Source organism: Ruminococcus sp. 210702-SL.1.03 (genome assembly GCF_020559915.1).
In the GTDB taxonomy this organism is placed as follows: Bacteria; Bacillota; Clostridia; order Oscillospirales; family Ruminococcaceae; genus YE71.
This window is the reverse complement of sequence record NZ_JAJCLZ010000009.1, coordinates 57,672-109,138: the sequence shown is the minus strand read 5'-3', so window position 1 is coordinate 109,138 and position 51,467 is coordinate 57,672. Positions and strand designations below refer to the sequence as shown.

The window sequence follows — 51,467 nt, the reverse complement described above, 5'->3', positions numbered from 1 at the left end:
TACGGAGGTACAAAGCATGACAAAAGAAGAACTTGTAACACTCGGCGTATCAGAGAAGATCGCTGAAAAGGTGCTTGTTCAGCACACAGCGGAGCTGACCGCCCAACAGCAGAAGACTACTGACATTACCGCAGAGCTTACAGCTGCAAAATAAGCTCTTTATATAAAGGTATATTTGAGCCGTTTTGTGGAAAGTAAGTGAAAGTATGCTGAAAAGTACGGCGGACTTAAAAAACCTAAAGTAAATTTAATGTCAGCGTTTTATAATTGAATCGTAAAAGAAAAAAGGGAGCTGATCCACATGGCACAAGAGATATTTAAAAGAACTGAAAAAAAATACCTGCTCAGCGCGCAGCAGTACCGCGCTTTCTTAGCGGCGCTGGAGCCTTTTGTAAAGCACGATCGCTATTTTGAGAGCGACATCATGAGCCTTTATTACGATACGCCCGATTACCGGCTGATACGCGCCTCGATAGAAAAGCCCGTTTTTAAAGAGAAGATACGCCTGCGTTCATACGGTGTGCCGCGCTCCGCGGACGATGTTTTTCTCGAGATAAAGCGAAAGTACAAGGGCGTTGTTTACAAGCGGCGCAGCGTAATGCCCCTTTCGCGGGCGGCGGGCTTTCCCGAAACGGCGCAGGACACGCAGATAGAAAAAGAGCTTGCGCGGTGCTTTGATTTTTACGAGGGGCTCGCGCCGCGAATGCTCATCACCTACAAGCGCCACGCCTACACCGCGCTTTCAGACCCCGAGCTGCGGATAACTTTCGATAGCGAGCTGCTTTTCCGCGACTACGATCTGCGGCTGGAGAAGGGCATTTACGGACGAAAGCTGCTGCCGCACGGCGGGCGGATAATGGAGATAAAAATAGCGGGGGCTATGCCGCTCTGGCTGGCGGGGCTGCTCGACGAGCTGAAAATTTATCCCGCTTCGTACTCAAAATACGGCACAGCGTACCTCACGCTGCTTTCGGAAAAGGCGCTCGGGCTGAACAAGATAACGGCTTGACAGCTTGCACGATACACGCATAATTTAGATCTTTATACATGAAAGGAAAAAGAACATGACATATTTTACGGCTGATACCACGACTATAAAAGACCTCTTCACACTCTCGGCGGCAGACATTTCGCTTTCCTCGCTTCTGATATGCACCGCCTGCTCGCTGGTTATCGGCGCAGTGGTGGCGGCGGTTTTCTGCCGCAGACAGCGCACCTCTCGCGGATATGCGCTTACCCTCGCGCTGCTTCCCGCAATAGTGCAGATGGTGATAATGCTGGTAAACGGCAACATCGGCACGGGCGTTGCGGTAATGGGCGCATTCAGTCTGGTGCGTTTCCGCTCCGCGCCCGGCAGCGCGCGTGAGATCTGCGCGATATTCCTCACGATGGCGGCGGGTCTTGCCTGCGGCACACAGCATCTCGCGGCGGCGCTGATATTCACGGCAGTCATCTGCGCGGCGGCGCTCATCTACGACAAGCTCGGACTTGCGGGCGGAAACGACGAAAAACATCTGAAAATAACAATACCCGAGTCGCTCGATTACAGCGGGGCGTTTACGGATATTTTCGAAAAATATACAAATACGTACGAGCTTTGCAGCGTAAAGACCACCAACATGGGCAGCCTTTTCAAGCTGGATTACGCGATAGTGCTTAAAGCCCCCTCGCTGGAAAAAACTATGATAGACGAGCTTCGCACCCGCAACGCAAACCTAGAGATAGTCTGCGGCAGAGAGGAAGCGAAGTCGTGCGACCAGCTTTAAGCGATGAACGGAGGTAAACGCATGAAAATTCTCACAGCCGTGGCGCTTATAGTGCTGATACCGCCATTCGCGGCGGCGGCTTACGCTTTTATAGTAGCGGTAAATTTGGTTAAAATAGAACGAAAGCACAAAGAATGGGCAGAAAGGAGCTGAACGATATGAGCAATTTGAAAAATAATTACAGAAAATACATTGCAGCAGCGGCGGCGATTTGCCTTGCGATGAGCGCGGCAGGCTGCTCAAAATCGGACAGCAGCAGCGAAACTGACACAAAAACGGCCTCGGCGCAGATCTCTTCGGAAGCTTTTGAGATCTCGGCGGAGGATAAAGACATCGGATACGACGAAACCGAAGCGGTGAAGATAGCGCTCAGCGGCGAAAGCGCCGAGATAAAGAGCAGCGGCGCGGCTTGCGAAAACGGCGTGCTCTCGATAACCGAGGGCGGAACGTACATTTTATCGGGCAATCTAAGCGGTGAGATATACGTCAAGGCGAAGGGCAGCGAGGTCAAGCTGGTGCTGAACGGCGTTTCGGTCACGAATTCCGACTACGCGGCGCTGATGATCGACAAGGCGAGCAAGGTGACGCTGACGCTGGAGGACGGCACGGAAAACAGCTTTGCCGACGGCGCTGAATACACCCTCACGGACAGCAACGACAACACCGACGGCTGCATTTTCTCGCGCGCCGACCTCACCATCAACGGCAGCGGTTCGCTCAGCGTGACGGGCAGTTACAAGCACGGTATAGTCAGCAAGGACAACATCGTCATCGCGGGCGGAAACATCACGGTAAACGCCGCTTCGGGCGGGATTTACGGCAAGGACAGCGTGAAAATCAGCGGCGGCACTATCGACGTTACCGCCGGCTCGAACGGTATCCGCGCGACAAATGACGAGGACGCGGAAAAGGGCTTTGTTTCCGTGACGGGCGGCGACATAACCGTAAACGTAGCGGGCGACGCGCTGGAGGCTGAAACAGTAATGCAGATAGAGGACGGCACGCTGACTCTTACCAGCGGCGGCGGTGCCGCGAACGCCAGCATGAAATCAGACGGTCAGCCGAACGGCGACTGGGGAAGCTGGAGCAAGGACGATATAGGCACGCCCCCCGACATGAACGGCCAGCAGACGGGTACGCCGCCCGAAATGCCGTCGGGCAGCGGCGACAGCACTTTGACGGCTACGGCTTACACCGCAGTTTCGGCGGACGCCTCAAATACCTCCTCGACCGACGCATCGTCTGTCGAGAGCGAGTCCACATCGGCGAAGGGCATAAAGGCGGGCAGCGAGCTGAACATTCTGGGCGGCGTTATCAGCATCGACTCCTCCGACGATTCGCTGCACTCGAACGGCACAGTGAACATCTCGGCGGGCGACATTACGGCAAGTTCGGGCGACGACGGCACGCACGCAGACGGCGACCTCACAATCTCGGGCGGCAAGATCACAGTTTCAAAAAGCTACGAGGGTCTTGAGGGGCTGAACATCTATATTTCGGGCGGTGAGATAGACGTTACCGCGAGCGACGACGGGCTGAACGCCGCGGGCGGCAGCGATACCGGCTCGGACGAGCGCGCGGGAAGGGATATGTTTGCTGACAGCGTCGAGAACCATATGCTGGAAATCTCGGGTGGCACGCTAAAAGTCAACGCTTCGGGCGACGGGCTCGACTCTAACGGCAATTTTGTGATGAGCGGCGGAACAGTGATCGTAAGCGGCCCGACCAACGGAAGCAATGGCGCACTGGACATCGGCGATAGAAATTCCACCGCGCAGATAACGGGCGGCACGATAGTAGCGGCGGGCGCGGTCGGCATGGCGGTCGGCTTCTCTGACAACTCCACGCAGTACAACGTGCTGCACAGCTTCGCTTCAACTGCAGCGGCGGGCTCGGAATTTACTGTTACCGACGCGGACGGCGAGGTGCTCTTCACCTGCACGCTGGATAAGGAATGCCAGTCGTTAGTTTTCAGCTCAGCGGATCTTGCGTCGGGCACATACACCCTCACCCTCGGCGACCAGACTGAGGAAGTCGAGCTTTCCGACATCTGCACCTCAAACAGCACTTCGACCGGCATGGGCGGCAGATTCGGCGGCGGTAAAAGAGGTCAGGAGTCGCCGAACGAACAGGGCGGAATGAACGACCAAAACGGTCAGCCCCCTGCCAAGCCCGAAGATCAAAATAACCAGAACACTCCCAACAGCTAACACTTAGCAAGCTTATGCCATAATTATTCTCATAAAAAGGGGCGCTGCACAAGCCAAAACTTGCAGCGCCCCTTACTTTTGCGCAAAAAAACGGCAGCCCGAAAGCTGCCGTGATTTTTTTGAAGTATGCAGATCACATACCGGTAAGACCGGAACGCTCAACACCCTCGATAAAGTATCTCTGTAAGAAGATGTACATTATCAGCAGAGGTGCGATGGAGAGCAGACAGCCCGATTCGAGCCATACTATGATCTGTCTTACGCTTACCGTCTGACCCTGGAACAGCTGCTGCTGCAGGTTAGCGTCGAGGTTTTTCAGCATAAGAGCTACTGTGTTGTTCTCGGTGAAGAACGAGGACGATACGTAGTAATCGTTCCAGTACCAAACGATCGAGAACAGGAATACCGTCAGGAACGAAGTCTTAGCGTTGGGGACCATGATCTTGATGTAGGTCTCGAAAGGTCCGCAGCCGTCGAGGTACGCAGCGTCTTCCAGCTCCTTAGGCAGGCCGCGGAAGAACTGACGGAAGATGTAGATGAAAAGTCCGGCCTTTATACCGTTTGCAAACAGCGCAGGCAGGTACATCGTAAGTCCGCTGTTGATAAGCGAAAGCTGTTCGCCGCCGCTGTAAAGCGGGATGATGCCGAAGAGCTTGAAGTACGCAAACTGCAGATACAGCGGAATGGTGGTGATCTGCGGAGGTACTATGATCATCAGAAGAACGATAGCGAAGAGCACGTTTCTTCCCTTGAACTTAAATCTTGCGAAACCATAACCGGTGATCGAGCAGGTCAGTACCTGAAGTACCGAAGAGATCACGTTGAGGTAAATGGTGTTGATGATCGTGTTGTCCTTAGCCGCGAAGCCGCTGAAAATGTCAAATTTCATTACGGTAGCGGTCTGCTTGATGTTATCGAGCGTGAAGGACTTAGGGATCCAAACTATTGAAGGATCGTTCATTTCTGCATTGGGTCTGAAAGCTGTTGAAACCATGAACAGCAGAGGATACATGATAACAAATCCAAGACCGAACAGGATAAGGAATCTGAAAATGGGCCATACAGCGCCTATGATGCGCTTGTTTCTATTGTAGCGTATCTGCTCAGGAGTAAAGTATTTTTCAAGGCCTTCCTCCTTCATACGCTTCATGCGCTCTTTAAGGTACTTTTTGCGCTCTTTCTCAAACTCTTTTTCTTCTTTTTTAGTTGCCAATGTGATCCCCCCTTTTTAATCTACTTCGTAGTAAACGAACTTGTTGATTATTGCCAGTACGATAGCCAGTATCACACCGATTATCGCGAAGTAAGCCCAAGCCATAGCAGCCGAGTAGCCGTGTTCCCACTGCTTCGACTGGTTAAGAACCAGAGTCATAACTTCGTTGGAAGGATCAACGAACGAATCTACTATCGTGTACACCAGGCTGGCGATAAGCATCGGGCTGATGTAAGGAACTGTGATCTTCCAGAAATATTCCCAAGCGGTAGCGCCCTCCATAGAAGCCGCTTCTTTAGCCGAGAAAGGAATTCCCTGAAGTGCCGAGAGGAACAGCAGGATCTGTATACCGCACTTCCATACCAGATTGAATATATCAGAGGTAAGGGCGCTGATAACTTCTGTAAGCTGGTCGCTTATGTTGTAAACACCGAGGAAGTTGAGCAGCTGGTCTACGAGGTCTGTTTCAAACATCGAGCTGAACTGCTCAGAACCGCCTGCGTAACCGCCTGTGGACATATTACCGTTGATTATGTCGATAACAGGACCGGTAGCGATGATTACAGGGAGGAAGAAGATAGCACGAGCGGCTGTTCTTCCTTTAAATTTCTGGTTCAGTATTACTGCGATGAACACCGAGAACACGAGGATAAGGGGCGTATTGAGCAGCGTATCCTTGAGCATTTTGGTGAGCGCGGGCAGGTAATACTGGTCTTTTCTGAATGCGTTGTAGTAGTTATCAAAACCGGGATTTGACATCTCCATACCGCCGGTGACTATCTTTGTCTGATGGAAAGAGTAGATCAGCGACTGGATAAGCGGAGCAATGAAGAAGTAGATGCTTCCCACGAACCAAAGGGCGATGAAGCCGTAGCCGTAAAGAGCTTTTCTTCTTTCATACGGGATCTTTAATCCCTTCTGTTTTGCAGGTATAGCTGCGGCGGAAGCGTAAGACTTTTCCTCTGCTTCGGTAGAAGCCTCTTCATCAGCTGCTACCTCCGTAGAAGCGTCCTCGGTAACAGCGGGGGCGTCGTCTTCCGATTCGTCAAGCACGAGCTTAACTTCGGGAACATCCTTTAGCTGCTCCAATTCTTCGTTTTCAGCGTTGGTCTTTTCTATATCGCTCATCAGCTTACTGCACCTCCTTCTCTACTGCACCCTCGGCAAGAAGGTCGGTGGTTTCGCCGTTTGCCTTTACTGTGCAGTTCTTGGTATCTACCTCGATGACTACGTCTGCCTGACCTTCCTTGCTGTAAGTGGTCTTGATGATGTCGCCCTCTACGGTGTAATCCGAGATGGTGTAGTCGCTTACTGCGGCGAGCACCTTCTTAGTTACCTTGTACTGGTTGGCAGCCATCTGTACCCAGCCCGAATAGTGCGAGTAGTACAGGTCGTCATCTCTGGTATCTATCAGCTCGTCGGCGTCCTGATAGATCATATCGTAATTTACGTTAGATCCGGCAGCCAGAGCGCGCATATAAGTGCGGTCGGTATCAGAGCTTGCGTTGATAGCCTTAGTCGAGTAAGGAACGTAGCCGTGGATGACCATCTGATAGAACGGTATGTCCATATCGGTGAGGTTGAATCCGCTGGAGTAAACGGGAACGTCGGTAACTGCGCTTACATAAGGCAGTACATACGAGTTCGCGCCTTCGGCTATTATCGACTGACCTGCGTTCACAGCGTCAGAGTAGCCTGTAACTATGGTGTTCATTGTGTTGTTTCTGCAAGAAGTGTTCTTCTTAGAGAAGTCGCTTACCAGCTTAGTAGACCAATCGCCGAAGCCCATAGAGTTTACGCTGTTTCCAGTGAAGCTGTCGATAGTTTCCTTAAAGATCTTGGTGTAAGTGTTAGGAGCTATAAGCGCGGGAGATACTCCCGAAACTGCCACGCCGAAAGCGGGGCTGTAGCTCGACTGTCTGGAGTAGGCGCTCGAAACTCTTATAGCTGTATTTGAAAGCTCAAAGTAGCCCCAGCTTCCCTTTTCCATAGTAAAGTTGTTTACCGAACCGTAAACGGTAAGGTTATCGCTGTTGAGGTTCTTGAAATCATCAGTGCTGCCCAGCTTGCCGAGCGCCTTAGCCTTGGTAGATACCATGTTCTTTACCGAAGCTTTTGTCCAGTCGTTATAGTTCATAACTATGGAGTCTGCGCCTGCGTCGTTGAGCTGACTTGCGATGTCTGAAGCCTGAGAGAAGGTAGTCAGCTTGGTCTTCATCGTGATAGGCAGACCGAGTATCGACTCTTCCTTGAGCACGCTGCCGTATGTATCTACATACAGGTCGGTGTCGTTAGCCTCAGTTTTCTGGGTAAGTCCCTTGCTGTTGATGAGGTAGTTTCTGTAGACCTCAGCTACGTCGGCGTAGTTGACGCCTTCGTCATTATCGAGCGGGTAATACTCAAGTCCGAAAGTGTCGGTCTTGATGCCGTATTTTTCAAATACGGTGATCTTGTTGGTATCAGTACCGCTCATGAAGAATTCATCGCTGCTTCTTGTTTCAAACTCGAAGTATGCGTTGTTGTAAGCCTGCTTGTTCTGACCGCTTATCTGAGCGTTAGCGTAAACGTTGGCGTCGCCCTCGGAAGCTATCGTTACCAGACCATTGTTGCCCTGTACGGTAGCCACCATAGGCAGATAAGCCTGCTCGGTAACACGCGGTGCGTTAAGCGGTACAGCGGTATAGTCGGTACCGTAAACGCGCTGCGAGTAGCTGGCGTAATTTGTTTTGCCGTTGTTATAGTTGATAACTGCGCCGCTTCCGTCAGGAACTATCATGTAGCCCTCTGTCGGCGAGCCGTCGGTATTGAGTCCCGAAACAGCGCCCATGTAAGGTGCGAGGATTATCTTGGTAAGAACCTTGCCCTCGTCGCTGGTGCTGTCTTTTTCAACTATCTCGTCGGTCTTTACATATGAGTGGAGGCAGTCGTCTTTCAGCTCGTAGTGTACCGTCAGCTTTACGCCGTAAGCAGTGTAATTGTAGGTAACTGCACAGCCATTAGCCTCAGCTTTAAATGAAACGCTTGCCTTGTAGGAGTAAGCGGGAGCGGGAAGCTCAGTTCTCTTCTCCTGACGAAGGTCGCCGATATTGATAGCCGCGCTGGACTTAGCCTGACCTATCTGACCGCTCTTCATCGTATCTCCGTCTTCAGAGATAGGCGTGGGGTCGGAATCAGCGTTTATAGGAGAAGTCCACCAGCACTTGCCGGTCTTTTTGACCTTTAAGCAAATTCTTTCGTTATCGGGGTCCATATAAAGCAGGAAGTTATCGTTCTCGGCGATCTGCTCTACGCTTTCAAGCGCGAGAGCTTCGTCGTCGGTAAGCAGCGGGGCTGCCTCTTCCTCGTCCTTTTTATCTGCATCATCACCATCATCAGCATCTTCCTCAGCGTCGTCAGCCGCAGCGTCGTCAGCGGTCGAATCATCTTCCGCAGCGCTGTCGGTATCAGCAGCCGAGTCGTCAGCAGCGGAGTCATCTGCCGCAGAGTCCTCAGCCGAAGAGGTGTCTGCTACTGAGCTTTCAGCTTCGGAAGTATCAGCCGCAGAGTCAGCAGCCGCCGAGCCGATAGGCATCATCATGGAAAGAACAAGAGCAAACGTCAATACTTTTTTGTAATTCTTATTTTGCATTTTAACACCACCCTTTCTTATCCACGAATTCTGTACGCGATCTCAGTGTAGATCGTATAAACGAATACATAAACCTGCTGGAAAAGCGAGAGGAGGAGTATTGCCAAGAAGAGTATCAGCAGCATAGCTACCAGCGTGAGCACGATGGAAACGAGAGTCTTAGGAATGGAGTACTGGTGTACAGCCTTCATTGCCGAGATCATCAGGATTATCGACCAGCCCATGCCGAGGTAGGTGAATGCGTGGAACCAAATAGCTTCCTCAGTGATGATGAAGTTAGAGATAAATACAGCGATGTAGCTGCAGATTATGTAAGGTACCAGCGCGTATGCCGAGTAGACGCAGATCTTCTTTAAAGTACCCTCGCCGTCGAGCAGGGTGCAAATGCACCAGTTGCCGATGACCCAAGTCGCGAAGTAAACTACCGACTGTACGATCAGCGGAACTACGTTGAATACTTTAACCGTGTTAGTGTTGAAAGCGAAGCCTACCATACGGTTGTTAGCTACCATTGCAATGAAGAGCATTACAACGAGTATCAGAGCAACTTTCAGCGAGCCCTGCTTTTTCCACCTGAGGTCTTCAAAACCTTCAAAGGGGTGGAAAACAACGTGTCTTACCCAGCCGAGTGTAGAAAATTCATACATTGTTATTCCGCCTCCTTCTTATTCTTGCGCTTGATGAGCTTTATGCCCTTTTTCTTGAGTATCTTCTTTACGATAAGCAGTACTACAAGAACTATTACTACAACAGCTACTGCTGTGAAGTTGTTTCTCAGCCACTCTTCTCTGTAGTACTCAAAAGCCTTATCGTAGTCGTCCTTATCGTTAGCGATCTCAAATCTGTCGAGTGCCGACTTGTATTCGCCGTTTTTCAGATCAGCCTTACCCAGACCAACGTGAGCGTAGGTGTAGCCGCCGTCGCGCTTGATAACTTCTTCCCAGTAGGGAGCAGCCTCAACGTACTGGCCTGCATCGAAGAACTCGAAAGCCTTGTGCAGATTCTTGCCGAAAACGGTCTTTTCAAATACTGTAATGTCGTTTCTTGTCTTAGAACCCTCGAGCACGATAACGTTTGTGCCGATGGTGTCTACTGCGTTCGGGTTAAGGAACGCGCCTCTCTGGTCTGCGGAGGAATTCTTAGTACCGAAGATGCAGATGAGGTTGCAGAGGCGGTCGTACTGGAATACGCGTCCGGTTTCAAAGTCGAGAACGTTTATTATTCCGTCGCCGTCGATAGCGATGTCGGTAAGCTTGGTGGAGTAGGTCTTGTTGGAAGCCATATCCCATACAGCGTCGGTGTGGTCACCGAAAGTGTACTCATCGCCTACCACGTTGTCCCATACGTTGTATCCCGCAGGGTTGATCTTCTTTACCGCGTCGGTATCGGTAGATACCTCGGTAACGGTGTAGATAAAGCCTTCGCCGTCCATATCGAAGTTTGCGTACTCAACAGGAACGTTACGGCTCATACCCTCGATCTGCTCGTTTGAAGCTATCTTTCTCCAAAGCTTCTGAGCGATGACCTTAGCGGTTACCTCTACTCGGTTCGCACCGTAGAAGCCTGTGAAAGAGCCGTCAGCCTTGAACTGTACCGAACCGGTGTTTACGGATTTAACTACCGCGTACACATTTTCGGCGTAGTCAACGAGGACCTTGGTGGGATTGAAAGTTTTGGAAGTATACAGCGCCTCTTCCGGCTTAGTATATTCCTGCTCGCATTTCAGCTCGGTAGCGCTTTCTACTGTAGCTCTTACTACGCGCGAGTTATCGTAGTCGGCTATATATATGGTATATTTGCCGGTAGTCGGGCTGGTAGTAACGTAAAGACCCTGCGGAGCTTTGAAAGTAGAGATAGCGCCGTCCTGAGTTTCTTCACATCTGTCAGCTTCCAGACCGGTAACTCCGTAATATCTGCCGATGATGTTGTAATTTTCGTCAAGTCTTAAAATACGGTTGTTGCCCGAATCGGCTATCCAGATCTCTTTATCGTCGTAAACGTAGAAATCCTTAGCCTCGCTGAGCGAAGCGGAAGCTTCCTCGCTGTAAAACAGCGGATCGGCGGGGTCTGAAAGTCGGCTGAGTCCCATATCAGCGCCCGTTACAGTTTTCTGAACGGTGTATGCGCTCTGCGAAGGGATAGCTTCGTCCCAGTTATCGTAGTTGTAAGATTCGTAAGGCTCGTCTGCAAAAGCCGTAACAGACATGCTAATCGCAGTGCACGCTGCCAGAGTGAGGCAAAGCAGCTTCCTTACGGAAGTTTTTATTCCATTCACTGTATTATCACCTGTTTCCTTTTCAGTAATCAAAGTTGTTTGTTATCATTGAATTTATGAAGCCGGAATAAATTATTCCTTCATACCGGAGTTCGCCATGGTTTCCATAACGTTGCCCTGTGCGATGAGGAATACTACCAGCGGAGGAATCAGGAGCAATACCGCTGAAGCGAAGGTTACGCCCTGTCTTGCAAGACCTGCAAGCGAGATCTGCTGAACGATGGTAGGCAGCGTCTTGTACTCTTCCGAGTAGATAACTGCACCGCCGTTTATGTTCCACGCCTGCTGGAATGCGAAGATGATGATGGTCATGATCGCAGGCTTTGAGTTAGGAACTACTATCTGCCAGCAGATCCTGAAAAGTCCCGCGCCGTCTACCTTCGCAGCCTCTATCAGCGAGTCAGGCAGAGTAGACATACTCTGGCGCATCAGATAGAGGTTCATTGCCGTAGCGATGTAAGGGAGAATGAGTACCCAGTAGGTATCGATCATGTGCAGCTTGGAGTATACCAGGAACTGCATGATCCATGTTGCCTGCGAGTTGAAAAGCAGAGCGACAACTATCAGCTTATTGAGAACCTTGTCGCCGGGGAACTTGCACTTAGAAAGTACAAACGCCGCCATACAGGTAACGAATACGTTGAATACGCATATAACCACTGTTGTGAATACTGAGTTGAATATGTATCTGGAAAGCGGCACGGTGTATTCCGCGGCTACCTTAAACATATCTGAGAAGTTCTTTCCCGTGGGGTTAAGTACATAAAGCTTAGGCGGGAAAACGAACAGCTCTTCTACGGGCTTCAGCGACTGTACTACTGAGTAGTAGATGGGGAATACCATGAATATTCCGAGAAGCACGAGGAAGATGAAGATGCAGACGTCACCGCCGACGGATCCGTTGATCTTCTTGTGCTTATCTTTAACTTTAAGCTGGTCGATCGACTTCTTCTTTTTTCTTCTGGCCATGTTTTATCTGCACCTCCTTTAATCAATGTATTTGCCGAGGAGCCAGTTTACGCCCTTGTTCGCAAGCAGCATGGCGAGGAACAGCACGAAGCATATCGCAGCGGCGTAGCCCATCTCGTAACGTACGCTACCGTAGTCGGTCGCGTGGTTCATAATAGTGTGTGCCGAGTAATCGGTAGAAGGCAGACCTACCAGCATCTGACCTACCGTACCTACGGTGAAGGAGCTGGCGATCTGGTTTACAGCGGCGAAGAGCAGCTGCGGACCCATCGAAGGGATGGTGATCTTGAAAAGTTCCTGCCATCTGTTCTTGATGCCTTCGATAGCGCCTGCCTCGTACATCGACTTATCGATGTTCTGGAAACCTGCGCGGATAGCAAGGAAGCCTGCGCCCATCGACATCCAAAGCTGTACTATGATGCACACGCCGAGAATGTAGGTGGTATCTGTGAGCCACTGTACCGGCTTGCTGACAAAGCCCATATCGAGCAGTACAGCGTTAAGGTAGCCGTACTGGTCGCCCGAGAGGATCAGCTGCCAGGTGATGTATACTGAGGAAGTCATGGAAGGTGCATAGAAAACGAAGGTGAAGAACGTTTTGAGGAACGGATTCATCTCATTTATCAGCCAAGCTACCAAGAAGCTCAGTATGTAAGCAAAAGGACCTGTGAATATCGCGAAGATAAGAGTGTTTCTTACTGCGATGAGGAATACGCTGTCGTTTAAGAAAAGCGTATAGAAGTTTGATAATCCTACCCACTTGGGGGACTGGATCATGTTGAAGTTAGTAAAGCCCATCGGGAGCGACATACAAACGGGTATGATCGTGAAGATCGTGAAGAGTATCATAAACGGAGCTAAAAGTCCGTAGCAGCCCTTGTTGACCTTCATCATATGCCATGTGTAAGCCCAATATCCCTGCGTCTTGACCGGAGCGTCAGGATTTACTTTTTTTGACATAAGATGCTCCCCTTTCTTAATTTATTTCATCCTCGTACATCTTGAGGTCGTTGTTCTTACGCTCAATTTCCTCGTTGATGTCCTTGTTGTACCAGAAGAGTGTATCTCTCGCGTTCTCATACTGGTTTGCAACTTCTCTGAACGCGTTGTTCAGGTTACGAGTTACGCCATAAGAAGCGGGGATAACGGGTATCTCTACCTGCGCCTTGAGCTGCTCAGTGAGCTTCTCGCACTGCTTGGTAGTCCATGAAAGCTGCTGAAGAGCATTCAGGTTAGCGGTGTCATAACGACCCATAGTACCCAGTACAGACTCGATGTCGTTACCGTAAGCTACCTGAGTTTCGTCAGAGGTGAACCACTTTATAAATTCCCAAGCGCCTTCCTTATCGGGGCAGCTGGTAAAGATGATAGCGCCCGAACCGGTAGAGCAGGAAGCGATGCTTATCTTTCTTCCGTCCGCAAGAGTTACCGAGCCGTTCTCGTTCTCAGTACCGGGAACGTGCATGAAGTCCCAGCATCCCTTTATTTCAGGAGCAGCTACTGAGAGCTGGTTGAAGAAGGTGTAGTTCTGGATAAGAACAGGCATATCGCCCTGTCTGAAACGTGTGAAAGCGTCGTATGTCTGGCTGAAGCTGTATTTGGTGTAGAACTCTGTCCACTGGTCAAATGCGTTTACAGCCTCCTGAGTGTCGAAGTTTGTCTTAGTCTTTTCGTCGTTGTAGTAATTTACGCCCTGCTGGAGGAGCAGCATCGCGAAGGTGTTGCCTGCCTCAGTTACAGGTGAGATGGTGGTAACGCCGGAAGTACCGCCCATTACGGGAAGTATCAGACCTACCTCCATGTAGTTTCTCTGGAGTACGGGGAGAACGTTCATCAGGCCTTCCCAAGTTGTCAGATCCTTTTCGGGGTCTACGCCCATCTCCGCGAGAATATCGCTGCGGTAGAAGAGCATCGGGAAAGTCTGCGATACGGGAAGTCCGTATACGCCGCCGTTGTACTCGTAAAGAGTCATTGCGTTTTCAGAGAAGCGCGAGGTCATTTCTTCGTAATCGCTGAACTGCGTCAGGTCTTCAAGAACTCCACGCGAAGCGAGCTGTATCGGGAAGTCGCCGCCCATGAAGAGCGCGAGGTCAGGACCCTTGCCCGCGAATGTAGCTTCTACTATACCGCCCTGTACCAGCTTCATGTTTACCTTCGTATCAGCGGTAAGGTTATAATCGTTATTTACAAGGTTCGTAACAACGGTAGCGTTATCTCTGCCAAGAGAGATCCAGCAGGTCATTACGTCTTCTCCTTCTTCTATATCCGTCAGAGAATTGTAATCCTCAAAGAAGGAGCCGATAAATGCGTCAAAGCCGAATTTAAACGACTTGAAGAAGTTTGAATTGCAGTCTGTGAAGTCCTCGTCGGGCGAGCAGATCTCTATGAGGTCTATCTCGAGAGGCTGTTCACGGTAGGTGCTTACCCACGATGAAAGCGAGGTAACGTTGTCCTTGATCTGCGACATCATCTCAGGTATTCTGTCGGGCTTTTCGGTACACTCGTCGAGGGTAAGAGCCATCTTTTCGAGCGTTACAGCCTCAGAACCGCCCTGATTTGAAAGGCTCTCGATCTCGTTTTTCAGCGAGCGAAGGTCTTTAGCGTACTGCTTGAAGTCAGGTACGATCGAAGGGATCGTCTTGTCGATCATATAGTTGTTGTATTCATCAGGGTCAGGACCTGTGATCTGGCGTATTTTTCTGTAGTAGTTGTTGATGTCATAGGTTATGTCATCAAGCTTACCCATTATCTCGCCGATCTCGCCGGGCACTACCTCGAGGGTGAGGGTGTGCGGGCCGGCATTGAGCTTGTAGTAAACAGGCTCAGCGTTTTCGTCATCCGAAACGGAAGGAACGGTAACGCTCCAGTCAGAATCATAGTAGAACTTGATCTGATCGGACTGCTTGTTCTGTACCACGCCGTCGATGTAGAGGCGGCGGTTAGAGTACATACCTCTCATGGTGTCCTGCTTAGCGCGGATACCTATTTTGTAGTAGCCGTCTTTTTCTACTGTGAAGTTCCAGGTAGCAGACTGTGTAGCCTGCGACCAGCTTGCCTTACCTATGGTATTATATCTGGTTTTGGTGGGGCTGGAACCATTTACGCAAGAGGTTATGTAGGAGTGCATATCGCTGGTCGGGAAGAGAGTTCTGTCGCTCTTTTCGTCGGCAAGCTCGCCCTCCAGAGTTATCTTCTGACCCGAAGCGGCGCTGAGGTCGCCCGAGGAAGGAGCCTGATAGTCCGCAGGGGCTTCGTACTGATAAAGCTTGAAGTCCTTGATGGCGAACTGAGCCTTTTCGGAGGAGATGGTAACGGTGTTCTCGCCCTTTTCAAAGTAGAAGAGAAGCGGTGTGCCGTAAAGTCCGTCGATGTCTTTTATAGGCTGAGCGTCCTGCCATTTTGCGTATGCTACCTGACCGGGACGAATATCGTTTCCTCTGGTATCCATATCTATTCCCGTGTCGCCTGTGGCGTCGTTTACCCATACCTTAGGCAGGGTGATACGGGAGGCGGTAGGATACTGGCACTCGCCGTTGATGTCCATTTCAAACTGAACATCGCTGGTGTTGCTCGTGTCAGGAACGTAATAGCTCATCTTTACGCTGTAAGTTCCCGCCTGGGCTACGTCTACCTTAAACGAGAAATCGCCCTCCTGGTTTTCCCAGTTCAGAACCTTGTCTGCTCCGCCTACGCTCGCAAGAGAGATCTGCGCGTTGTCGCTCTTTCCGACAAAGTTGCTGCCTAGCATTTGTTCGCCAGTTACGGTGATCTCATCAGCAGAGCCTTTTTCGCCCGAGTACTTCGAGTAAAAATCGCGGTACGAATCTTCCACGCGCTTTCCTGCGCTCTCGGTACTTTCGTCCGAGCCGGTATCGACTGCCGCAGTTTCCGAAGTCTCGGCAGTAGCTACCGCGTCGCCGTCATCAGCAGGCGCAGAGTCCTCAGCGGACGAAGTATCGTCAGCCTCAGATCCGTCAGCAGCAGCGTCTGCGGCGGCCGAAGAGCTATCGGCAGCGGAAGAATCGTCGAGCGAGTCAGCGTAGCACGGCATAGCCGCCGAAACTAGCATCAGCGCAGCGATCGCAGATGAGATAACACGTCTGATCTTTGTGTTATTCACTATGAATCCACCTTTCCAGTAAATTTGCTGTACTCTATTCACTGCTTTCCAAAGAAAAGACGGATGATCCTCTTTGTAAAAAGCATTTGAATACATTTTTTATCCGATCGCCCGCCTATACATTATATATAGGGGCGCGATAAGCTTGAATCACACGTCGGACTTGAGCAGGTAAAGTTTTTTCTCTTCCCCGTCAAGCTCGACCTTTACTCTGTCGCCGCCGTGCAGACCCATCTGATCCATGTAGTCTTTAGGCAGCTGGAGCCTTCCCGCTCGGTCGAGCACTACCAGCTCTTCGTGAGTAAAGTCCTCGTCGTTTTCCGCCTCTGTTTTTACAACATCGACGGCTTCACTCTGTGCGTCCAGTTCGGCGAGATCTTCTTTGTAAGACCTGCGGCGAACTATTTCAGAGCTTGTTCTGCCGTCACGGATAGCGACTACTCTGTCGATATGTCTTGCGAGCTTCACATCGTGGGTAACTATCACGATAGTCAGTCCCTCGGTGCGGTTGAGCTCTTTGAATATATCTAAAATAACATTAGAAGTCTTAGTATCTACCGAACCCGTAGGCTCGTCTGCAAGAAGCAGCTTAGGGTTGTTCGCGAGGGCTATCGCTATCGCGACGCGCTGCTGCTCGCCGCCCGACATTTGGTCGAGCCTTGAGTTTTTGCGTTTCAGCAAGCCGACCTTATCAAGCAGCTCGAGCGCCCTTTCGCGGCGCTTTTTTCTGCCCTGCAAGAGCATCGGCAGCTCTACGTTCTGCACAGCGGTGAGGTAAGGCACTAGGTTTCTGGCGTTGTTTTGCCAAACGAAGCCTACCGTGCTGCGCTTGTAATCTACATAATCCTTATCGGTAAATTTCAGAAGATTTTTGCCGTCTACAAAAAGCTGGCCCGCACTCGGGCGGTCGAGTCCGCCGAGCATATTCAGCAGGGTGGATTTACCACTGCCGGAGTTGCCGACTATCGCCATCAGCTCGCCGCGCTTTACCAGCAGGTCTAAGCCCTGAAGCGCCACGACCTCTATCTCAGAAGTTTTGTAGATCTTCACCAGATTTTCGCATTTTATCATGTATTCATCATTTCGGTGTGCTATTATCTTATCGTCGGAAGAAATATCAGCGGCTGTCAATGATCTCACCGTCCTCCAGCGTATAGACCCTATCAGCAATATCCATCATGCTGGGGTCATGCGTAGTCATAATTATCGTCATGCCGCGCTGCGCGACAAGGTCTTTAAAAAGCTTTACGATGTGCAGCGCCGTAGCTGTATCAAGCTCGGCGGTAGGCTCGTCTGCGAAAACTATCATCGGCTCGTGGGCGATAGCCCTTGCAATCGCCGTGCGCTGCTGCTCGCCGCCCGACATTTCCGATGGGCGGTGGTGCATACGCTTATCCAGCCCAACGTCTGTCATAACTTCGGTAACGCGTGCCTTGCGCTTGGCGTAAGGGTATTTCGCAAGCCTTAGACCAAATTCGACATTTTCAAAAGCGGTAAGCCCGCCCATCAGCGCCACCGATTGAAAAACGAAAGCCATCTCGCAGCGGCGAATATCGTCGCGCTTTTTGTCTGAAAGTTTCGTAATATCGCGGCCGCCGAAATCCACAACGCCCTTAGTAGGTCTGTCGAGCGCGCCGAGAATATTTATCAGCGTAGTTTTACCGCTGCCCGAACGCCCTCTTAAAATAGTGAGCTTTCCTTTTTCTATCTCGATGTCAATATGTTTCAGCGCCGAAACCACGCTGCCGTCGCCTATCTTAAAATCACGGCATACATCGTGCGCGGAAAGAATTATCTCGCTCATTTTCGTACCTCTCGAAACTGCCGTATCATCTGGCGGAGGGGGATCCGCAGCGGCGCGTTTGTACAATTTGCATATAAAAACTGTTTAAAACCGCACATATAGTATTTTTGCACAGAATTATCCCCACATATTGATACTCAGCGAAATTTTTGAGGAAATTGCACAGTATCGCAATGTGTTTTTCGTAAGATATGTCCAAAAAGAACTAAATGGCTAATTATAATTATATCAATTTTCACAGCGTTTGTCAAGCTTTAGAAAACGTTTACGCCCACTCATTTAAGCCTCAGCGCCTATTTTGTTCATTATAAACAATTTACCAAGAGCCTTTTTGTGCAATGTGTTAGCTTAACGAAACGTTTTAAACAGCGAAAATTTTCTATCGGCAAATTGCACAAAAAAATATAAAATAACCTCTATAAAAGGTTTATTTTCTATATGAAAATTTTGTGATTACATAAGATTTTAACAGTGCCGATTTTCAAACGAGTACAATTTTTAACTCAGTTGACCAAAAACAGCCTTGTTTTATTTAATATAGCAAGGCTGTTTCTTTTTTTTGCATATTCCATTTCGGAATGACCCATGCCAAACAAGCATACATTGTCACATATCCGCCGACATGCTGCGACATTATCCGCGCGGCGGGGGTGGTATGATAATATCAATGGATAACGACACTGGAGGATTGATAAATATGGCTGTTACGCTTTTGCAGCGCGGCGGGGCAATAATAGCGCAGATAGAGGGCGACCTCGACCACCACAGCGCGGCGGGCATACGCGCCGACATCGACCACGCGGTGCGTGTGAGCGAGATAACGCGGCTGGTGCTCGACTTTTCGCGCGTTACGTTCATGGATAGTTCCGGCATCGGGCTGGTAATGGGCAGGTACAAGCTTATGACGGAGCGCGGCGGAAAATGCGTAGTAGCCGACCCGCCCGCATACATCAGCAGGGTGATGCGCATATCGGGCATAAACCGCCTTTGCGAGATAGTGCACATACAGCGCGAGAGCGCCGAAGCCGAAAGCCCGCAGGCTGAGCCGAGCGGCGAGGGAGGGGTGAAGATATGAGAGAATGTGTAAACGAAATGAAGATCAGCTTTTCCGCGCGCAGCGAGAACGAGGCTTTCGCGCGCGCCTCGTATCGTCATTCGTATCGCAGCTAGACCCCTACGTCAGCGAGCTGGCGGAGCTGAAAACGGCGGTATCCGAAGCGGTGACAAACGCCGTGGTGCACGGCTACCGCGGGGTGCGCGGCGGGGTGATATATATGCACATAAAGCTTTTCGCCGACCGCAGGGTATACATAAAAATACGCGACAAGGGCTGCGGCATAGAGGACATCGCCCTGGCGATGCAGCCGCTTTACACCACCGCCCCTGAAGAGGAGCGCGCGGGTCTGGGCTTCGCCGTTATGGAAAGCTTCACCGACAGACTCAGGGTAAAAAGCTCGCCCGGCAGGGGCACGGCTCTTGTCATGGAAAAGACCTTGCAGGAGAGAACTGAAAATGGAAGCTTTGAAAACAAAAGAGAAATTTCAGGCACGCGCCGAAGAAAATCTGGGGCTGGTACACCTATGTGCCAATCGGTTTCGGGGAAAGGGGATTGAGTACGACGACCTTTACGGCGCGGGGTGCATGGGGCTGGTAAAAGCCGCGCGCGCTTTCGACGAAACCCGAGGTGTGAAGTTTTCGACATACGCCGTGCCCGTTATACTGGGCGAGATAAAGCGGCTTTTCCGCGACGGCGGTGCGCTAAAGGTAAGCCGAAGCGTTCGCGAACTTTCGCTCAAACTGGGGCGTATGCGCGACTCTTTTTCAGCCGAGCACGGCCGCGAACCCACTGTCAGCGAACTTAGCGAACTGAGCGGACATTCGCCAGAGGACGTTACGGAAGCGCTGGCGGCAGGTCAGCCGCCGATGAGCCTGACCGTCGAAACTGAGGACGGCACGGGCGAATTGGAGATACCCACCCCCGCGCCGGAGAACGGGCTTATCCGCCGCATCGCGCTGGAAAAAGCTATCTCCTCGCTGGAAGAAAAAGACCGCAGGCTCATCACCATGCGATATTTTCAAGGCAAAACGCAGACCGAGATCGCGGCGGCGCTTGGCATGACGCAGGTACAGGTATCGCGCCGCGAAAAAAAGCTGCTGCTCGCCATGCGGGAGAAATATTTTTGACCGCAGTTCGGGATATTGCCGAGCTGTACAAAGCATATACGCGATAATTTTACCAGTATCAGACATCTATATACACTCCGATCATCAAAATATACCTTTATAATAAGGCGGCTTTTCAGCCATATATAATTATAGCACTTCGCTGCAAAAAAACAAGTGTCACGCCCTTGCAATTTGTCGGCAAGTATGATATAATTATTGTGTAAATATTTTTGACGGGAGTTGTGCAGATAATGACTTACAAGGAAGAATTTATCAAATTTATGGCAGACAGCGGCGTGCTGACGTTTGGCGATTTCACGCTTAAGAGCGGCAGAAAAGCGCCGTATTTCATCAACGCCGGCAACTACAAGACAGGCGCGCAGCTTGCGAAGCTGGGTGAATTTTACGCGCACTGCATCAACGAGAACAACATCGAAGCCGACGTATTTTTCGGCCCTGCATACAAGGGCATACCGCTTTCGGTATCGGCAGCTGTAGCGCTTTACAACGAGTACGGCAAGGACGTAGCCTACTGTTTCGACCGCAAGGAGGTCAAAGACCACGGCGAGGGCGGAATGTTTGTCGGCAGAAAGCTTGAGGACGGCGACAAGGTAGTCATCATCGAGGACGTTATGACATCTGGAAAGGCTCTGCGCGAGGTAATGCCGAAGCTTGAGGGCGCGGCTAAAGTGAACGTTACGGGCATGGTCATCACGGTAGACCGCATGGAAAAGGCACTCAACAGCGAGCTTTCGGCGGTTCAGGACGCGTACAAGACCTTTGGCGTAAAGGTTTACTCCATCGTGACCATCGACGACATCATCGAGGCCATCAGAAACGGCATTGTTGAGGGCAAGGAGTATCTTGACAAGATGCTGGAGTACAGAAAGACCTACGGGGTCGAGGGTTAAGCTGCTCTTTTGCAATTGAATTTTTATACAGCGTTCCTTTTTTGAAGGGGCGCTTTTACTTTGTTTGGAAATTCTTTTGTTCACTATGCCTAATTTTTCTCCTAACATTTCTACCCTAAATCATTGACTTTTTACCCTACCCATGTTATAATTAGTATGAGTATTTGTTTCTACTCGTATTTTTTCACTTAGAAAGGAAATTCCTGTGAGTTCAGATAAAAATAATTCTAACCCTGCCGTTGGCGGCGAGAAATTTAAGACCCGCATCGGCGGTCAGGCTGTTATCGAGGGCGTTATGATGCGCGGCGTCGGTAAGGCGGCTATGGCTTGCCGTCTGCCAAACGGCACCATCGACCTCGAAGAATGGGAGATAAACGGCGGCGGAAAGCTGCCCTGGTACCGCAAAACCCCCTTTATCCGCGGCATTTTCAGCTTCGTGATCTCTATGATCGACGGATACAAGTGCCTCTCGCGCTCCGCCGACAAGCAAATGGTAGATGGCGAAGAGGAAGAAATGACCAAATTTGAGCAGTGGCTCGACGACAAATTCGGCGATAAACTCATGCCCGTGCTTACGACCATCTCGATGATAGTCGGCGTGCTGTTGGCAATCGTGCTCTTCATGTACGTTCCCTCGCTGATACTCAAAGGGCTCAGCGCACTTTTCGGCGGTATGCCTACTGTTGTGAAAAACATCATCGAGGGTCTGCTAAAGATCGCGATATTCGTCGGCTACACGGCGCTCACCGCGAAAATGCCCGACATCGGCAGAACATACGAATACCACGGCGCCGAGCACAAGACAATCGCCTGCTACGAGCACGGCGAGGAGCTCACGCCCGAAAACGTCGCGAAACACTGCCGTTTCCACCCGCGCTGCGGCACCAGCTTTATATTCCTCGTACTCTTCATCAGCATTTTCATCAACACCGTTTTCCACGTTACATGGGACATTGTGCTGCTCAGAGTGCTCTGCAAGATCGCGCTGCTGCCGATAGTTACGGGCATAGCTTTTGAGCTGATAATGCTTGCGGGAAAATACGACAACATCGCTACAAAAATTATATCTGCGCCCGGTTTATGGATACAGCGCATAACCACCAGCGAGCCTAGCAGGGAGCAGATAGAGTGTGCCATTGCCGCGATGAAAGCGGTAATACCTGAAGATGGGGAGTCTGACAAATGGTAAATTATACATATAGAGATATTATACAGAGCCTTTCGGAAAAATTGACCGAGGCTGGCATTTCCAACGCTTATTGGGAAGCTCGCGAGCTTGCGGGCGCGGCGCTGGGCTTTAACTGCCGCGGCAAATTTGACGCGAAAACGCAGGCGGATACTGAGCAGATAAAGCTTTGCGCCAACTTACTTGCGCGCAGGCTGATGGGTGAACCTCTGCAATACATCATCGGCAAATGGGATTTTTGCGGCGAAAGCTTCAAAGTCGGCAGCGGCGTACTTATACCCCGCGCGGACACCGAAACGCTGATAGAGTGCGCCTGCTCGCTGCTGGGCGGCGAAAAAGAACTTACAGTTATCGACCTATGCTCGGGCAGCGGCTGTATCGGCATCACGCTCGAGAAAAAGCTGGACTGCAAAGAGGTATGGTGCGTTGAGAAGTCGGAAGCGGCTATGTATTTCCTCAAGGAGAACGCCACGCGGCTGAACAGCGCCTGCAAACCCCTGCTGGGCGACGTTACGGACGAGAGCCTGCCCGAAAAGCTGCCTCTCGCCGACCTTATTATCAGCAATCCGCCGTACATCAGCGCTGCGGACATGAAAAAGCTGCAAAAAGAGGTAACTTTTGAACCTGTGGAAGCGCTTTTCGGCGGCGAGGACGGCTGCGACTTTTACCGCGAGATAGTTCGCCTTTGGAAGAGCCGCCTAAAGCCCGAGGGCATAATGATGTTTGAGATCGGCGCGGGGCAAGAGGACGAGGTAATGCAGATAATGATACAGGCAGGTATGCACGACGTGCGCGCCCGCCGCGATATGGCTGGCATAAACCGCTGTGTTTACGGCAGAAACAGCGTGCAGAAAAACGAAGCGGTGAATCTCTACGACCAGCTCGACAAGGCTGAGAGAAATCTGCACTGATTTTAATTGTCCCGATTTTGATACAGCTAATGTGTTATAATCATAGCATAGAAAAGGGAAACGCATAGGCAATGGTTCTGAAAGGAATGGATAGTAATGGCAATAGATAAGAAGAAAAAAGAAAAACCGCAGGTAAAGCGGATCACCGACGCTGAGGAGAAGAAAAAGGCGTTGGAGACCGCCATCTCAGTAATAGAGCAAAAATACGGCAAGGGCGCTATCATGAAGCTCGGCTCAAACTCAACTATGGACATCGAAGCGATACCTACCGGCTCGATGACGCTCGACTTAGCGCTCGGCATCGGCGGAATACCGCGCGGACGTATAGTAGAGCTTTACGGCCCTGAATCTTCCGGTAAGACCACCGTTGCCCTGCACTGCATAGCTGAAACGCAGAAGATGGGAGGCGAGGTAGCCTTCATCGACGTAGAGCACGCCCTTGACCCCGTTTACGCCGCGAAACTGGGAGTTGACATCGACAATCTGCTCGTTTCTCAGCCTGACAGCGGCGAGCAGGCGCTCGAGATAGCGGAAGCGCTGGCGCGTTCGGGAGCTATCGACTGCATAGTTATCGACTCAGTTGCCGCTATGGTAACGAAAGCTGAGATAGACGGCGATATGGGCGACACACACGTCGGCCAACTCGCAAGACTTATGTCGCAAGCGATGAGAAAGCTGACAGCGGTACTCTCGAAGTCTAACTGCGCGGCTATCTTCATCAACCAGATACGCGAAAAGATAGGCGTGATATACGGCAACCCCGAAACTACCCCCGGCGGACGCGCGCTGAAATTCTACGCCTCGGTACGAATGGACGTCAGAAAAGGCGAAGCCATCAAGAACGGCAGCGAGATAATCGGCAACCGCACCCGCGTAAAGATAGTGAAAAACAAGGTCGCTCCGCCTTTCAAAGAGTGCGAATTTGACATAATGTACGGCGAGGGAATCTCGCGCACGGGCGAAGTTCTCGACCTCGCGGTAGACCTCGGCGTTGTGAAAAAGGGCGGCGCTTGGTTCAGCTACAATGATGAAAAGCTGGGTCAGGGCAGAGATAACGCCAAAATATTCCTCAAAGAGCACCCCGATACTATGAAAGAGATCGAGGAAAAGATAAAGGTGCGCCTCGCCGAAGAGGAGCAGAAGCAAGCAGAGAAAAAAGCGTCGAAGAAGAAGAGCAAGCTGGAGGAAAAGGCTGCCGCCGCGGCGGGAGTTGCTGAAAGCGCTGAGCCTGCCGAAAGCGAGATGCCCGATCTGGTGGTAAACGCCGACGAAGATTTTGAGGAATTTGCCCCCGTAGATATTTCAAATCTGGGAGAATAAGCGATGCCGAAGCTTGAACGCGTCGAAAAATACAAGGGTCGCACCATGCAGCTTACTTTTGAGGACGGCGAGTGCGATTTTCTGAACGCCGATATAGTTCAGCGGTACAGCCTGCGCGCGGGGGCGGATATTCCTGCGGCGGCTTGGGAAGAGATAAAGCACGCCGACACTTTTCGCCGTGCGCGCGAACGGGCGATGTATCTGCTCGACTACCGCGATTATTCGTATGCCGACATGGTGAAGAAGCTGATGAACAACTACGAGGAGGACATATGCTTCGAGGTCGCGGACGACCTTGCGGGGCGCGGGTTTATCGACGATGTGCGCTACGCCGAAACGCTGGCGCGGCAGAAGTTTGAGGTAAAGCTGCTGGGCGAATTTCGCGTGAAGCAGTTTTTGCGCGAGAAAGGCATACCCGCCGCCGTTATCGAGCAGGCGCTAGAGCCTTACCGCGATGACGCCGCCGAACGTGCGCGAGAGCTTGCCGAGCGGAGGTACATGAAGTATTTCGACCCCGACGACCGCGACTTGATGCAAAAGCTGAAAAACGCGCTTGCGCGGCAGGGCTACGGCTACGGCGAGATAAAAGAAGCCATCGCCGATATGATCGAGGACTACGAAAACGAAGAGCTCGACGAATTTGAAGACGAATAAAAATACCCGCTGCCTGCGGTGGATACAGGCGGCGGGTATTATTTTTGCAAAACAGATCTTTTATCTTACTTAGCTATTCCGATGAACTTGCCGAGGCGGTTATCAAGCACCAGCGCGAGCGCGATCTTGATAGCGTCGAAAGCGAGGAAGGGGAATACGCAAAGTTTCAGCGCGCCGATAACGGAAATATCCTGCGTGAAGACCTTGATGAACCAAACAGTTCCGAAAGCGTAGCAAACCAACAGACCCAGCACCATGCCGAGCGCTTTAACATAGATCTTGCCGCGCAGCTCGCCGAAAAGCTTTCTCACGCCTGCGTAAACCAGCGGGCAGAGCAGCATTCCGAGAATGTAGCCGCCGGTAGGGCCGGAAAGCACTGCGATACCGCTCTTGAAATTCGCGAATACAGGCACGCCAACTGCGCCGAGAAGTATCCAAACCGTAATAGCGGTGAAACTGCACTTAGTTCCCAGCAGCGCTACCGCCGCGAAAACTGCGAATGTCTGTAAGGTTATCGGCACGGTGAGGGGTATAGAGATCCAAGAACATACCGCTAGCAGCGCCGCGAACATAGCTGTGAAAGCCATTTCCTTAACTGTAAATACCTGCTTCTTTGAAGCCGTGTTTTCTGTTGCCATTTTACATACCTCATTTTTCGTGATTTTTTTCAACGTATCAATTATAACACGGCGCGCAGGCTTTGTCAACCTAAATCACATTTTTGGTTGACAAAGTTTACATTCGGTTCACAACAAAAAAAGCGCGGCGCGCCTGCTGATAAGTGCAAACGCCCCGCGCCGTAATATTCAGATATAAGCCGAACAGTTTATCAGTTGTTGATAAGCTTGTCCTCGTCGCTCCAGCTGTAAAGCTTTCTGATCTCCTCGCCGACCTTCTCGGAAGGATGCTCAGCGTGCAGCTTTCTCATAGCCTTGAAGTGTACCTGCGAACCTGCGCTGCTCATGTCAAGCAGGAATTCCTTAGCAAAAGTACCGTCCTGAATGTCGGAAAGAACCTTCTTCATAGCCTTCTTGGTTTCCTCGGTAACGATCTTAGGACCGGTTACATAGTCGCCGTACTCAGCAGTGTTGGAGATGGAGTATCTCATTCCTGCAAAACCGGACTGATAGATAAGGTCTACGATGAGCTTCATCTCGTGGATGCACTCGAAGTAAGCGTTTCTGGGGTCGTAACCTGCTTCGCAAAGGGTCTCGAAACCTGCCTGCATCAGCGCGCAAACACCACCGCAGAGAACTGCCTGCTCGCCGAAGAGGTCGGTCTCAGTTTCAGTTCTGAAAGTAGTTTCAAGAACGCCTGCTCTAGCGCCGCCGATACCTGCAGCATATGCAAGGCCGATGTCCTGAGCGTGGCCGGTAGCGTCCTGCTCAACAGCGATAAGGCAGGGAACACCCTTGCCAACTTCGTACTCGCTTCTTACAGTGTGTCCGGGACCCTTAGGAGCGATCATGATAACGTCAACGTTCTTAGGCGGAACGATGCAGCCGAAGTGGATATTAAAGCCGTGTGCAAAAGCAAGAGCCTTGCCCTCAGTGAGGTAAGGAGCGATCTCGCTCTTATAAAGAGCAGCCTGCTTTTCGTCGGGTATAAGGATCATGATAAGGTCTGCAGCCTTAGCAGCCTCTGCGGTAGTCATAACGGTAAGACCCTGAGCCTCAGCCTTCGCCCAGCTCTTAGAACCTTCATAAAGACCTACGATTACGTTTACGCCGCTGTCCTTGAGGTTGAGCGCGTGAGCGTGACCCTGAGAACCGTATCCGATAATAGCAACCGTCTTGCCCTTTAAATAGTTAAGGTCGCAGTCCTGCTGATAAAAAATCTTTGCTTCTGACATTTTTAATTCCTCCGTATCTAAAAAATTTAGAGAATTTTTATATGTAGCCCTTGTCAGGGACTATATAGCTTACTTTTTCGGCGCGATTATCTCTGCGCCCTTCTGGATTGCGATAGTGCCTGTACGCACCATCTCAACAACTCCGTAGGGGGCTATCAGCTCTTCAAATCTCTTGAGGTGCTCGTACTTATCGCAAACTTCCAGCGTCATGGTGTTTAGGGTAAGGTCTATTACCTTAGCGTTCGCTATCTCGCAGATAGTCATTATGTCCTGACGCTTGTCCGCGCCAGCGGCTATCTTTACAAGCAGCAGCTCGCGCGCCATGCACTCGCCCGCCTTAAAGGTCTTTACCTTTATTACCTCTACCAGCTTATTGAGCTGTTTTTCTATCTGCTCAACGGTGTATTCGTCGCCGTCGGCGATAATGGTTATGCGCGAAACGGCGTCGTCCTGAGTAGGGCCTACCGCTAAGCTTTCGATATTGAAACCGCGGCGGGAAAACAGACCGCTTATGCGCGAAAGCACGCCGCTGTGGTTTTCTACAAGTACGGATATAGTATGCTTCATACCCTTATACTCTCCTTTTGTAATTTTAAATTATACGCTTATTTCTTGTACGCGATATTAATTTTTCTGATTTCATTTCTTAATTGTGATTTTATTTCCAATCAAAGAATTAAACGTTTAAACGTTTTTTTACAGCGTCGGGAAGTCTTTATCAACGTCCACCTCTGCGAACATCAGTCCGCTGCCGTTTGCAAGCTGCTCCGCCGCCTGCTCCATGCTCTCGCGGTCGTGAACGTGCAGAGCCTTTATTCCGTAAGCCTTAGCCAGCGTTATGAGGTCGGGCGAGCCGTCGAGGAAAACCGCAGTCTGCCTGTCGTCGTAGCCGTTGGTCTGAAGCTCGCGCACCATGCCGAGGCGCGTGTTTTTCATAACTATGATCTTTATATCCACCCCGTGCTGTACAGCCGTAGCAAGCTCCATCATCTGCATTTGGAAAGAGCCGTCGCCGCAGACAGCCGCAACGCTTCTTTCGGGCGCGGCAAGCTTAGCGCCGATAGCCGCAGGTATAGAGTAGCCCATAGTTCCCATGCCGCCAGAGGTGATAAATCTGCCGCCGTCGCGGAATTTGTACTCGTTGCAAGTCCATATCTGATTTTGTCCGACATCGGCGCAGATTATAGCGTCGTCGGGCATTTTAGATGAGAGCAGATCGATAAATTCGCGCGGGTTGACCGTGCCTGCGGGCGCTTCGATGAAGCTTTCATCCGCACGCAGCGTGTCGAGATGGCTCAGCCACTCGGGGTGGCGTATCGGCTCGGCAAGTTCCAGAAGCTGACGCAAAACGAGCTTAGCGTCGCCGACCAGCGGGTAATCTACGCCGATGTTTTTGCCGATCTCGGCGGGGTCTATATCAATATGTATTATCTTAGTAGAACGCTCCAGCGCAAGGGGCGTTTTTACGGCTCTGTCGCCCACCCTAGCGCCTATGAGGAAGAGGGTGTCGCAGTCGTTTACCGCGCGGTTGGCGGTCTTTACGCCGTGAGTACCGAGCATACCGTAAAAGAGCGGGTCTTGCGAGGGGAAAGCGGAAATGCCCATCATAGTGCTTATCACGGGTATATCCATCGTGCGCGCAAGCTGGCGCACTTCCCTAACGGCGTCTGCCGCAAACACGCCGCCGCCGACGCATATCAGCGGCTTTTCAGCCTCTTTCAGCGCCGCGTAAACGCGCTTTACCTGCATGAAGTTGCCCTTTACGGTAGGCTTATAGCCGCGAATATCCACGCTTTCGGGGTACTCGAACTCTATAAGCTCTTTCTGAACGTCCATCGGTACGTCTATCAGCACGGGGCCGGGTCTGCCGGTGCCCGCGATGTAAAATGCTTCTTTAAAGATACGCGGTATGTCCTCGGCATTGCTTACCAGATAGCTGTGCTTTACGAAAGGCTCAGCAGAGCCGGTAATATCAGCCTCCTGAAAAGCGTCGCTGCCTATCTGGCTGCGCGCCACCTGACCCGTAATGCAGATTATCGGGATAGAGTCGGCGTAAGCAGTCGCAATAGCTGTAATAAGGTTAACCGCGCCCGGGCCGGAAGTCGCTATGCATACGGCAGGCTTTCCCGTCACTCGCGCATATCCGCTGGCTTCGTGGCCGCCGTTCGCTTCGTGACGAACGAGGATATGGCGTATATCGGTGTCAAGCAGTGCGTCGTAAAATGGGCATATCGCCGCGCCGGGATAACCGAAGACGACCTTTACATCCTCCGCAATTAAGCATTTTGTCATAGCCTGTGCAGCTGTAATTTTCAAAAAAATCGCCTCCGAATAATTATTCATCAAATCATTGTTCTACTAATTATATCACGATTCTAGGATTTTGTCAATAGCCGCCGTTTGACAAGCCGCATAAAACGTGATATAATTAAGGCATAAAAACATATAAAATTCACCATATTTTTGCGAGGGATATTTATGAAAAAACAAAAACTGATATGCGCCGCGGCGGCTTCGGCAATGCTGCTCGCTTCCGTTACGGCGTTCACGGGCTGCGGCTCTAAGGATAACAGCTCGGCGGAGGGCGCTTCTTCCGCGGCTGAGAACAGCTCGCAGGCGGCGGCACCGCTCGAAAAGACCGCCGCCGTGCACAAGCAGAACGGCAATGGATTCGACACCTACCAGTCTAACACATACGTTGCTACCGGCAACAACGGCATTGTGAAAAACGCCGAGTCGGTCACCTACCGCGCCTACTTCCCCGCCGAGCAATACGGCGAGCTGGATTACCGCTTTTATTTCTCGAACGCGGTGGATTCTACATACAACACCGGCGCGCCCGTGCACGTCGGCATGGAGGTCAGCGGCTACACCATCGAAAGCGCGCGCATAGCTGACGGCGGAACATCGCCCGATGATGAGATAACCAATTACACCGACGTTACTTTCGACGGCGAAGCGGGCAGAGAGGTCGCCGCGGGCGATGATTTTTGGAGCGACGCCGTGAAATTCGACCTGCCGCAAGACCACTACTTAGTATGGGAATGGACGCTGACGGGCAAAAAGATACCCGCTACCAATATGGCGAACCTTACAAGCGCCACTTCTTCGGTGGAAGGCGGCGATTTTGAGTACTGCGACACCTTACCGCTCCCGCAGCTCATCGGCGCAGACCGCGGGGCTAAGTACACCGTAGCAGCCATCGGCGACTCGATAACGCAGGGCTGCCAGACCGACTTCATGGCTTACGAATACTGGGCGGCGCAGATCTCGCAGAAGCTGGGCAGCGATTACGCTTTTTGGAACTGCGGTCTGGGCTGGGCGCGTTCAAGCGACGCAGCTGCCGACGGCAACTGGCTTGAGCGCACCAAAAACGCCGACATCGTGATAGTAGCTTTCGGCACTAATGACATAATCTCGGGCGAATACGGCGGCGACGGCGGAAATTCCGCGGCGGAAATAGAGGATTACATCAAGCAGGTCATCGCCCCGCTGAAAGCTGCTGGCAGCTCGGTCATCGTCTTTAACGCCCCGCCCGAAGACTACGGCGATGAGCAGGAAAGCGTGCGCACCGAGTACAATGCGGCGCTCGAACAGCTGTGCAGCGATGAGGGCGTTTACTTCTTCGACTTTGCCTCGCTGCTCTGCGACCCCGAAACGCCCGCTGCGGCGAAGTACGGCGGCCACCCGAACGGCGAAGCGGGCGGCATAGTTTCCGACGAATTTATAAAGCAGTTCTCTGCCGTGCTGGATAACTAAATTTTACCTTGCATAAACAAAACGCGTCTGACGGAAAAATGTCAGGCGCGTTTTTATTTGCATATTATATGAAGTTATTCATCGTTCATGCTGGTTCTGAAAGGCGCTGCGGGTATGCCGTTTGCTCCGTAGAGAGTAACGTTTGTCCAGTTGAACCAGTCGAAACGGACGTATTTCGGGTCTTTCACCGTGTCGGCGTAAACGAATATCTTGTCGCCGCGTATCTCGGCGGAAGCACGGCGGAAAAGCTTGTCCGCGCCCGCTATCTCGAAAGTGCCGAGCTTGTCGCCCTTTACTTTAAAGCCGTTTTCAGCGTGGTCGAAGCTTAGCTCTACGCCGTTCTCGGTGTAAACCGCGCTCTTGTAGATAGGACCGAAAGCGTCAACGTCCATGCCGTAAGCCAGCTTTTCAGCCTGCAAGCAAAGTCTTTCGCCAACGGGCACTTTGTCTACGGGGTGGATATTGTTGAATTCGCCGCAGTCGCTTATTACCGCTATTCCCGTATTCTTCACGGTCTTGAAAGCGCGCATCTGCGCTTCGCGGATAAGGCACCAGTGCTTGTAATCGGGGTCTTTCTCGTACTTGAACATCGGAAGCTGTACCATTATGAAAGGCAGCTCGTCGTCCTCCCAGATAGTTCTCCAGAGGGTTATCATGTTGGTGAAAAGCTTGTAGTAGCTCTTAGGCTTGTGGTCGTCGCTCTCGCCCTGATAATAGAGGAAGCCTTTAAGGGTGTAAGGACACACGCGGGTGAGCATAGTTTCGTAAAGTCCGCCGGGGCGATACTCGTTCTTGCAGTTCATAGGGCCGGGGTACTTGTTTTCGCCGCAAAGCTCTATCACGCGCTCCCACGGGCAGTTCGGCTCTTTCGCGTAAACTTCGTTCGCGCGCTCGTTCCACTTAGTGTGGTACTCCATGTACTCGTCGTACTCTTTTATCTGAAGCTCGCGGGGCTTGCCGCGCACTGCCGATTCGTATTCCTCTATGTAAGATACAGTCTGCTTGCTGTCGGCGATGGTTTCTCTATCCATCCATGCCGAAGCGCTTGTGCCGCCCCAGTTGCAGCCTACCAGACCTACGGTGACGCCCAGCTCTTTAGCCAGCTTTCTCGCGAAGAAGAAGCCTACCGCGCTCCAGGCTGCGGAAGCCTGCTCGCCTGCCTCGCTCCAGCCCGAATTTTTCTCGGCGGCCGCCAGCTCTTCGTCATTCATGCGGCACTTAGGGGTGTAGTAAAAGCGCACGTTGCACTCGGGTGTAAGCTCTTTGAGTATCTCTTTTCCGCCCTTGCAGTTTTGCAGCTCAAGCTCCATATTCGACTGACCGCCGCAGAGCCATACTTCGCCTATCATGACATTGTAAAATCTGATAGACTCTTTTATCTCTTTGCCGTCTTTAACAGCGCTGCTGAAAACGTCCATTTCGTAAGGGCCGCCCGCGGTCATAGGGGGCAGCACTACCCTCCACTTACCATCGGCGGCTGCGGCGTGCGCCTTAGTGCCGTTTATCTCTACGGTAATGGTCGTGCCGTTGTCAGCCTCGCCCCATACGTTTACGTTCTTGCCGCGCTGGAGCACCATGTTGCTGCTGAATACGCTTGCTATTCTGAACATTGCCATCATATCCTTTCAAAGCAATAAATTATTCTCTGTTCTTTTTCCAGTCGAGGTACTCCTCGTAAGTGCCCATCTTGTCGATGCAGCCCTCGGGGGTTATCTCGATTATCCTGTTGGCTACCGTCTGCATTATCTCGTGGTCGTGAGTGGTGAAGATAACTACGCCCTTAAAGTCGGCGAGCGCGTTGTTCACCGCGGTTATCGACTCGAGGTCGAGGTGGTTGGTAGGCTGATCGAGCAGCAGTACGTTAGAGCCGAAAAGCATCATGCGCGAGAACATACATCTCACCTTTTCGCCGCCCGAGAGCACGTTTACCTTCTTGTAAATATCGTCGCCCGAGAAGAGCATTTTGCCGAGGAAGCCGCGCAGATATGTTTCGGTGTCCTCGTTGCCCGAATACTGCCTTATCCAATCTACTATCGAAAGGTCACAGTCGTTGAAATATTCCGAATTATCCTTCGGGAAATATGAACGCGAGGTGGATATGCCCCACTTCATGCTGCCCGAGTCAGGCTCGACCTCTTCGGCAAGTATCTTGAAAAGCATTGTTATAGCCTGCTCCGACTCACCTATTATCGCCACCTTATCAGTTCTGCCTAGGGTGAAAGTTATATTATTGAGCAGCGGTGTGCCGTCCTCAGCCGCTTTGCATATGCTGTCGAGCTTTAAAATGTCCTTACCCGGCTCGCGATCGGGGGTGAAGCCGATGTAGGGGTACTTGCGCGACGAGGCGGGCATTTCCTCTACCGTCAGCTTGTCCAGCAGCTTGCGGCGGCTGGTAGCCTGCTTCGACTTCGATTTGTTCGCCGAAAAGCGCGAGATGAAGTCTTGCAGCTCTTTTATCTTCTCCTCAGCCTTTTTGTTCTGCTGCTTTATAAGGCGCTGCATAAGCTGAGATGACTCGTACCAAAATTCGTAGTTGCCGACATACATCTTCACCTTGCCGTAATCGAAATCTACGATATGGGTGCAGACGTTATTGAGAAAGTGGCGGTCGTGCGAAACTACCAGCACCGTGCCGAAATACTCTGCCAAAAATTCCTCCAGCCAGCGGATAGCGTAAATATCGAGGTGGTTTGTAGGCTCGTCGAGAAGTATTATATCGGGGCTGCCGAAAAGCGCCTGCGCCAGCAGTACTTTTACCTTTTCGTTGCCCGAGAGGGCAGACATCTGCGAATAAAGTATATCCTCAGAAAGCCCCAGACCCTGTATCAGCTTTGAAGCCTCAGACTCAGCCTCCCAGCCGTTCAGCTCGGCAAATTCGCCCTCCAGCTCAGCCGCGCGCTCGCCGTCAGCGTCGGAAAAATCTTCCTTAGCGTAAAGCGCGTCCTTTTCCTGCATTATGTCGTAAAGGCGCTGGTTGCCCATTATAACGGTATCCAGCACGGTGTACTCGTCGTAGGCGAAGTGGTCTTGTTTCAGCACGCTCATGCGTGTTTTTTTCGGTATGATGACCTCGCCCTTAGTAGGCTCTAGGTCGCCGCAGAGTATGCGCAGAAATGTAGATTTGCCCGCGCCGTTCGCGCCGATGATCCCGTAGCAGTTTCCGCCCGTGAATTTCAGATCAGCGTCCTTAAAAAGGGTCTGCCCGCCGAATGACATGGTTAGATTGTTTACAGTTATCATTTATACTCTCCTTATTTTTTCGATCATTAAAATATACGTTTTTATTATACCACATACCTCGGTAAAAATCAAGGTTTTGCGGCATAAAAAAGCGGAGATCTTTCCCGCTTTCCGCGCGAAAAGACCTCCGCAGTATGTTCAGTTAAACAGTTAAAAACACAGGTATCAGTTTTCAAGTACCCACTTGCCGTCGATCTTGTAAACGTTCATCCAAGTGTTGTTGGTATCGTCGTCGTCTTTGCCCTTTATGGTGATCTTCAGCTTTACCTTGTAGCCCTTAGAAACGTCAACGCTCTCGTCGTAGTAGTCTTCATACCTGTCTTCTACGTCCTTAAGGTCAGACTTCTTGAGTTCTTTCTTCTTGAGTACCTTTACCTTGTACTTTACGTTGTCGCCGTACTCGTCCTCAGCGTAATCCTTAATATCGTTGAGCTGCTCCTCATAATACTCCTCTATGGAATCATAATCATCGTCATCAGAAACATAATGCTCATCTACATAATCATTGTAAGCATCGGCGAAAGTCTTGGCGTACAGAGAGCCGTCGCACTTGTTCATAGCCTTGAATCTTCTGTCGATGGGCTTCTGCCAGCCGGGGGTGATAGCGCAGCAGAGAATGATTATTACGAGAACGATAGCTACCGCGATGGCCGCCAGACCGATGATGGTGTTCTTGTTCTTTGTCTTGCCAACGTTCTTGATGTCGTTGATAGACATAGCGCCCTTTACGGAATCAAAAGAGACTCCGTCGAAGGTCTGCTTTACGTTCTGACCAGCGGCTGCGCCGAGGCCCTTTGCAGCGTCTGCGAAGTTCTTGGCAGCGCCGTTTACCTGCTGAGCGCCGGGGTGCGGCTGACCGCCTATCTGCTGTGCGCCCTGTGGCTGAGCTGCACTCTGCTTTGCGCCGCAGGTAGTGCAGAAATCAGCGTTATCCGCGAGCTGTGCTCCGCATGATACACAAAATTTTGACATATTATATTCTCCTCCTAATGAGCGTCTGCAAAAAATCCGCAGACTTCTGTCCATAAATGGCATTCAGCCATTACTAATATCATATAACAAAACGGGTGTTTTGTCAAGCGTTTTACTGAAATTTTTCAGTGCCGAAAGCCCTCAGAGCTTCATCTCGCCGTGCTCGCCTATATGCGGCAAAAACTTGGCGTATATCTCGGGGTGCTTTTTCTTCATATTGATTATCCTGCCGTTTTCGAGGAAGCAATGGCGGCTCTGCGCCTCGCAGCATACCTCGCCCGTTTCGGCATTTCGCATGGTGTAGCTAACAAGCATTTTCACGCCGCCGAATTCCTCTAGGCAGGCGTCTATCTCGGCGGTGTCGCCGAAGCGCATCATGTTTTCGTAGCGGCAGTTCACCTCGGTAACGGGGCTGATTATCCCCATCTCCTCCAGCGAAACGAAGGAAGCGCCTATCTTCTCGAGAAATTCCACTCTCGCCTCCTCCATCCAGCGGATGTAGTTTGAGTGGTGCACCACCTGCATTTTATCCGTTTCGTAATACTGCACCTTATGCTTGTATATCATTCTTTATTCCTTTCAAAAGGGGTAATTTTTTACGCCTTAGCCGCAGCGATAAATCTCTTGAGGTCGTTTGCGTTCAGGCACTTTTCAAGCGCAACTTCCATAGTGATCCTTCTGTCGCGCACAAGCTTTGCAAGCTCCTGATCGAGGGTCTGCATTCCGTACTGCTTACCGGTCTGCATAGCCGAGCCGATGAGGTGTACCTTGTCGTCGCGGATCATAGCCTTTATAGAGTCGGTAGCGGCGAGTATCTCGCAGCAGGCTACACGGCTGGTGCCGTCCATAGTGCGGCAGAGGGTCTGGGTGCATATTCCTACCAGTACCGAAGCGAGCTGAGTTCTTATCTGATGCTGCTGGTGCGCAGGGAATACGTCGATGATACGGTCGATGGTAGAAGCCGCGTCGGTGGTATGCAAGGTACTCATAACAAGGTGGCCCGTTTCAGCGGCAGTTACGGCAGCTTCGATAGTTTCGAAGTCACGCATTTCTCCGACGAGTATGATGTCCGGGTCTTCACGAAGGGCAGCTCTCAGCGCCATAGAGAAGCTGGGAACGTCGGGGCCGATCTCACGCTGGTTTACCATACATCTCTTGTGCGCGTGCATATACTCGATAGGGTCTTCTACGGTGATTATGTGCGCCGACTTATGCAGATTTACATGGTCGATCATAGCGGCAAGGGTGGTAGATTTACCGGAACCGGTAGGGCCGGTAACGAGCACGAGTCCGCGGGGACGCATTGCAAATTCAGCAAGTACGGGCGGCAGATCGAGGTCGGTAAGGGTAGGTATATCGTTTCTCAGCAGACGGATAGCGATAGCTGTGTTTCCTCTCTGGCGATATACGTTTACACGGTGACGGAAGCCGCGGGTGGAAACGTATGTAAAGTCAGTGTCGATATGATCTTTTATCGACTGGCGCTGCTTTTCGTTACACATATTGTCGCAGATGCCGCGTATATCTATCTCGGTCATATCGGGGTAGGAAGAAAGCTTTCTGAGGTTGCCGCCCTGACGTACTATCGGGGGGATACCTACGGTAAAGTGCAAGTCAGAGCAGCCGAGGGCTCTGGATTCGTCAAGAATTTTGTTGATGTCAATAGCCATTTTTTAAATACCTCCACTATAATAGATCAAACCGCATAAGTTACGCGGATAAGCTCATCCATTGATGTTTTTCCCTGCTGTACCAGCAGCGATACGTTGTCGCGCAGCAGTTTGCAGCCCTGCTGGCTCGCCAGTTCCTGAATCTCGTCCGCCTTAGCGCCGCGGGTTATAAGCTGCGCCATCTCGGGGGTCGAGAGCAGTATTTCGTGTATAGCTGTTCTGCCGCGGTAGCCTGTGTTATTGCAGTGCGGGCAGCCCACCGGCTCGTAGACCTCTATCGGGCCATCTATGCCCATGAGTTCGTCCTCGTCGGGGCGGCTCATACGCTTTTTCTTGCAGTCGGGGCAGAGCACCTTGGTAAGACGCTGGGCTACTATACCGATAAGGGAAGTAGCCACCATGTATGCCTGTACGCCCATATCTACCAGACGGGTAACGGTGGAAGCCGCGTCGTTGGTATGTATAGTCGAAAGCACAAGGTGTCCCGTGATAGCGGCTCTTATAGCTATCTCGGCAGTTTCAGCGTCACGCATTTCTCCGACCATTATAATATCAGGGTCCTGACGGAGTATAGAGCGGAGGGCAGCGTCGAAGGTCATGCCCGCCTTTTCGTTTATCTGGCACTGATTTATGCCCTCTACCTTCTTTTCGACAGGATCTTCTACGGTGATAACGTTGAGATTAGGCTTAGCTATCTCGCCGAGCGCCGCATAAAGGGTGGTAGATTTACCGGAACCGGTAGGGCCGGTAACCAGTACAACGCCCTGCGGTACTTTAAGGCAGGCAGCGAAACGCTGGTAATTGTACTCGGTCATACCGAGGTCGGTTATCTTTCTTACCGACATATCGCCGGTAGCGAGAATACGGATAACGACCTTTTCGCCGTATACCATCGGCAGGTTAGATACACGAAGGTCGAGGTTTGTGCCGTCTACCACCTGCGACATACGTCCGTCCTGCGGTATACGCTTTTCGGCGATGTTCATGCCCGAAAGTATCTTGAAACGTGTAACGAGGGCAACGTGGAGCGCCGACGAAAGGGTCATAAGCTCGATAAGGTCGCCGTTTACACGGATACGGATCTTGGTAAAATCTCTGAAAGGCTCTATATGTATATCCGTCGCTTCCTTACGGAAGGAGTCGGCGACTATGGTAGAAGCCAGCTTTACGATAGGCGCGTTATCTATACGGTCGTTTGAAGCTTCGTTTGCGAGGTCTTCAAGGCTCTTTTCTTCTTCCTTCTGCTTAGTAGCCTCTTCAACTATCGAGTCGGTCTGACCCGCGGAGTACATTTTACCTATCGCGCGGTTTACAGCACCCTTGGTAGCCATAGAGAAGTTTATAGAGCAGCCTGTAACTACGCGCAGATCCTCCATAGCGTAGAAGTTTGAAGGCTCGGAAGTAGCCACGGTAAGTCTTCTGCCGACCTTATTGAGCGCGATACAGTTATACTTTCTCGCAGTATCCTCAGGTATCCTCTTTACTACGTCGGGAATAAGGACAGCCTTATCGAGGTCTACAAAGGGGATATTGAGTCGCTCAGCGAGCACCTCAGAGAACTGGTTTTCGGTAACGAGCTTCATCTCGAGGATAACATCGCCGAACATCTTACCCTTGCTTTCTTTTTGCTTGGCAAGAACCTGCTGAAGCTGTTCCTCGGTGATAAGACCCTTTTCAATGAGGTGTTGTCCGATAGGAATGTTTTTCATAAATTCTTCTCCTTATCTTCGCGTCGGGATACGCTTTTCGGGCGGTACGCTGCTGCCCTTTTGCCCATCGGCATGACGCGAAAACGCCGTGAACAAAAAAATATATTTTGCTATTGAAATTGTCATAGTTTTGTGTTAAAATAGATTATGTTAAATTATTTTATTTGGGAGGTATAAAAAATGACAGGCGATATGCAATATGACATTTTCATAATCGTCATGTACATCTTTACATTCCTTTTCGGCGCGGCGGTAGGCAGCTTTTTAAATGTATGTATCTACCGTTTGCCAAAGGAAGAGTCGCTGATAAAGCGAAATTCGCACTGCATGACCTGCGGCGCGTACATCAAGCACCGCGACCTGATACCGATAATAAGCTGGTGCCTGCTGAAAGGCAGATGCCGCGCCTGCGGAGCGAAGATCTCGCCGCGCTACACGGTAGTAGAGTCGCTGAACGCAGTCGGCTGGCTGCTTATAAGCCTGCGCTTCGACATTGCGAACAACCCATTCTGGTGCATACTGAACTGTCTGCTTTTCTCGGCGCTCATCGTAATATTCTTTATGGACTGGGACACGCAGCTTATCTCAACAGGCGTGTGCATATTCATCGGCGTGCTTGCCGTACCTGAGTTCATATGGTTCAGAAATTTCACCAACATGGGCATCAAAGACCATCTGCTCGGCGCTCTGATAACCGCCCTGCCGCTGTTTCTGATCTGGCTGATCTCAAAAGGCAAGGCTATGGGCCTCGGCGACGTATATCTAATGCTGGCGGCGGGGCTTTACCTCGGCGTATCGCGCGGGGTAGCGGCGCTTGCCATCGGAATAATCATCGGTGCGATAGCGGGCAGCATACTGAAAAAGACAGGCGGCAGCTCAAAATTCGCGTTTGGCCCATGGCTCGCGATCGGCATACTTATCTCAGCGCTGTACGGCTGGGACATTGTAAATCTCTACATGAACGCTACGGGCTTAGGCGAGCTCATCTACGGCGAGGGCTACATCAGCAAACTGCCGTACAACGTATAAGCCGCGCTTTTAAAAAGCCGAAGCGCATACAAAATTCAAATTTAAAATTCGCTCAAAAAATCCTCCGAACATCAAAACCGTTCGGGGGATTTTTTCAGCACCGAGCTGTTTAGGAAGCTCGGTGGAGAAAGGGTGTTTAATTATTACCACTTGGTCGCTGTGACGCTTACTAATGTAGGTGTTTGACCTTCAAGAGCAGGATTTTCCCAGCCCTTTACCTGTATTGAAATGGTAGCTATTCCGCCATTTCTTCCAACGGTAATGAGCGAACCATCTTTAGAAGTAAACTTTATTCTGTTGGGATTCTGAGAATCATACGTCTGAGTAACATTCCACGGCACATTATTTATAGGACAGTTGTCAGGGAGGTCAATAACTACTTCCCAGTTCTGACAATCTACCAAACCAGTATTCTTTATTGTAAATGAGAAATTGTTGTTTGAAATTGCAGTCACTTCTGTTACCTCAAGCTGAGGTGAGGGAGCAGGTGGAATGTCATCAACACTACCATAGATTGCTCCATTAGTGATCCATATTTCGTTTGAATCACCTAATGAGTTTGCCTCGTAAGAAGCAATATAGGTAACATTATTGCTTTCTGACAGCGTGTACAGATCTATCTTGGTATTTTCAAGAACATAATTTACAACAATATCCTTAGAACCATTGTTGTTGTAATAATCGTAGTTTTCCCAATCGTTGTTATAATGCCTGCCTTCGATAAGGATACCGTCTTTTATCACATCACTGTCTTTAATACGGATACCGTTTGAGATCGAACTAATTCCAGCCACATAATGAATGGTAAGGGTCTTGTTTATAGCAGCTGGCGGAACGTATTCCGCGTTGTGCGACTCCCAGTCATATATCCAGAACTCCTGATCGGGGGTGTTCTTCGCAGAAGTGTAATCTACGCTGAGAACTTCTCTGTTCTGATTGTCTGCCTTGATCTTAAAGGTCGAGCCTTCTTCGAGATATATGGTCTTGGTAAGTATGCCCGTGTTCGGTGCAGATACCTGACCATTAGTGTCAGCAGATCCATCATCGTTGAAAATAGTGATCTTCGAGCTGTCGCTCTTGTTATACCAGTAGAAATTCTTGCCGGAATCGTTGCCGCTCATGAAATGAACGATTATAGAAGCGTTGTTGATCGAAAGATCAATATCCTTCTTGCCCATCTTATCGTAGGTAGCGTTTCCGATGCCTGCGCTAGCGGGGATACCGCCGTTAGAAGCGTTGCCCGTGAGCTTTGCTTCCTTAGGCTCTTCGTAGAATATCCAGATGTTTTTCTTGCTCGCGTCGTAGCCCGAGGTCGAAAGACCGCCTATAACGGTGGTGTTGAGCTGGTCGCGGTTCTGCATATTTACGAGCTGGAATGTTTCGGAATAATTGTAAGGCTTATCTTCGTTTATAACAAAGTTGCTGTAAGTAGCCTTCATCGGGTGTACCAGCGCGCCGAAAGTTATGCTCTCGGACTTCGCTTCGGTGTTTACACCCTCTATCGAGAACTGATAGTCGTTCTCCGCCAGCAGCGAGCTGGATACGCAGTAGGTAGCGTTGCTGAGCGGATTTCCTGTAAGTCCGCTCTTGGCATATCCTCTTGCGCCCTTCTTGCTTACGGGTCTTGTGTCGTTTGAAAGAAGAATGAAATTCTTCATGTTGCCGTGCGAGGGCATTACGCTTGCGTCATCGTTGCTTACTATCATAACGTCTGTCGCGTATCTCAGCTTGCCGTTTACATAGTCAAAAAGCGTGATGGCGTTGTTTTCTTCGTCCGCCTTGTTATCAATATCTACCGCAAGGTTGCTGGTAGGTCTGAGAATCATTACTATCGCTGTGGTGATTATTCCCATCAGCAGCAGTACGACCAGAAGTTCAATCAGCGTAAAACCTTTTTTCAATTTTTTTGACATCTGATTACCTCCTTGATCCATCATGTTGGCGAACCGTATGTTAAGTTGTAAGTGCCGGCTGCCGTACAGGTTATCGTGAGCTGACCATTTGTATTGAGAAAGCCGTTGTTAAGATCCTGCGTAAAGGTCGCACCGTTTGCTTTCAGCGTTACCGAAAGCGCCGAGCTTGCTTCGCTGCCCAGTGTAGGATTGTAGTAGCCGATTATAAATCTGTCCGGCATCAATTCCTCAGTAGCGGGAGCGCCGAGAGCGTCGGCGTCCTTAGCTGCCAGGGTGCGGAAGTAGTGCGGCGACGAATGTCTGTAACCGTTGTCGAACGAGCCTTCAAATATCGTGCCGGAATTTATCGTTATATCAACGTCTACGGTATTGCCCGTGTTGTTTATAACGTAGATCTTGAATTTGCCCTGAGTCTTGTCAGGAACCAGCTTCTGGCTGCCCAGAGGTGTGCTGGAGAATGACTTTATCTGGAAATTGAAATCATCGCCGTCGGTATTAGTCTTTATAGCCTTATACTCGGTAACGTTGTTTACGCTTGCAACTACATCGGTTGTTCCGGATCTTACATAGTTGATAGTCATAGCGTCGAGCGTAGCGCCGTCGTTGAGAACTACGCCTGCGGTGGACTTTTTCTCCATAGCGGTCTGCTGAACGTTCAGCTCGCCGTCGCGGCGCATATTTCTTGCGCTGTATTTCAGAGCCGCCGAGAAAGCCATGCACACTGAAAGGGTGGTAACTGAGAAGTAAGCCATTGCGATGACTACCTCTACCAACGTCATACCGGAGCGGTTTTTCTTAAATATCTTCATTTATTCCACCTCCGATTTAGTGCGAATAATCGTAGTACATGATCTCAATATCGGAAGAAGATCCGTGCTGCTTGTTGATCTCAGATACATAGTCGAGTATCGACTGCTTTGCTGCGGGGATGTTCTTTACAATGCCGACCTTATCGTCGTTCGGGCACTTGTAAGTTCCGCATTTTACCTGTCCGTAGAATCTTGTATGCGAACCCTGGAAAGTTACCAGCGACTTGGTAGCGTACATGATGCCCTGCATCTCAAGGTTGTCACCGAAGGTAACGGATACGCTGCTGGGCACGAGATAGAATATACGGTTGGTGTAGCCTTCTACCGTGGTAGATCCATCACCGTTCACGCCGAGTTCGCAGACGTTTGCGGGAAGCTTCTGACCGAACAGATTGTAGTATTCGTCAAACTTTATTCTGTTGTCAGTACCGCCAGTGATAGCGCTCGTATCGGTTCTGGTCGAGGTGTAGGGGTAGTAGAGAGCCGAGTCAGAGCAGAAATCAATATCCTGACCGTTTGAGTTGTAAACGATGCTCTTGCCGTTTCTGTAAGAATCATCGGTCTTGTTGAAGATGACTTTCTGAGAAGTGAAACTCTTGGAGCTGTTATCGTAGATCGAAATGGCGTCTACCGTTACCTGAGCGGAAGTAGCCGTACCGTTGAAATACAGGCAGTTGAGAACGTTGTTGTCCTGATCCGCGTCGGAGAAGTCGGGGATCGTGTTCTCTTCGTAGTACATGAAGTATACGAACACGCCGTCAGCAGCTTCTGAGCTGTCTATTCTGAAGAAAGGAGTAATGTTGCCCTTATCTATAGGCAGCGCGATAACGATGTCCTCGGTAGTGAGTTTTACAGAATATTTTTTTCTCTCACTTTCAACGTTCATGTTGCCGAAGTCGCTTCCTCTAAGGCGCAGGCTTCCGTTTATCTGAGTAATTCTCTTGCTGCCCGTCTGATATACATTTACGAGGTCAGCTACGGTAGCGCCGTCAGCGCGAACGAATTTCTTGGTATTTACGGTTCTTGTAAGAGCCTCTGCATACTTCTTAGCGATGTTCTTGGAAGCGTCTGCGAGGTCGGTATCGGTTCCGAAGTAAGCGCCGAACATATCGTTTGCGCTCGCCATACCGTACATGCTTTTCAGATTAGATCTCTTGGTGTTGTCAACGCCGCTTGCGGGGTCGTAGCCTGCGTTAGGATAAGCGTTTCTTCCGGTCTTGTCGATGGTAACGTCCTTGCTGCCGCAGCTTATCTGTCTGCTTGCAAGGTTTTCGCCGTCGTAGCCGGGCTGATTGCTGATCGACTGGAATGCGCCGTTGTTGATACCTACGGTAGAAACAACATTGCCGCCGTCGTCGATGAAGAGGATGTTCTTGTTGCAGTGCAGAGTGCCGCTTACCTGAAGCTTGCTGCCGCCGTCAGAACCAACGCGGATGTAAAGGTTTCCCTCTACGAAAAGGTCGCCGTTTACGGTAAAGGTCTGAGCGCCGTTGCAGATCACCATATCACCCGACTGGTAGGTGGCGTTGTTGCCGATGTAGCAGTAAACATTGCCGTTTACAGTGCCCGCGGCTGTCTGTCCGCCGACTGTGTTGTCGTAGCCGCCCATCATAGCGGAGTAGTCGGGGTTGGTAGAGCCTGCAAGGTTCTGGGGAAGAGTTCCCACATACAGACCGTGGGTATACATATCTATCGGCTTGCTGCTGTCGCCTATGGTAAGGGCGTTCGGCATACCCAGCCAGATCTTCTTGTCAGCCTTGATGTAACCATCTCTGTTTGAAAGATTGGAAGCGTCGTAGCCTGCGTCGTCGCTGTTCTTGCCGTTCACGTCGGTCTTGCCGATAGCGGTGCTGATAGTAGTCTGGTTGTAGAAGAACATATAACCCTCAGTGGTGATGGTCATAGCCTGCTTAAAGAAGTTTCCTGCCTTAGCAGCGTTACTCTTGTTAGGCTCGTAGTTGAGCGAACCGGACTTGTTGATTACGTCAGAGAAGCTTGTGCCCGAATTGAAGTACAGATTGTACTCGGAGTAGATGTGGCTTGTGAAAGCCGCGTTGTTACAGCCGAGGGTGATGTAATTCATATCGGCGGCGCCTGTTTTTTTCTCGAGGCAGATGTCGCCGTCGATAGGCGAAGCCACGCCGTCTGAGAAGTTTGCGCCCTCAGAAGCCTCAAGCGCGTTAGAAGGGATATTCGGGGTCTCCTTTACGCTGTCGAATACGACAGATGCGCTCTGGGTCTGAGTTGAGAATGTGCACTCGGAAATTACCTTAAAGCCGTTAGTTCCGTTTTTCTTAACGTGAAGGGTAACTGTTCCGTAGGTGCTGTTGAAGTCTGTGTCTGCGGGCATTTTAACGTCGATGGCTGTGCCGTCGCCGCTGGTCGCCAGTGCTTTAAGTGCGTCATAGTTGTTGTTGTAGCTTTGAATAAATTCCGTAAGCGCGGCCTCGGCAGTTATCTTGGCCTGCGTGCGCTGAACATTTCGGCTCGAAGCTTTGGTCGTCGCTTTTACAACGCCCAATGCAATGGTCGCAAGAGTGATGCAGATCATGGACATACATACTACTGCCAGAATGACCGAACCATCTTGATTTCTCTTGATCTTCTTTTCCATCTTCGATTCTTAACCACCTTTCCAAAGTATCAGTAAAATTTTTAATCAATATATAACACGTTATGGTAGACAGGTACTTTCCGATCCCTTCCTACCATTTGTGTGTATATTTATCATTCAGCCGTAGCGTTCACCTGCTGAGTCTCGGTGTTGTTTATCTCATCGGGGCTGGGTATATCTCTTACCATCATGAAGGTAAGGGAAATGCTGCCTGTGAAGGTCGAGCCGTCCTGATTGTCGCCTACGTCTGCGATAGAAAGCTCATTGATAACAAGGCTCTTCTGCGAGTAGGTTTCCAGATTGTTGAGGAAGTTCATCAGGTTCGACTTGTTGCACTCGAAGTCAAAGCTCATGTTGTAGGAGTTTACGTCGATAGTGCTTTCAGCAGTGCCCGTAGTAGTGGTCTCGTCGCCGCTGTTGCCGTCTACGATAGCGTCGATGGTGGTAGACTGCGAATTGGGCGCGTAGGTGAATCTATCGAGCGAAGTAGTTCCCAGCTCGCTGATGCTGAGGTTCAGGTTCTTGATCTGGCTGTCAGATGACTTGTTCTCGCCGCCGTCGAGCATCTTCTGTACAGTCTGTGCCGCCTCGTACTGGGGCATTACATCATAGAAAACGTCTGCGGTGTTCTTAGCCTTATCGAAAGCGTCCTGAGTTTCCTGAGGAAGGTTCTCGTCTTCCTTTATCTGAGTCTGAAGCTGCGAAAGCTCCATTTCCTTGCTGTCAAGCTCCTGGCTCGCGCTTCTCGCGCTTTCAATAGCAGGTTTGATAAAGAGCATAATGCCTGCGATCCATACGAGTACTACAAATACGCCTATAAGGAGCATCTTATCTCTCTGATTAAGTTTCATTATTCTGCAACCTCCCCTGATACTGCCTGAGTGTCGTCTTCTACTTCAATAGGCTTGAGATACATGGTTACCGAGGAGATAACTACGGGGCTGCCCGCTTCTCCTGTACCGGTATAACCGCTGTATGTAACGTCTGCGAAGTAGTCGTCGTCCTTTATCGACTGGATAAAGTCGTTCGCTGTCTGCTGTTCCTTCAGCTCAACTTCCGTAATGGTAACTGTTCCGTCATTCTTGGAGTAGCTGAAGCCTGTGTAGGAATTAGCCTTAGCGCCCTCGGAATCGCCGGAACCGATGTGGTTCTCGATCTCCTTAAAGATTCCTTCCTTTACTACGGGTATCGAGTAAAGGTTGTTCTTAGCCACATTTACCTGAGTCTGATAATCATTTACTGTGACGAGATAATCATGCAGCTTTTGGTTTTCTGCGATAACGGCGTTGCACTTATCTATCTCGCCGTTTGTCTTTTCGATGTCATCCCTTACGCTTCCTTCATGCAGGCTGACTACCAGCGTAACTGCGCCGATGAGCGCTGCCGAGATAACGCCGGCTACCAGAGCCGTCACCAGCGTGCCGCTGCTGCTCGAACCCGCCTTGCCGGTAGCGGTATCTACCTCGAGAAGGTTGATGCGCTCGGTCTGCTTGTTTCTCTTGTAAAGAGCGCCGATAGCGTTAGCGAAGATGGTGAACTCAAAATTTTCATAACCTGTGATCTGCGAAGGAACGCCGAGCACGGAAGCCTTAACGTCGAGCGAGTCGAGAGCGTCAACGAGCTTGATGTAGTCGTCGATCTTGCCGTAGAGCACTACGTTGTCGAGTCCCGGGCCGCCTCTTGCCTTGTTGAACTGTTCCATACGGAAGATGTTCTCGCTGATAGCCTCGGTCAGATACTCGTCTGTTTCGTAATCTTCTTCGGAAATAGGCTCGTATCTTGCGAAAGCCATCTGACCGTTCTCAAAGAGTATCAGTCCGAGGAAGTTATCGTCTATCTGGCAAACCAGCAGCGGCATTTTCTCGAGGTTCGACTTGTCAGCCAAAACTATTCTCGAAATGGAGTTACAGCTGATGTTTACCGAGCGCAGGCTTATCGACATGATGTTGAAGAGCTTGCGGAAGCCTTCTACTATCGAGGACGGGCAGGCGGTAGCCAGCACCTTTACCGAACCGGGGTTATCCTCGCCAGCTTCTCCTACAATAGTATATGAGATAGAGTACTCATCGGTAATACCCATTTCCTGCTGCATCTGGTTCTGTACCATGCTCAGGAATTCGTTACCCTTTGCCTTAGGAACTATAAGCTCCTTGAATACGATGTTGCTGGAAGAGAAAGTTACTACGGCTTCCTTATCCATCATTACCTCAGCCTTGAGGTTTGTGAGCAGCAGCTCGGAGAGTCCGGAAAGGTTTATTACCTCTCCGTTCATGATCATATCCTCCGGAACCGCAACGCTCAGTGATTTTTCGATTCTGATCTTGTTAGCGGAGTTATCGCCTTTTACGATGTTTATTTGTCTATCAGAAATATCAAAAGACAGCATTTATTCCTTCACCTCTTCTAAAGATTTTCTTTGTATTTGTAATAGCTGTGATTTTATCGACTTTATTACGAGTTCTCGAGTCCTCCGATACCACCATAGAGCAGCGGGAATATACCTGCGAGGCAAAGACCTATCGCAATACCCATGATGATTATCATGCACGGCTCAAGCAGTGCTACCAGACGCTTAACTGCTGCGTCGGATTCTTCTTCGTAGAAGTCTGCTGTTTTCTCAAGTATCTCATCGAGTGCGCCGGATTCTTCACCGACGTAGATCATCGAGCAGAACATTCCCTCAAAGATCTCGGTCTTTTGCAGCGATACAGATACGGGCGAGCCCTGTTTTACCTCGTCTATTACCTGTATGAACATTTTATCTACATAAGTGTTCTCCAGTACCGATGAAGCTCTTTCCAGGCACTCTACCATTGGGATACCGCTGGCGTAAAGAGATGAAAGAGTTCTCGAAAAACGACCTTCGTATATCTTGACCATAAGCGGACCGACAGCCGGCATCTTGAGCTTTATAAGGTCAAATTTCAGCTTTATGTCGGGCACCTTCAGTGCATATCTTATAGCGAGCACTATTATTACTATCGCGATTATAAGTATGTACCATTTGGTCTTTAAGAAGTCGCTGAATTTAAAGAGGGCACGCGAAAGCGCGGGCATTTCCTCTTCAGACATAAGACCTGCGAACGTAGGCATGATGAACGTAAACATACCTATTACCATTACTATGGTGAGTATGCCGAGTATGATAGGATACATCATAGCGCTCTTGATGATATTCTGGGTCTTGTTCTGATTTGCGTAGAAGTCGCTGAGGCGCTGTACTGTAATATCGAGGTTGCCGGCAGATTCGCCCGCGTCGATCATGCTTATCATGAAGTCCGGAAAGCTTCCGTTTCTTGCGATAAGCGCCTCGGTAAAGTTAGAGCCTTTATTAACGTCTTCATACAGTGCGAGCCACACGTTTTTAGCGCCTTTATTCTTTTCTTCCTTATACATTATATCGAGCGCTTTAACTATCGTAAGACCCGATGTAAGCATAGCGGCAAGCTGACGGCACGAAAACGCAAGATCTTTTGTTTTGAACTTGTATATGCTCGTTTTTGTTCCGCCGAGCGCTTCTGTGGTAGAAATCAGGAACAAGCCTTGTTCGTAGACTTTTTCCTGAACCTGCTGCTCGTCCTCGGCCTCCATAACGCCTTTCAGCGTTTTTCCGGTAGAGTCCTTCGCAACATAGCTGTAATTTTTCATATTAGTAGTTACACCTCCGCCTTTTAATACGGTGCGCATTTTCTGAAAATGACGAGCCTGCCTTAAAGATGTCCGCCATTTTCACGAAATGCACACGAAACGTATTTTATACTATTATATCATTTTTTTTAGATTTATTCAAGCACTATTAAAACTTTTTTCATTATCTTAATTAACAAAATCTGAACCGTTAATTTAGACATTTTGACCAAAACCCACAATTCTGCAAATATTGGTACAGATTTCCGCCTGTCAAGACTCGCTCTCGCGCGGCAAAAAGCTCACGGGGTGCTTCTTTTTGTAGCGGGTGTACGAGAGCATATACAGCGCGAACTGCACGCCGAGTATCAGCAGTATGCCGAGCGCCGCGGCGGCTTTAAGATCCATGCCAAAAGCGAGCACCAGCCAGCGGCAGGGAAAGTAAAAGAGGTAATATGCGAACTCCATGCCGCGGGTAATATCGTTTGGGTTATAGAAAATAACGGGCACGAAGTAAACTATCAGCATAACGATATGGGTAATGCTGACGAGTATTGCGTCCCAGTTTTCATAAGCGGCGTGCTTTTTGCCGTCGTCGTAAAAAACTCTGCCGAGCATTGCCGCCATAACTATCGCCGCCGTCACCGAGCCTGCCTGATCGGTAACGAGAAATTCCTTTAGCGTGAGCCAAGAAGCCGGCATCACGGAAGCCGCCGCCCAAAGCAGCAGTTTGCCAGCCGCCACACCCACCGCGCCGCAGCCGATCATGAGCAAAAGTCTGAAAAGCGTATATTTTACGCCGTCTGAATAATCCATAGTTATCCTCCATTTTCCGCAGGCAGTGCTAAGCACCCGCCTGTACGTCGTCTTATATATAATAGTATATCACACGCAAGGAGAAAAAACAAGTATCGTGCGGCGGATATGAAAATTTTCACAATGGGGCGCAAACAAACTGCCGTCCCCACGCACCATTCGCGCCAAGGACGGCAGTTTGTTATTTATTGTCTATTATCGGGCAATTTATTCCCGCTTCCACATAAAGATGTTCACCGCTATCGGCATGATGTATACCGCAAGCAGTACTATGCAGGCAAGCGCCGCCGCTGCCGCCGCGCCTACCTTGTCAGCCGTGCGGACAAGTTTTTCAGAGGGGTGCAGCTTTTTGCGAAGCAGCAGGTACACCGCCGTCGCCGCCACGCCGCATAGCGAAATCACCGCGCCCGCCGTGAAGCCCTGCGGCTTGAACGATATATCTACACTGCATTTGCCCGCGGGCAGGTCGAAAGCCATAAAGCCCGAAAGCGCCTTGCGGTACTCTACATTCTCGCCGTTGACCTTTACCGTGAAGCCCTCGTTGTACGGTACTGAGAGGAACACTGTCTGCGCGCTCTCGAAATCCGACTCACCGTAAAGACCGTTCTTCTTCTCCTGCAAGCCTATGCCCTGCGCCGTGCCGCAAGCTTCGTCCAGCTTGTCGAGGTCTACGCCAAAAACGCCTAGCGAAGCGCAGCTTACGTCTTTAAGGCACCTTATCTCGATGACCGCAGTTTCGTCCTCAAAAGTGCCGAGCTTCAGCACGCCGTTTTCTTTGGAATACGGGTAACTGCGGCAAACGTTCTGCCCGCCGACCTTTACCGAAAAGCTGTCGTATATCGGCTCGGAAAGGTCGTTCGAGAGCTTGTCGAAGCAGTCGAAGTAGAGCGTTTGTCTGCCCTCGACCTTTACGCGGTAGATGAGCGCTGCAGATTCCGAGCAGTGGTAATCGCCGTCTTTGACCTGCATGATGTCGCCCTCGTCGGGCTTATATTCGGTAACAGCGCCCTCGCCGCCGAATATTTGGCGGTAGATGTATTCCTGCGCCTGCGCGCGGGTAAGCCCTGCGGGTATCTCAGCCGATAGGTCGCCCGCGGCGGCAATGCCCAGCGGCAGGCGGTCGTTCAGCGGGTTGATATGGTAGCCGTTGAACGAATAAACAGTGTTGTCCTGCTTGTTATGGCTTATCTCATACCCTGCGCAAAGCAGAGCGTCGGTCATCTCAGTGCCGCCGCAAGTGCCTACCTCCATCCATACCGAAGTGTAGCCCATGCGCTTCATGGTGAACATATAGTCCTCTTCGGTGAGCGAGGTGTAGTGGCCTATCGAGTTGTAGCCCATAGCGCCTATCATGTTGTAATCAAAAAGCTTTCCGCTCGTTTTCATGCGGTAAAAATCGTCGTCTTCAACGCGGTCGGCTAAGGCGAACACCTGCCGCTGAATGTCGTTGGTCGACTCATTGCGCTCTGCGGTGGTAGTCATGTAAACGCGTATATAGCCCATCGACTCTATCGTGACCGCCGCGCAGGTGAAAACTATGAATATCCCGCGGAATATCCAGCCGTGGCGGTAGAGGGCGTATATCAGCGCAAAGCACGCCGCTCCGACTATGAAAAGCTTGCACATACTCTTGAATGAAGCATCGCTGCCGCCGAGCGAGCCGGTGTAGGTAGAGAGAATATCGAGGTCGGCACTGATAAATCCCGAAGAAAAGTACTCGAAAGCTACCACCGCCGCCGCGCAGAGCAGTCCGCCTATCGCGTATAGCTTCATGCTGCCGCGGTATTTGTGCTCCCTGCCAAGCATATCTGCCGCCACTATCATCGCCGCAAATATCGTCATAAAAGCGTAGCGCGCGGGGAACGACATATAGCTGCCCGTGTGCCACATCTTGTTTACAGGCTCGATAACTATCGGCGCAGCGAGAAGCACGAGCATTATCTGCCAAAGCCTGCCGTACATATCGGCGCGGCGGCTTGCGGCAAATCCTCCGAGAGCCATCAGCACAAGCAGCGAGCTGCACATAGCGACAGGGAACACGGTATCGTAATCGGTAACAAGGTCGCCGACGCGCAGATTTTCAATAAGCGAAGTGCGCCTGCCCGATGTTAGGTACTGCATGAAGCTGGGCAGCCAGACCACTGCCGAAAACATCGCCGCGCAGCCCGACGAAAGCAAAAATCTGCGGCACACTGCGCCGCCGTTCTCATTTTCAGCCCTCGCCGCGAGCAGAAGGTAAACGCCCGCCAGCAGCAGCAGGAAAACCACCACCATATAGCCGATGTAGTAGTTTACAGCCATCATCAGCGCCATCACGAGTATAT

The 51,467-nt window shown here is 50.6% G+C and carries 41 protein-coding genes and 1 pseudogene (1 of these 42 only partly in view); 14 read left to right on the top strand and 28 right to left on the bottom strand.

Going from position 1 to position 51,467, the window contains the following annotated elements:
* Positions 1-301: 301 nt before the first annotated feature.
* Genes LI114_RS06745 through LI114_RS06735 form a run of 4 tightly spaced genes read left to right on the top strand, consistent with a single transcriptional unit; the run spans position 302 to position 3,976 of the window.
* Positions 302-1,009 (top strand): polyphosphate polymerase domain-containing protein, encoded by a 708-nt coding sequence (locus tag LI114_RS06745; protein WP_227220013.1) that lies wholly within the window; start codon positions 302-304, stop codon positions 1,007-1,009.
* Between the two features lie 55 nt (positions 1,010-1,064).
* Positions 1,065-1,766 carry a DUF4956 domain-containing protein gene (locus LI114_RS06740; RefSeq protein WP_227220012.1) on the top strand — a complete coding sequence of 234 codons (702 nt, stop codon included), beginning with the start codon at positions 1,065-1,067 and terminating at the stop codon, positions 1,764-1,766.
* 21 nt (positions 1,767-1,787) lie between these two features.
* Positions 1,788-1,919, top strand: a complete 132-nt coding sequence (locus LI114_RS14135; protein ID WP_264468235.1) for a hypothetical protein — start codon at positions 1,788-1,790, stop codon at positions 1,917-1,919.
* A 5-nt stretch (positions 1,920-1,924) separates the two neighbouring features.
* Complete coding sequence (locus LI114_RS06735; RefSeq protein ID WP_227220011.1) at positions 1,925-3,976, top strand: carbohydrate-binding domain-containing protein; 2,052 nt, start codon at positions 1,925-1,927, stop codon at positions 3,974-3,976.
* 133 nt (positions 3,977-4,109) lie between these two features.
* Here the strand turns inward: LI114_RS06735 and LI114_RS06730 are convergent, their stop codons facing one another.
* From LI114_RS06730 to LI114_RS06685, 10 genes are all read right to left on the bottom strand, one after another.
* The gene (locus tag LI114_RS06730) at positions 4,110-5,189 is read right to left on the bottom strand and encodes a carbohydrate ABC transporter permease (protein ID WP_227220010.1); all 1,080 of its coding nucleotides are present in this window, start codon (positions 5,187-5,189) and stop codon (positions 4,110-4,112) included.
* A 15-nt stretch (positions 5,190-5,204) separates the two neighbouring features.
* Positions 5,205-6,317, bottom strand: coding sequence for a carbohydrate ABC transporter permease (locus LI114_RS06725; protein WP_227220009.1), 1,113 nt, complete (start codon positions 6,315-6,317; stop codon positions 5,205-5,207).
* A gap of 4 nt (positions 6,318-6,321) precedes the next feature.
* Complete coding sequence (locus tag LI114_RS06720; protein ID WP_227220008.1) at positions 6,322-8,817, bottom strand: DUF5696 domain-containing protein; 2,496 nt, start codon at positions 8,815-8,817, stop codon at positions 6,322-6,324.
* Between the two features lie 17 nt (positions 8,818-8,834).
* Complete coding sequence (locus tag LI114_RS06715) at positions 8,835-9,464, bottom strand: Yip1 family protein (protein WP_227220007.1); 630 nt, start codon at positions 9,462-9,464, stop codon at positions 8,835-8,837.
* A 2-nt stretch (positions 9,465-9,466) separates the two neighbouring features.
* The gene (locus tag LI114_RS06710; RefSeq protein ID WP_227220006.1) at positions 9,467-11,023 is read right to left on the bottom strand and encodes a tetratricopeptide repeat protein; all 1,557 of its coding nucleotides are present in this window, start codon (positions 11,021-11,023) and stop codon (positions 9,467-9,469) included.
* Positions 11,024-11,164: 141 nt separating this feature from the next.
* Positions 11,165-12,061, bottom strand: a complete 897-nt coding sequence (locus LI114_RS06705) for a carbohydrate ABC transporter permease (RefSeq protein ID WP_022128663.1) — start codon at positions 12,059-12,061, stop codon at positions 11,165-11,167.
* Between the two features lie 18 nt (positions 12,062-12,079).
* Positions 12,080-13,021 (bottom strand): carbohydrate ABC transporter permease, encoded by a 942-nt coding sequence (locus LI114_RS06700; protein ID WP_022128662.1) that lies wholly within the window; start codon positions 13,019-13,021, stop codon positions 12,080-12,082.
* A gap of 16 nt (positions 13,022-13,037) precedes the next feature.
* A complete protein-coding gene (locus LI114_RS06695) occupies positions 13,038-16,181 on the bottom strand; it encodes an extracellular solute-binding protein (RefSeq protein ID WP_227220005.1) in 3,144 nt (1,047 codons plus the stop codon).
* A 150-nt stretch (positions 16,182-16,331) separates the two neighbouring features.
* Positions 16,332-17,312, bottom strand: a complete 981-nt coding sequence (locus LI114_RS06690) for an ATP-binding cassette domain-containing protein (RefSeq protein WP_227220004.1) — start codon at positions 17,310-17,312, stop codon at positions 16,332-16,334.
* Complete coding sequence (locus LI114_RS06685; RefSeq protein ID WP_227220003.1) at positions 17,299-17,985, bottom strand: ABC transporter ATP-binding protein; 687 nt, start codon at positions 17,983-17,985, stop codon at positions 17,299-17,301. Before LI114_RS06685 ends, LI114_RS06690 begins: the two co-directional genes overlap by 14 nt.
* Before the next feature lie 697 nt (positions 17,986-18,682).
* On the opposite strand from LI114_RS06685, the gene LI114_RS06680 reads away from it, so the two are divergent.
* From LI114_RS06680 to LI114_RS06645, 8 genes and pseudogenes are all read left to right on the top strand, one after another.
* Positions 18,683-19,060 (top strand): anti-sigma factor antagonist, encoded by a 378-nt coding sequence (locus LI114_RS06680; protein ID WP_264468234.1) that lies wholly within the window; start codon positions 18,683-18,685, stop codon positions 19,058-19,060.
* Positions 19,057-19,475, top strand: a pseudogene (gene spoIIAB / locus LI114_RS06675) (anti-sigma F factor); the annotation flags it as partial. The gene LI114_RS06680 and the pseudogene spoIIAB, both read left to right, overlap by 4 nt.
* 22 nt (positions 19,476-19,497) lie before the next feature.
* Positions 19,498-20,169 (top strand): sigma-70 family RNA polymerase sigma factor, encoded by a 672-nt coding sequence (locus LI114_RS06670; RefSeq protein WP_227220002.1) that lies wholly within the window; start codon positions 19,498-19,500, stop codon positions 20,167-20,169.
* Between the two features lie 233 nt (positions 20,170-20,402).
* Positions 20,403-21,062, top strand: a complete 660-nt coding sequence (gene pyrE, locus LI114_RS06665) for an orotate phosphoribosyltransferase (RefSeq protein WP_022128655.1) — start codon at positions 20,403-20,405, stop codon at positions 21,060-21,062.
* A gap of 205 nt (positions 21,063-21,267) precedes the next feature.
* Positions 21,268-22,251, top strand: coding sequence for a DUF1385 domain-containing protein (locus tag LI114_RS06660; RefSeq protein ID WP_227220001.1), 984 nt, complete (start codon positions 21,268-21,270; stop codon positions 22,249-22,251).
* Positions 22,245-23,159 carry a peptide chain release factor N(5)-glutamine methyltransferase gene (gene prmC / locus LI114_RS06655; RefSeq protein ID WP_227220000.1) on the top strand — a complete coding sequence of 305 codons (915 nt, stop codon included), beginning with the start codon at positions 22,245-22,247 and terminating at the stop codon, positions 23,157-23,159. The genes LI114_RS06660 and prmC overlap by 7 nt, the downstream gene beginning before the upstream one ends.
* A gap of 96 nt (positions 23,160-23,255) precedes the next feature.
* Positions 23,256-24,479, top strand: a complete 1,224-nt coding sequence (gene recA / locus LI114_RS06650) for a recombinase RecA (protein WP_022128652.1) — start codon at positions 23,256-23,258, stop codon at positions 24,477-24,479.
* A gap of 3 nt (positions 24,480-24,482) precedes the next feature.
* Positions 24,483-25,133, top strand: coding sequence for a regulatory protein RecX (locus tag LI114_RS06645; RefSeq protein WP_227219999.1), 651 nt, complete (start codon positions 24,483-24,485; stop codon positions 25,131-25,133).
* A gap of 65 nt (positions 25,134-25,198) precedes the next feature.
* Here LI114_RS06645 and LI114_RS06640 read toward each other — a convergent pair whose 3' ends face one another.
* The 4 genes from LI114_RS06640 to ilvB form a co-directional block, all read right to left on the bottom strand.
* Entirely contained in the window at positions 25,199-25,771 is a 573-nt protein-coding gene (locus LI114_RS06640) for a biotin transporter BioY (RefSeq protein WP_227219998.1), read from the bottom strand.
* A gap of 191 nt (positions 25,772-25,962) precedes the next feature.
* The gene (gene ilvC / locus LI114_RS06635; protein WP_022128649.1) at positions 25,963-26,985 is read right to left on the bottom strand and encodes a ketol-acid reductoisomerase; all 1,023 of its coding nucleotides are present in this window, start codon (positions 26,983-26,985) and stop codon (positions 25,963-25,965) included.
* Positions 26,986-27,054: 69 nt separating this feature from the next.
* Positions 27,055-27,552: an acetolactate synthase small subunit gene (gene ilvN / locus LI114_RS06630; protein ID WP_227219997.1), complete on the bottom strand. Its 498-nt coding sequence runs from the start codon at positions 27,550-27,552 to the stop codon at positions 27,055-27,057.
* A gap of 129 nt (positions 27,553-27,681) precedes the next feature.
* A complete protein-coding gene (gene ilvB / locus LI114_RS06625; protein WP_227219996.1) occupies positions 27,682-29,301 on the bottom strand; it encodes a biosynthetic-type acetolactate synthase large subunit in 1,620 nt (539 codons plus the stop codon).
* Positions 29,302-29,463: 162 nt separating this feature from the next.
* On the opposite strand from ilvB, the gene LI114_RS06620 reads away from it, so the two are divergent.
* Positions 29,464-30,744, top strand: coding sequence for an SGNH/GDSL hydrolase family protein (locus LI114_RS06620; protein ID WP_227219995.1), 1,281 nt, complete (start codon positions 29,464-29,466; stop codon positions 30,742-30,744).
* Positions 30,745-30,818: 74 nt separating this feature from the next.
* Here LI114_RS06620 and LI114_RS06615 read toward each other — a convergent pair whose 3' ends face one another.
* From LI114_RS06615 to LI114_RS06590, 6 genes are all read right to left on the bottom strand, one after another.
* Entirely contained in the window at positions 30,819-32,354 is a 1,536-nt protein-coding gene (locus tag LI114_RS06615; protein ID WP_227219994.1) for a sialate O-acetylesterase, read from the bottom strand.
* 28 nt (positions 32,355-32,382) lie between these two features.
* Positions 32,383-33,984, bottom strand: a complete 1,602-nt coding sequence (locus LI114_RS06610; protein ID WP_227219993.1) for an ABC-F family ATP-binding cassette domain-containing protein — start codon at positions 33,982-33,984, stop codon at positions 32,383-32,385.
* A gap of 165 nt (positions 33,985-34,149) precedes the next feature.
* Positions 34,150-34,956 (bottom strand): zinc ribbon domain-containing protein, encoded by an 807-nt coding sequence (locus LI114_RS06605; protein WP_227219992.1) that lies wholly within the window; start codon positions 34,954-34,956, stop codon positions 34,150-34,152.
* A gap of 141 nt (positions 34,957-35,097) precedes the next feature.
* A complete protein-coding gene (locus tag LI114_RS06600; protein WP_227219991.1) occupies positions 35,098-35,523 on the bottom strand; it encodes an acyl-CoA thioesterase in 426 nt (141 codons plus the stop codon).
* 29 nt (positions 35,524-35,552) lie between these two features.
* On the bottom strand, positions 35,553-36,626 hold the full coding sequence (locus LI114_RS06595) for a type IV pilus twitching motility protein PilT (protein WP_022128640.1): 1,074 nt from the start codon (positions 36,624-36,626) through the stop codon (positions 35,553-35,555).
* Positions 36,627-36,652: 26 nt separating this feature from the next.
* Entirely contained in the window at positions 36,653-38,335 is a 1,683-nt protein-coding gene (locus LI114_RS06590; RefSeq protein WP_227219990.1) for a GspE/PulE family protein, read from the bottom strand.
* A gap of 180 nt (positions 38,336-38,515) precedes the next feature.
* Between LI114_RS06590 and LI114_RS06585 the strand changes: the two genes are divergently transcribed.
* Positions 38,516-39,364: a prepilin peptidase gene (locus LI114_RS06585; RefSeq protein WP_227219989.1), complete on the top strand. Its 849-nt coding sequence runs from the start codon at positions 38,516-38,518 to the stop codon at positions 39,362-39,364.
* 143 nt (positions 39,365-39,507) lie between these two features.
* Here the strand turns inward: LI114_RS06585 and LI114_RS06580 are convergent, their stop codons facing one another.
* The 8 genes from LI114_RS06580 to LI114_RS06545 all read right to left on the bottom strand — a co-directional run.
* Entirely contained in the window at positions 39,508-41,277 is a 1,770-nt protein-coding gene (locus LI114_RS06580; RefSeq protein ID WP_227219988.1) for a prepilin-type N-terminal cleavage/methylation domain-containing protein, read from the bottom strand.
* Positions 41,278-41,297: 20 nt separating this feature from the next.
* A complete protein-coding gene (locus tag LI114_RS06575; RefSeq protein WP_022128636.1) occupies positions 41,298-42,086 on the bottom strand; it encodes a type II secretion system protein J in 789 nt (262 codons plus the stop codon).
* A gap of 16 nt (positions 42,087-42,102) precedes the next feature.
* On the bottom strand, positions 42,103-44,700 hold the full coding sequence (locus tag LI114_RS06570; protein WP_227219987.1) for a hypothetical protein: 2,598 nt from the start codon (positions 44,698-44,700) through the stop codon (positions 42,103-42,105).
* A gap of 113 nt (positions 44,701-44,813) precedes the next feature.
* On the bottom strand, positions 44,814-45,551 hold the full coding sequence (locus LI114_RS06565) for a hypothetical protein (RefSeq protein ID WP_227219986.1): 738 nt from the start codon (positions 45,549-45,551) through the stop codon (positions 44,814-44,816).
* The gene (pilM, locus tag LI114_RS06560; RefSeq protein WP_022128633.1) at positions 45,551-47,086 is read right to left on the bottom strand and encodes a pilus assembly protein PilM; all 1,536 of its coding nucleotides are present in this window, start codon (positions 47,084-47,086) and stop codon (positions 45,551-45,553) included. Before pilM ends, LI114_RS06565 begins: the two co-directional genes overlap by 1 nt.
* Before the next feature lie 65 nt (positions 47,087-47,151).
* Positions 47,152-48,348, bottom strand: a complete 1,197-nt coding sequence (locus LI114_RS06555) for a type II secretion system F family protein (protein ID WP_227219985.1) — start codon at positions 48,346-48,348, stop codon at positions 47,152-47,154.
* A gap of 252 nt (positions 48,349-48,600) precedes the next feature.
* Complete coding sequence (locus LI114_RS06550) at positions 48,601-49,143, bottom strand: hypothetical protein (protein ID WP_227219984.1); 543 nt, start codon at positions 49,141-49,143, stop codon at positions 48,601-48,603.
* A 207-nt stretch (positions 49,144-49,350) separates the two neighbouring features.
* On the bottom strand, positions 49,351-51,467 hold the 3' portion of the coding sequence (locus LI114_RS06545; protein ID WP_227219983.1) for a YfhO family protein. Its footprint extends 595 nt past the window's final position; the window shows 2,117 of its 2,712 coding nt (coding positions 596-2,712); its start codon lies off the right edge, out of view; its stop codon occupies positions 49,351-49,353.

What these genes read in the sequence shown, in the direction of transcription:
- LI114_RS06745 (WP_227220013.1), top strand. Translation starts at nt 302, where the DNA reads ATGGCACAAGAGATATTTAAAAGAACTGAAAAAAAATACCTGCTCAGC.
- LI114_RS06740 (WP_227220012.1), top strand. Translation starts at nt 1,065, where the DNA reads ATGACATATTTTACGGCTGATACCACGACTATAAAAGACCTCTTCACA.
- LI114_RS14135 (WP_264468235.1), top strand. Translation starts at nt 1,788, where the DNA reads ATGAAAATTCTCACAGCCGTGGCGCTTATAGTGCTGATACCGCCATTC.
- LI114_RS06735 (WP_227220011.1), top strand. Translation starts at nt 1,925, where the DNA reads ATGAGCAATTTGAAAAATAATTACAGAAAATACATTGCAGCAGCGGCG.
- LI114_RS06725 (WP_227220009.1), bottom strand. Translation starts at nt 6,317, where the DNA reads ATGAGCGATATAGAAAAGACCAACGCTGAAAACGAAGAATTGGAGCAG.
- LI114_RS06720 (WP_227220008.1), bottom strand. Translation starts at nt 8,817, where the DNA reads ATGCAAAATAAGAATTACAAAAAAGTATTGACGTTTGCTCTTGTTCTT.
- LI114_RS06715 (WP_227220007.1), bottom strand. Translation starts at nt 9,464, where the DNA reads ATGTATGAATTTTCTACACTCGGCTGGGTAAGACACGTTGTTTTCCAC.
- LI114_RS06710 (WP_227220006.1), bottom strand. Translation starts at nt 11,023, where the DNA reads ATGTCTGTTACGGCTTTTGCAGACGAGCCTTACGAATCTTACAACTAC.
- LI114_RS06705 (WP_022128663.1), bottom strand. Translation starts at nt 12,061, where the DNA reads ATGGCCAGAAGAAAAAAGAAGAAGTCGATCGACCAGCTTAAAGTTAAA.
- LI114_RS06700 (WP_022128662.1), bottom strand. Translation starts at nt 13,021, where the DNA reads ATGTCAAAAAAAGTAAATCCTGACGCTCCGGTCAAGACGCAGGGATAT.
- LI114_RS06685 (WP_227220003.1), bottom strand. Translation starts at nt 17,985, where the DNA reads ATGAGCGAGATAATTCTTTCCGCGCACGATGTATGCCGTGATTTTAAG.
- LI114_RS06680 (WP_264468234.1), top strand. Translation starts at nt 18,683, where the DNA reads ATGGCTGTTACGCTTTTGCAGCGCGGCGGGGCAATAATAGCGCAGATA.
- LI114_RS06670 (WP_227220002.1), top strand. Translation starts at nt 19,498, where the DNA reads ATGGAAGCTTTGAAAACAAAAGAGAAATTTCAGGCACGCGCCGAAGAA.
- pyrE (WP_022128655.1), top strand. Translation starts at nt 20,403, where the DNA reads ATGACTTACAAGGAAGAATTTATCAAATTTATGGCAGACAGCGGCGTG.
- prmC (WP_227220000.1), top strand. Translation starts at nt 22,245, where the DNA reads ATGGTAAATTATACATATAGAGATATTATACAGAGCCTTTCGGAAAAA.
- recA (WP_022128652.1), top strand. Translation starts at nt 23,256, where the DNA reads ATGGCAATAGATAAGAAGAAAAAAGAAAAACCGCAGGTAAAGCGGATC.
- LI114_RS06645 (WP_227219999.1), top strand. Translation starts at nt 24,483, where the DNA reads ATGCCGAAGCTTGAACGCGTCGAAAAATACAAGGGTCGCACCATGCAG.
- LI114_RS06640 (WP_227219998.1), bottom strand. Translation starts at nt 25,771, where the DNA reads ATGGCAACAGAAAACACGGCTTCAAAGAAGCAGGTATTTACAGTTAAG.
- ilvC (WP_022128649.1), bottom strand. Translation starts at nt 26,985, where the DNA reads ATGTCAGAAGCAAAGATTTTTTATCAGCAGGACTGCGACCTTAACTAT.
- ilvN (WP_227219997.1), bottom strand. Translation starts at nt 27,552, where the DNA reads ATGAAGCATACTATATCCGTACTTGTAGAAAACCACAGCGGCGTGCTT.
- LI114_RS06620 (WP_227219995.1), top strand. Translation starts at nt 29,464, where the DNA reads ATGAAAAAACAAAAACTGATATGCGCCGCGGCGGCTTCGGCAATGCTG.
- LI114_RS06615 (WP_227219994.1), bottom strand. Translation starts at nt 32,354, where the DNA reads ATGTTCAGAATAGCAAGCGTATTCAGCAGCAACATGGTGCTCCAGCGC.
- LI114_RS06610 (WP_227219993.1), bottom strand. Translation starts at nt 33,984, where the DNA reads ATGATAACTGTAAACAATCTAACCATGTCATTCGGCGGGCAGACCCTT.
- LI114_RS06605 (WP_227219992.1), bottom strand. Translation starts at nt 34,956, where the DNA reads ATGTCAAAATTTTGTGTATCATGCGGAGCACAGCTCGCGGATAACGCT.
- LI114_RS06600 (WP_227219991.1), bottom strand. Translation starts at nt 35,523, where the DNA reads ATGATATACAAGCATAAGGTGCAGTATTACGAAACGGATAAAATGCAG.
- LI114_RS06595 (WP_022128640.1), bottom strand. Translation starts at nt 36,626, where the DNA reads ATGGCTATTGACATCAACAAAATTCTTGACGAATCCAGAGCCCTCGGC.
- LI114_RS06590 (WP_227219990.1), bottom strand. Translation starts at nt 38,335, where the DNA reads ATGAAAAACATTCCTATCGGACAACACCTCATTGAAAAGGGTCTTATC.
- LI114_RS06585 (WP_227219989.1), top strand. Translation starts at nt 38,516, where the DNA reads ATGACAGGCGATATGCAATATGACATTTTCATAATCGTCATGTACATC.
- LI114_RS06580 (WP_227219988.1), bottom strand. Translation starts at nt 41,277, where the DNA reads ATGTCAAAAAAATTGAAAAAAGGTTTTACGCTGATTGAACTTCTGGTC.
- LI114_RS06575 (WP_022128636.1), bottom strand. Translation starts at nt 42,086, where the DNA reads ATGAAGATATTTAAGAAAAACCGCTCCGGTATGACGTTGGTAGAGGTA.
- LI114_RS06570 (WP_227219987.1), bottom strand. Translation starts at nt 44,700, where the DNA reads ATGGAAAAGAAGATCAAGAGAAATCAAGATGGTTCGGTCATTCTGGCA.
- LI114_RS06565 (WP_227219986.1), bottom strand. Translation starts at nt 45,551, where the DNA reads ATGAAACTTAATCAGAGAGATAAGATGCTCCTTATAGGCGTATTTGTA.
- pilM (WP_022128633.1), bottom strand. Translation starts at nt 47,086, where the DNA reads ATGCTGTCTTTTGATATTTCTGATAGACAAATAAACATCGTAAAAGGC.
- LI114_RS06555 (WP_227219985.1), bottom strand. Translation starts at nt 48,348, where the DNA reads ATGAAAAATTACAGCTATGTTGCGAAGGACTCTACCGGAAAAACGCTG.
- LI114_RS06550 (WP_227219984.1), bottom strand. Translation starts at nt 49,143, where the DNA reads ATGGATTATTCAGACGGCGTAAAATATACGCTTTTCAGACTTTTGCTC.